Source organism: Wolbachia endosymbiont of Ctenocephalides felis wCfeJ (assembly GCF_012277315.1).
Taxonomy (GTDB): Bacteria; Pseudomonadota; Alphaproteobacteria; order Rickettsiales; family Anaplasmataceae; genus Wolbachia.
This window is the reverse complement of sequence record NZ_CP051157.1, coordinates 1095241-1151281: the sequence shown is the minus strand read 5'-3', so window position 1 is coordinate 1151281 and position 56041 is coordinate 1095241. Positions and strand designations below refer to the sequence as shown.

Annotated in this window: 73 protein-coding genes (2 of these 73 running past the window's edge); 53 read left to right on the top strand and 20 right to left on the bottom strand. The window is 35.6% G+C overall.

Features of this window, described 5'->3' with window-relative positions; genetic code table 11:
- Together HF196_RS05555 and HF196_RS05550 are read right to left on the bottom strand one after the other, a co-directional pair.
- Nucleotides 1-260, bottom strand: partial view of a hypothetical protein gene (locus HF196_RS05555; RefSeq protein WP_168456182.1) — the 5' end (the start) only. The gene continues 472 nt to the left of window position 1, outside the view; only the first 260 of its 732 coding nucleotides appear in the window; its start codon is at nucleotides 258-260; the stop codon falls past the left edge of the window.
- Entirely contained in the window at nucleotides 253-1482 is a 1230-nt protein-coding gene (locus HF196_RS05550) for a lipoprotein-releasing ABC transporter permease subunit (protein WP_168456311.1), read from the bottom strand. The genes HF196_RS05555 and HF196_RS05550 overlap by 8 nt, the downstream gene beginning before the upstream one ends.
- A gap of 192 nt (nucleotides 1483-1674) precedes the next feature.
- Between HF196_RS05550 and HF196_RS05545 the strand changes: the two genes are divergently transcribed.
- The 8 genes from HF196_RS05545 to HF196_RS05510 all read left to right on the top strand — a co-directional run bounded on the left by HF196_RS05545 (nucleotide 1675) and on the right by HF196_RS05510 (nucleotide 13240).
- Nucleotides 1675-2046 carry a hypothetical protein gene (locus HF196_RS05545; RefSeq protein WP_168456181.1) on the top strand — a complete coding sequence of 124 codons (372 nt, stop codon included), beginning with the start codon at nucleotides 1675-1677 and terminating at the stop codon, nucleotides 2044-2046.
- A gap of 76 nt (nucleotides 2047-2122) precedes the next feature.
- Nucleotides 2123-4780, top strand: a complete 2658-nt coding sequence (locus HF196_RS05540) for a 2-oxoglutarate dehydrogenase E1 component (protein ID WP_168456180.1) — start codon at nucleotides 2123-2125, stop codon at nucleotides 4778-4780.
- A 213-nt stretch (nucleotides 4781-4993) separates the two neighbouring features.
- The gene (locus HF196_RS05535; protein WP_168456179.1) at nucleotides 4994-5995 is read left to right on the top strand and encodes a hypothetical protein; all 1002 of its coding nucleotides are present in this window, start codon (nucleotides 4994-4996) and stop codon (nucleotides 5993-5995) included.
- 637 nt (nucleotides 5996-6632) lie between these two features.
- Nucleotides 6633-7391 (top strand): DsbA family protein, encoded by a 759-nt coding sequence (locus tag HF196_RS05530; protein ID WP_168456178.1) that lies wholly within the window; start codon nucleotides 6633-6635, stop codon nucleotides 7389-7391.
- 347 nt (nucleotides 7392-7738) lie between these two features.
- The gene (locus HF196_RS05525) at nucleotides 7739-8338 is read left to right on the top strand and encodes a TIGR02217 family protein (RefSeq protein ID WP_168456177.1); all 600 of its coding nucleotides are present in this window, start codon (nucleotides 7739-7741) and stop codon (nucleotides 8336-8338) included.
- 309 nt (nucleotides 8339-8647) lie between these two features.
- The gene (locus tag HF196_RS05520) at nucleotides 8648-9055 is read left to right on the top strand and encodes a BRCT domain-containing protein (RefSeq protein ID WP_168456176.1); all 408 of its coding nucleotides are present in this window, start codon (nucleotides 8648-8650) and stop codon (nucleotides 9053-9055) included.
- 212 nt (nucleotides 9056-9267) lie between these two features.
- Nucleotides 9268-12561 (top strand): collagen-like protein, encoded by a 3294-nt coding sequence (locus HF196_RS05515; RefSeq protein WP_168456175.1) that lies wholly within the window; start codon nucleotides 9268-9270, stop codon nucleotides 12559-12561.
- 238 nt (nucleotides 12562-12799) lie between these two features.
- Entirely contained in the window at nucleotides 12800-13240 is a 441-nt protein-coding gene (locus HF196_RS05510) for a hypothetical protein (RefSeq protein ID WP_168456174.1), read from the top strand.
- 764 nt (nucleotides 13241-14004) lie between these two features.
- Here HF196_RS05510 and HF196_RS05505 read toward each other — a convergent pair.
- The 3 genes from HF196_RS05505 to recO all read right to left on the bottom strand — a co-directional run bounded on the left by HF196_RS05505 (nucleotide 14005) and on the right by recO (nucleotide 15805).
- Nucleotides 14005-14172, bottom strand: coding sequence for a hypothetical protein (locus HF196_RS05505; protein WP_168456173.1), 168 nt, complete (start codon nucleotides 14170-14172; stop codon nucleotides 14005-14007).
- A 61-nt stretch (nucleotides 14173-14233) separates the two neighbouring features.
- On the bottom strand, nucleotides 14234-14455 hold the full coding sequence (locus HF196_RS05500; RefSeq protein ID WP_168456172.1) for a hypothetical protein: 222 nt from the start codon (nucleotides 14453-14455) through the stop codon (nucleotides 14234-14236).
- A gap of 627 nt (nucleotides 14456-15082) precedes the next feature.
- Nucleotides 15083-15805 (bottom strand): DNA repair protein RecO, encoded by a 723-nt coding sequence (gene recO, locus HF196_RS05495; RefSeq protein WP_168456171.1) that lies wholly within the window; start codon nucleotides 15803-15805, stop codon nucleotides 15083-15085.
- Between the two features lie 315 nt (nucleotides 15806-16120).
- Between recO and rpsL the strand changes: the two genes are divergently transcribed.
- From rpsL to HF196_RS05330, 33 genes are all read left to right on the top strand, one after another.
- Nucleotides 16121-16495: a 30S ribosomal protein S12 gene (gene rpsL, locus HF196_RS05490; RefSeq protein ID WP_168456170.1), complete on the top strand. Its 375-nt coding sequence runs from the start codon at nucleotides 16121-16123 to the stop codon at nucleotides 16493-16495.
- 5 nt (nucleotides 16496-16500) lie between these two features.
- Nucleotides 16501-16980, top strand: coding sequence for a 30S ribosomal protein S7 (rpsG, locus tag HF196_RS05485; protein WP_168456169.1), 480 nt, complete (start codon nucleotides 16501-16503; stop codon nucleotides 16978-16980).
- A 21-nt stretch (nucleotides 16981-17001) separates the two neighbouring features.
- Nucleotides 17002-19068 carry an elongation factor G gene (gene fusA / locus HF196_RS05480; protein ID WP_168456168.1) on the top strand — a complete coding sequence of 689 codons (2067 nt, stop codon included), beginning with the start codon at nucleotides 17002-17004 and terminating at the stop codon, nucleotides 19066-19068.
- A gap of 11 nt (nucleotides 19069-19079) precedes the next feature.
- Nucleotides 19080-20276: an elongation factor Tu gene (tuf, locus tag HF196_RS05475; RefSeq protein ID WP_168456167.1), complete on the top strand. Its 1197-nt coding sequence runs from the start codon at nucleotides 19080-19082 to the stop codon at nucleotides 20274-20276.
- A gap of 29 nt (nucleotides 20277-20305) precedes the next feature.
- The gene (locus HF196_RS05470; RefSeq protein ID WP_168456310.1) at nucleotides 20306-20686 is read left to right on the top strand and encodes a 30S ribosomal protein S10; all 381 of its coding nucleotides are present in this window, start codon (nucleotides 20306-20308) and stop codon (nucleotides 20684-20686) included.
- A complete protein-coding gene (gene rplC, locus HF196_RS05465) occupies nucleotides 20683-21408 on the top strand; it encodes a 50S ribosomal protein L3 (RefSeq protein WP_168456166.1) in 726 nt (241 codons plus the stop codon). Before HF196_RS05470 ends, rplC begins: the two co-directional genes overlap by 4 nt.
- A 2-nt stretch (nucleotides 21409-21410) precedes the next feature.
- Nucleotides 21411-22025 carry a 50S ribosomal protein L4 gene (gene rplD / locus HF196_RS05460; RefSeq protein ID WP_168456165.1) on the top strand — a complete coding sequence of 205 codons (615 nt, stop codon included), beginning with the start codon at nucleotides 21411-21413 and terminating at the stop codon, nucleotides 22023-22025.
- Nucleotides 22022-22309 carry a 50S ribosomal protein L23 gene (locus tag HF196_RS05455; RefSeq protein ID WP_168456164.1) on the top strand — a complete coding sequence of 96 codons (288 nt, stop codon included), beginning with the start codon at nucleotides 22022-22024 and terminating at the stop codon, nucleotides 22307-22309. The genes rplD and HF196_RS05455 overlap by 4 nt, the downstream gene beginning before the upstream one ends.
- 1 nt (nucleotide 22310) lies before the next feature.
- Nucleotides 22311-23135, top strand: a complete 825-nt coding sequence (gene rplB, locus HF196_RS05450) for a 50S ribosomal protein L2 (RefSeq protein ID WP_168456163.1) — start codon at nucleotides 22311-22313, stop codon at nucleotides 23133-23135.
- Between the two features lie 3 nt (nucleotides 23136-23138).
- Nucleotides 23139-23423: a 30S ribosomal protein S19 gene (gene rpsS / locus HF196_RS05445; protein ID WP_168456162.1), complete on the top strand. Its 285-nt coding sequence runs from the start codon at nucleotides 23139-23141 to the stop codon at nucleotides 23421-23423.
- Nucleotides 23424-23428: 5 nt separating this feature from the next.
- Nucleotides 23429-23779, top strand: a complete 351-nt coding sequence (gene rplV / locus HF196_RS05440) for a 50S ribosomal protein L22 (protein WP_168456161.1) — start codon at nucleotides 23429-23431, stop codon at nucleotides 23777-23779.
- A 38-nt stretch (nucleotides 23780-23817) separates the two neighbouring features.
- Entirely contained in the window at nucleotides 23818-24438 is a 621-nt protein-coding gene (gene rpsC, locus HF196_RS05435) for a 30S ribosomal protein S3 (protein ID WP_168456160.1), read from the top strand.
- A gap of 11 nt (nucleotides 24439-24449) precedes the next feature.
- Complete coding sequence (gene rplP / locus HF196_RS05430) at nucleotides 24450-24863, top strand: 50S ribosomal protein L16 (protein WP_168456159.1); 414 nt, start codon at nucleotides 24450-24452, stop codon at nucleotides 24861-24863.
- An 11-nt stretch (nucleotides 24864-24874) separates the two neighbouring features.
- Nucleotides 24875-25078 carry a 50S ribosomal protein L29 gene (gene rpmC, locus HF196_RS05425; RefSeq protein WP_168456158.1) on the top strand — a complete coding sequence of 68 codons (204 nt, stop codon included), beginning with the start codon at nucleotides 24875-24877 and terminating at the stop codon, nucleotides 25076-25078.
- A complete protein-coding gene (rpsQ, locus tag HF196_RS05420; protein WP_168456157.1) occupies nucleotides 25071-25304 on the top strand; it encodes a 30S ribosomal protein S17 in 234 nt (77 codons plus the stop codon). Before rpmC ends, rpsQ begins: the two co-directional genes overlap by 8 nt.
- A 9-nt stretch (nucleotides 25305-25313) precedes the next feature.
- On the top strand, nucleotides 25314-25673 hold the full coding sequence (rplN, locus tag HF196_RS05415; protein WP_168456156.1) for a 50S ribosomal protein L14: 360 nt from the start codon (nucleotides 25314-25316) through the stop codon (nucleotides 25671-25673).
- Nucleotides 25673-25990, top strand: coding sequence for a 50S ribosomal protein L24 (gene rplX, locus HF196_RS05410; protein ID WP_168456155.1), 318 nt, complete (start codon nucleotides 25673-25675; stop codon nucleotides 25988-25990). The genes rplN and rplX overlap by 1 nt, the downstream gene beginning before the upstream one ends.
- Nucleotides 25991-25996: 6 nt before the next feature.
- A complete protein-coding gene (gene rplE / locus HF196_RS05405) occupies nucleotides 25997-26530 on the top strand; it encodes a 50S ribosomal protein L5 (RefSeq protein WP_168456154.1) in 534 nt (177 codons plus the stop codon).
- Between the two features lie 17 nt (nucleotides 26531-26547).
- Entirely contained in the window at nucleotides 26548-26856 is a 309-nt protein-coding gene (gene rpsN, locus HF196_RS05400; protein ID WP_168456153.1) for a 30S ribosomal protein S14, read from the top strand.
- Between the two features lie 21 nt (nucleotides 26857-26877).
- Complete coding sequence (gene rpsH / locus HF196_RS05395; protein WP_168456152.1) at nucleotides 26878-27273, top strand: 30S ribosomal protein S8; 396 nt, start codon at nucleotides 26878-26880, stop codon at nucleotides 27271-27273.
- 16 nt (nucleotides 27274-27289) lie between these two features.
- A complete protein-coding gene (gene rplF, locus HF196_RS05390) occupies nucleotides 27290-27835 on the top strand; it encodes a 50S ribosomal protein L6 (protein ID WP_168456151.1) in 546 nt (181 codons plus the stop codon).
- Nucleotides 27836-27840: 5 nt separating this feature from the next.
- Entirely contained in the window at nucleotides 27841-28215 is a 375-nt protein-coding gene (gene rplR / locus HF196_RS05385) for a 50S ribosomal protein L18 (protein WP_168456150.1), read from the top strand.
- A 12-nt stretch (nucleotides 28216-28227) separates the two neighbouring features.
- On the top strand, nucleotides 28228-28740 hold the full coding sequence (gene rpsE, locus HF196_RS05380) for a 30S ribosomal protein S5 (RefSeq protein WP_168456149.1): 513 nt from the start codon (nucleotides 28228-28230) through the stop codon (nucleotides 28738-28740).
- Nucleotides 28741-28743: 3 nt separating this feature from the next.
- On the top strand, nucleotides 28744-29214 hold the full coding sequence (gene rplO / locus HF196_RS05375; protein ID WP_168456148.1) for a 50S ribosomal protein L15: 471 nt from the start codon (nucleotides 28744-28746) through the stop codon (nucleotides 29212-29214).
- A 3-nt stretch (nucleotides 29215-29217) separates the two neighbouring features.
- A complete protein-coding gene (gene secY, locus HF196_RS05370) occupies nucleotides 29218-30546 on the top strand; it encodes a preprotein translocase subunit SecY (protein ID WP_168456309.1) in 1329 nt (442 codons plus the stop codon).
- On the top strand, nucleotides 30543-31193 hold the full coding sequence (locus HF196_RS05365; protein ID WP_168456147.1) for an adenylate kinase family protein: 651 nt from the start codon (nucleotides 30543-30545) through the stop codon (nucleotides 31191-31193). Before secY ends, HF196_RS05365 begins: the two co-directional genes overlap by 4 nt.
- Before the next feature lie 59 nt (nucleotides 31194-31252).
- Nucleotides 31253-31621, top strand: a complete 369-nt coding sequence (gene rpsM / locus HF196_RS05360) for a 30S ribosomal protein S13 (protein ID WP_168456146.1) — start codon at nucleotides 31253-31255, stop codon at nucleotides 31619-31621.
- A 20-nt stretch (nucleotides 31622-31641) separates the two neighbouring features.
- Entirely contained in the window at nucleotides 31642-32028 is a 387-nt protein-coding gene (gene rpsK, locus HF196_RS05355; RefSeq protein ID WP_168456145.1) for a 30S ribosomal protein S11, read from the top strand.
- A 21-nt stretch (nucleotides 32029-32049) separates the two neighbouring features.
- Complete coding sequence (locus HF196_RS05350; protein WP_168456144.1) at nucleotides 32050-33114, top strand: DNA-directed RNA polymerase subunit alpha; 1065 nt, start codon at nucleotides 32050-32052, stop codon at nucleotides 33112-33114.
- A gap of 7 nt (nucleotides 33115-33121) precedes the next feature.
- Nucleotides 33122-33562, top strand: a complete 441-nt coding sequence (rplQ, locus tag HF196_RS05345) for a 50S ribosomal protein L17 (protein ID WP_168456143.1) — start codon at nucleotides 33122-33124, stop codon at nucleotides 33560-33562.
- Nucleotides 33563-33579: 17 nt separating this feature from the next.
- On the top strand, nucleotides 33580-33930 hold the full coding sequence (locus tag HF196_RS05340; protein ID WP_168456142.1) for a YraN family protein: 351 nt from the start codon (nucleotides 33580-33582) through the stop codon (nucleotides 33928-33930).
- 114 nt (nucleotides 33931-34044) lie between these two features.
- Nucleotides 34045-35061, top strand: a complete 1017-nt coding sequence (locus tag HF196_RS05335) for a substrate-binding domain-containing protein (RefSeq protein ID WP_168456141.1) — start codon at nucleotides 34045-34047, stop codon at nucleotides 35059-35061.
- 27 nt (nucleotides 35062-35088) lie between these two features.
- Entirely contained in the window at nucleotides 35089-36549 is a 1461-nt protein-coding gene (locus HF196_RS05330) for a TrkH family potassium uptake protein (protein WP_168456140.1), read from the top strand.
- A 329-nt stretch (nucleotides 36550-36878) separates the two neighbouring features.
- Here the strand turns inward: HF196_RS05330 and HF196_RS05325 are convergent, their stop codons facing one another.
- On the bottom strand, nucleotides 36879-37022 hold the full coding sequence (locus tag HF196_RS05325) for a hypothetical protein (RefSeq protein ID WP_168456139.1): 144 nt from the start codon (nucleotides 37020-37022) through the stop codon (nucleotides 36879-36881).
- Nucleotides 37023-37068: 46 nt separating this feature from the next.
- Here HF196_RS05325 and HF196_RS05320 point away from each other — a divergent pair, with 46 nt between their 5' ends.
- On the top strand, nucleotides 37069-37338 hold the full coding sequence (locus tag HF196_RS05320; protein WP_168456138.1) for a hypothetical protein: 270 nt from the start codon (nucleotides 37069-37071) through the stop codon (nucleotides 37336-37338).
- An 87-nt stretch (nucleotides 37339-37425) separates the two neighbouring features.
- Entirely contained in the window at nucleotides 37426-37575 is a 150-nt protein-coding gene (locus HF196_RS05310) for a hypothetical protein (protein WP_168456136.1), read from the top strand.
- Nucleotides 37576-37921: 346 nt separating this feature from the next.
- On the opposite strand, the gene HF196_RS05305 is transcribed toward HF196_RS05310, so the two are convergent.
- Nucleotides 37922-38593 (bottom strand): ankyrin repeat domain-containing protein, encoded by a 672-nt coding sequence (locus HF196_RS05305; protein WP_168456135.1) that lies wholly within the window; start codon nucleotides 38591-38593, stop codon nucleotides 37922-37924.
- Nucleotides 38587-38823: a hypothetical protein gene (locus HF196_RS05300; protein WP_168456134.1), complete on the bottom strand. Its 237-nt coding sequence runs from the start codon at nucleotides 38821-38823 to the stop codon at nucleotides 38587-38589. Before HF196_RS05300 ends, HF196_RS05305 begins: the two co-directional genes overlap by 7 nt.
- 281 nt (nucleotides 38824-39104) lie before the next feature.
- Here HF196_RS05300 and dcd point away from each other — a divergent pair, with 281 nt between their 5' ends.
- A complete protein-coding gene (gene dcd / locus HF196_RS05295; RefSeq protein WP_168456133.1) occupies nucleotides 39105-39662 on the top strand; it encodes a dCTP deaminase in 558 nt (185 codons plus the stop codon).
- 161 nt (nucleotides 39663-39823) lie between these two features.
- Here the strand turns inward: dcd and HF196_RS05290 are convergent, their stop codons facing one another.
- From HF196_RS05290 to HF196_RS05245, 10 genes are all read right to left on the bottom strand, one after another.
- Nucleotides 39824-40030: a type II toxin-antitoxin system RelE family toxin gene (locus HF196_RS05290; RefSeq protein ID WP_369799953.1), complete on the bottom strand. Its 207-nt coding sequence runs from the start codon at nucleotides 40028-40030 to the stop codon at nucleotides 39824-39826.
- Between the two features lie 87 nt (nucleotides 40031-40117).
- The gene (locus tag HF196_RS05285; protein WP_168456132.1) at nucleotides 40118-40333 is read right to left on the bottom strand and encodes a hypothetical protein; all 216 of its coding nucleotides are present in this window, start codon (nucleotides 40331-40333) and stop codon (nucleotides 40118-40120) included.
- 117 nt (nucleotides 40334-40450) lie between these two features.
- Nucleotides 40451-40717 (bottom strand): type II toxin-antitoxin system RelE family toxin, encoded by a 267-nt coding sequence (locus tag HF196_RS05280; protein ID WP_168456131.1) that lies wholly within the window; start codon nucleotides 40715-40717, stop codon nucleotides 40451-40453.
- On the bottom strand, nucleotides 40693-40923 hold the full coding sequence (locus HF196_RS05275) for a hypothetical protein (RefSeq protein ID WP_168456130.1): 231 nt from the start codon (nucleotides 40921-40923) through the stop codon (nucleotides 40693-40695). Before HF196_RS05275 ends, HF196_RS05280 begins: the two co-directional genes overlap by 25 nt.
- Before the next feature lie 123 nt (nucleotides 40924-41046).
- The gene (locus tag HF196_RS05270; protein ID WP_246198633.1) at nucleotides 41047-41187 is read right to left on the bottom strand and encodes a type II toxin-antitoxin system RelE family toxin; all 141 of its coding nucleotides are present in this window, start codon (nucleotides 41185-41187) and stop codon (nucleotides 41047-41049) included.
- A gap of 115 nt (nucleotides 41188-41302) precedes the next feature.
- Complete coding sequence (locus tag HF196_RS05265) at nucleotides 41303-41521, bottom strand: DUF6290 family protein (RefSeq protein ID WP_168456129.1); 219 nt, start codon at nucleotides 41519-41521, stop codon at nucleotides 41303-41305.
- A 70-nt stretch (nucleotides 41522-41591) separates the two neighbouring features.
- A complete protein-coding gene (locus HF196_RS05260; protein WP_168456128.1) occupies nucleotides 41592-41903 on the bottom strand; it encodes a type II toxin-antitoxin system RelE family toxin in 312 nt (103 codons plus the stop codon).
- 9 nt (nucleotides 41904-41912) lie between these two features.
- Nucleotides 41913-42140: a hypothetical protein gene (locus HF196_RS05255; protein ID WP_168456127.1), complete on the bottom strand. Its 228-nt coding sequence runs from the start codon at nucleotides 42138-42140 to the stop codon at nucleotides 41913-41915.
- 274 nt (nucleotides 42141-42414) lie between these two features.
- Entirely contained in the window at nucleotides 42415-44802 is a 2388-nt protein-coding gene (pheT, locus tag HF196_RS05250; protein ID WP_168456126.1) for a phenylalanine--tRNA ligase subunit beta, read from the bottom strand.
- Nucleotides 44803-44914: 112 nt separating this feature from the next.
- Nucleotides 44915-45196, bottom strand: a complete 282-nt coding sequence (locus HF196_RS05245; protein ID WP_168456125.1) for a hypothetical protein — start codon at nucleotides 45194-45196, stop codon at nucleotides 44915-44917.
- A 227-nt stretch (nucleotides 45197-45423) separates the two neighbouring features.
- Here HF196_RS05245 and HF196_RS05240 point away from each other — a divergent pair, with 227 nt between their 5' ends.
- Nucleotides 45424-45864 (top strand): NUDIX hydrolase, encoded by a 441-nt coding sequence (locus tag HF196_RS05240; RefSeq protein WP_168456124.1) that lies wholly within the window; start codon nucleotides 45424-45426, stop codon nucleotides 45862-45864.
- A gap of 440 nt (nucleotides 45865-46304) precedes the next feature.
- On the opposite strand, the gene HF196_RS05235 is transcribed toward HF196_RS05240, so the two are convergent.
- Nucleotides 46305-49757, bottom strand: coding sequence for a UvrD-helicase domain-containing protein (locus tag HF196_RS05235; protein WP_168456123.1), 3453 nt, complete (start codon nucleotides 49755-49757; stop codon nucleotides 46305-46307).
- Between the two features lie 82 nt (nucleotides 49758-49839).
- On the opposite strand from HF196_RS05235, the gene HF196_RS05230 reads away from it, so the two are divergent.
- The 5 genes from HF196_RS05230 (at nucleotide 49840) to holA (ending at nucleotide 53176) form a co-directional block, all read left to right on the top strand.
- A complete protein-coding gene (locus tag HF196_RS05230; RefSeq protein ID WP_168456122.1) occupies nucleotides 49840-50706 on the top strand; it encodes a 4-(cytidine 5'-diphospho)-2-C-methyl-D-erythritol kinase in 867 nt (288 codons plus the stop codon).
- Nucleotides 50707-50718: 12 nt separating this feature from the next.
- Entirely contained in the window at nucleotides 50719-51075 is a 357-nt protein-coding gene (locus HF196_RS05225; RefSeq protein WP_168456121.1) for an Mth938-like domain-containing protein, read from the top strand.
- Between the two features lies 1 nt (nucleotide 51076).
- Complete coding sequence (locus HF196_RS05220) at nucleotides 51077-51886, top strand: metal ABC transporter permease (RefSeq protein WP_168456120.1); 810 nt, start codon at nucleotides 51077-51079, stop codon at nucleotides 51884-51886.
- A 97-nt stretch (nucleotides 51887-51983) separates the two neighbouring features.
- A complete protein-coding gene (locus HF196_RS05215; protein ID WP_168456119.1) occupies nucleotides 51984-52166 on the top strand; it encodes a hypothetical protein in 183 nt (60 codons plus the stop codon).
- A 5-nt stretch (nucleotides 52167-52171) separates the two neighbouring features.
- Nucleotides 52172-53176, top strand: a complete 1005-nt coding sequence (gene holA / locus HF196_RS05210) for a DNA polymerase III subunit delta (protein WP_168456118.1) — start codon at nucleotides 52172-52174, stop codon at nucleotides 53174-53176.
- 93 nt (nucleotides 53177-53269) lie between these two features.
- Here the strand turns inward: holA and HF196_RS05205 are convergent, their stop codons facing one another.
- Nucleotides 53270-53452: a hypothetical protein gene (locus tag HF196_RS05205; RefSeq protein WP_168456117.1), complete on the bottom strand. Its 183-nt coding sequence runs from the start codon at nucleotides 53450-53452 to the stop codon at nucleotides 53270-53272.
- Between the two features lie 222 nt (nucleotides 53453-53674).
- Between HF196_RS05205 and HF196_RS05200 the strand changes: the two genes are divergently transcribed.
- The 3 genes from HF196_RS05200 to pstB all read left to right on the top strand — a co-directional run.
- A complete protein-coding gene (locus HF196_RS05200; RefSeq protein ID WP_168456116.1) occupies nucleotides 53675-54733 on the top strand; it encodes a Fic family protein in 1059 nt (352 codons plus the stop codon).
- A gap of 63 nt (nucleotides 54734-54796) precedes the next feature.
- Entirely contained in the window at nucleotides 54797-55585 is a 789-nt protein-coding gene (gene dapB, locus HF196_RS05195) for a 4-hydroxy-tetrahydrodipicolinate reductase (RefSeq protein ID WP_168456115.1), read from the top strand.
- A protein-coding gene (gene pstB, locus HF196_RS05190; RefSeq protein WP_168456114.1) for a phosphate ABC transporter ATP-binding protein PstB crosses the window boundary here: on the top strand, nucleotides 55582-56041 show its 5' portion. The gene runs 299 nt beyond the window's last position; the window shows 460 of its 759 coding nt (coding positions 1-460); the start codon lies at nucleotides 55582-55584; its stop codon lies off the right edge, out of view. Before dapB ends, pstB begins: the two co-directional genes overlap by 4 nt.

Below are 56041 nucleotides of genomic sequence, written 5' to 3'. Positions count from 1 at the left end.
TTCTGCCTTAAATTACCATCGCTTTGTTCACATTGAGTGTGCAGACTTCTCTTTAAATCAAATATCTTTTTTTCTATTCTAGATTGATTAACTTCAAGTAACATTCTGAGTTCATCTATGTTTTCGGTCAAAGTTTTAATGTTGTTCCCGCTTTCTTGCCGATTTACTTTTAAGAATACTATGTTATTTATCGCAATATAACTGGCAAATAATAACGCAATTAAAAACCAGCCTATACATTGTCGTTGAATATCATTCATAGCGTAGTATCTCCGCAGGATCTTGTGCAGCCGCCTGCAGTGCAGGGGCAATCGTCGCCAAAAATGATAAAAATAATGCAAGCGCAGAAACATTCACTACGTCTTGAGGCACCAATATCACTGGCAAACTTGAGAAAAAGTATACCATAGGGTCAAATAGTTTGACGTTAGCAACGTTTTCTAAAAACACCCTAATATTTTCAATGTTGAGAGAAAAAATAACACCTACAATAGAGCCAAGGCAAGTTCCTGTAAAACCAATCAACAATCCACAAGTGCAAAATATGCGCATAATGCTTCCAGTTGTTGCACCAAATGTACGCATGATTGCAATCGCAGATTTCTTTTCTTGCACTATCATCATTAAATTTGAGACAATATTGAATGCTGCCACAATTATAATCAAAGTAAGAATCAAAAACATCACATTTCTTTCAGTTTTTAAAGCATTAAAATAGTGGCTTTGCTGTGATTGCCAACTTTCAGCTTCCATTCCTGTTTCTTTTTCTATAGCATTTGCTAGCTCATTAGCCTTAGTAATGTCATCTACAAATACCTCTATGTTTCTTATACTGTCTTTATAATTAAAAAAAGCCTGTGCTGATTTTATGGGCATATACATTAAAGTATTATCATACTCAAACATGCCCATATCAAATATTGCGACAACTTCATATTCTTTCATTTTTGGCATCTCATCAAACAATGCGTCAAACCCTTCAGGTGATATAAGCACAATTTTATCGCCACAATCAATGTTTAAGGCTTCTGCCAATCGTGCCCCTATTATTATTCCCTCATCGAATTTTTTTACATTACCCACAATTACATTATTTGTAACAGTAGTATTGTTCAATAAGTCTTTAGCTGACATACCTCGCACTACAGCGCCAACAATTCTACCATTTGCTGTAACGATAACTTGATCATTGGTCATGGGAGTAGCTTTTAATACACCTGGAATTTTCTCAATGGACTTTGATACTGCATAGTAATCTGAATTTACGTTTTTATCAAAATAAACATTGATATGACCATCAATGCCAAGTATTGAGTCAAGCAACTTTGCTCTGAACCCGTTCATGACAGACATCACCACTATTAATGTTGCAACTCCAAGAGCAATGCCAATAATAGAAAACAAAGTCATGATAGAGCAAAACCTGGCATTTTTTGCTCGCAAATAGCGAATAGCCATAGTAACTTCAAAGGCAATGGACATTACATTGAGGATCATATTCTCAAGATTTCATATGATTGTAGACTTTTCTTTGCTGAAAAACTAGAGGTTTTTACTTCTTCGAAGTTAACAGCCTATCAATATGTCCTCTTTCTGTCATCCGAGTAGCCTTTTTCTGTCATCGTAATGCCTCTTTTATCAATGAATTACTTAAACCTTTACAGTAATGACATTGTGCGACTTCTTTTGAAAAGTGGTGCTGATCCAGGTTTGAAGGATAAAGATGATAAAAGGCCAATAGGTCGTGTTTCTCCTTGTAGTGATAGTGGAAAACCATTTAACTCTAAGAAAACATTCTGGCTCGGGGCTGCTGCACTATTAGCTACAGCAGGCAGTATTGCTTTGGCTTCTGGAGTTGCTGACGCATACATAGGTGAGGTTTGGTGTTCTGTTCTTGCAGCAGTTATAGCTATTATTGCATTATGTTGTGTATGCTGTGCAGCAAAAACTCGACTTCCTCCATCAGGGCCATCATCTGTGCTCTATGAAACCAGTGAGGAGTTTTCCAATAGTCAGAAATTACTAAGTCCAACAGTTGGGGCTTAATAATTAGAGACTAAAGGAGTTCTTTTTTAAAAAACTTAAGGTATAATATAGGTATTTGATATCTTTTATAGTGATTATGTCGAACTTAAGCTGCCTTTATGGTGACAATGCAGAGTTTGTGGAGGAAATGTATAGCCGTTACTTGCAAGGCGATAAATCAATCGGGGAGGATTGGTACAGAATTTTTTCAAGCAATTTAGAAACAAGTCAGGCAAAGCCCTGCAGTGTGCAGCGTGCAGCAAAGGCAGACAATTCAGCTTCTGATCTGGCAAATTTTTTCAGATCTTACGGTCATTTTTTTGCAGATCTTAATCCATTATCACCAAATGTAAATAAAGAAATAGATTATCAGAAATATTCAAACCTCTCTCCAACACATGACGCTGGAATCTATAGAGATATTTACTGCAAGAATATCGGTTTTGAATTTATGCATATTTCCTCTTATGAGGAAAGAGTGTGGCTGCAGGAGAAAATTGAAAACCAGACCTATACTCTAAGCTCTCAGGACAAAAAAGAGATACTTAGGCACTTGATCGAATCTGAGATGTTCGAACAGTTTCTCCATATGAAATTTCCTGGATATAAGCGTTTCTCTATCGAAGGTGGAGAGTCAACTATTGTTGCAATTGAGAAGGTTATCAGTGATTCTGCAGCTTTTGGTATTGAAGAGGTAGTTCTCGGTATGGCTCACCGCGGACGACTCAGTGTTCTGACCAAAGTTATGGGGAAAGAATATGCGGCAATGCTATCCGAATTTCAAGGCAACCTTGCATACCCAAGTGGTCTTGAGGTGTCTGGTGACGTTAAATATCACCTCGGTTACTCTTCTGATCGCACACTTACCGGCGGTAAAAAAATACATTTGAGTTTATGCCCTAATCCATCTCATCTTGAAGCGGTAAACCCAGTTTTGGTTGGAAGAATAAGAGCAAAGCAGAATATGAGATCTGTGCTTGGAATATCAATTCATGGTGATGCAGCTTTCATCGGTCAAGGAGTAGTTGCTGAAACTCTGACCTTGAGCAATATTGAAGGTTATAAAGTGGATGGCATTGTACACATTGTCATTAATAACCAAATTGGTTTTACTGCGAGCCCATGCTGCGCGCGGTCATCTTTTTATTGCACTGATGTAACTAAATCTATAGAAGCTCCAGTATTTCATGTTAATGGGGATAATCCAGAAGCGGTGAGTTTTGTCGCAAGTTTGGCGATGGAATATAGGCAGAAATTTAAGAAAGACGTGGTGATTGACATAATATGCTACCGTAAATATGGCCATAATGAAGGCGATGAGCCAAATTTCACTCAGCCACTTATGTATAAGGTGATATCAAAGCATAAAACTCCAGGGACACTGTATGAAGAGAAGCTGACTGCAGAGCAAGTGCTAAGTAGTGATGAAGTGAGTAAATTACGCAGCGAATTTAGGTCAAAGTTGGGTAAAAGCCTTGTTGAATCAGCGGTTTACACTCCAAAAAAAGCTGACTGGTTCGGTGGTGTGTGGTCAAAGCTGAGAAGAGCAAAGTTGAACGATTTGAGCGAGTATTATACGGATTCTGGTGTTTCGCTAGATGAGCTGAAAAAACTGGGTGTACACATAAATAGTAATATCCCAAGCAGTTTTAATATCAATAATAAGGTTAGAAAAATACTTGATGGAAGAATAGGTAGTATAAATTCCGGTCACGATATAGACTGGGCAACGGCTGAAAGTCTTGCGTTTGCATCACTGCTTACAGAAGGAATAGGAGTACGTTTGTCAGGACAAGATTCTGGCCGTGGGACTTTCTCGCACCGTCATTCAAGGCTTGTTGATCAAGTGACGGAAGAAGCGTTTATTCCACTGAGTAATATAAATGAGAAGCAAGCTCACTTTGAGGTCATAGATAGCGCTTTATCTGAGTATGCTGTGATGGGCTTTGAATATGGATATAGTCTTGACTCTCCGTATTCACTGGTGCTCTGGGAAGGGCAATTTGGTGATTTTGCAAATGGCGCGCAAATTATGATCGATCAATTTATTGCATCGGCAGAAACAAAGTGGTTGCGATCGAGCGGCCTCGTTTTACTTTTGCCTCATGGTTATGAAGGGCAAGGACCTGAGCATAGCTCCGCGCGTATAGAGAGATTTTTGCAACTTTGCGCAGAAGATAATATGCAAGTAGTTAATTGTTCCACTCCAGCAAATTACTTTCATGTCTTGCGCCGGCAAATTCATCGGGACTTTCGTAAGCCTTTGGTGGTGTTTACACCTAAATCACTACTGCGTCACAAAAGAGCAGTTTCTAACTTGTCTGACTTTGAAGGAAAATTCCTCACGGTAATTCCAGAATATAGAACAGATTTAGTTTCAGATGACAAAATACGCAAAGCCATAATATGCAGTGGTAAAGTTTATTACGATATAATCGAAGCATGTGAAAGACAAAAAGTAAATGATATAGCAGTAATACGTTTGGAGCAATTCTATCCGTTTCCTGCTGATAAGCTAAGCATTGAGCTTGAAAAATACGAAAACGCTGAAATTGTATGGTGTCAAGAAGAGCCAAAAAATATGGGAGGATGGTTCTTTGTCAATCCATTGATAGAAGAAGTGTTATCCAATCTCAATATTCAAACAAAAAGGCCTAAGTGCATTGCAAGGCCTGCTGCTGCATCTCCTGCATGTGGTTATGCTAGTGTTCACACTCAGCAACAAGAGGAGATTTTGAGGCGGGTGGTAAGCTAATTGGTGTTTATTCAGTGTGTAAAGATTACGTAATTCGTTGACAAAAAGGAGCTACTGATGATACCTACTGAGCAGACAATGTTTGTACAGTTGTAATAGCTGGAACTTAGATTTTCATGGTTTAAACGCCGCAGATTTCGAGAGTACAAATCATTTGCACTAATATGAAAAATATGCTACAATTAAAGTGTAGTAAATGTGAGTAGGTCAGTTATGACAGCAATATCAACTTCACAAACAAAGAAATCCTCAAACCAGGCGACTGGTAAAGACAAGGAAATTTTTGAAAAAGAGGAACATCAGTTAATCTATTGCACTTTTCTGGATACTTTAGAAGACCCAAAAAAGCAAATACAAAAGATACGAGAAAAATTGCAAAAAAAGCTTCCAAAGAAACAAGAACAAGAATTACAGAGTAAATTGGAGTCGCTAGGTAAGCTGTCATGTCAATTAGAAAATGAGGATGAAAAGAAGGTTGTAACTTTTGTATTTGAAAATAATGTAAAGATATTCGACAATGTTAATCAAAAAATAAAGTCGCTCAGCGAAGAAAATTTCTGCCAGTTTTTGCTCTCTGTATTTGGAAAAATTAGAGAAAAAAATTTGGCTAGCAAAGAAAATTTAGAAAACGGTGAGATAGAAAAAGTAGTAAAGGAGTGTGTGGATAATATACGCGATACCGAAGCTAAAGATTCACTAAAAAAACTTGTTGGGTGGCCACTCGGAATAAAGATAGATCCTAAAAACTTTTCTGGTTCCTTAAAAGATGGGATACTAAAAAAGGTGCCACTTCTAGGTAAAAAGGAAGAAGAAGATGAACGACCGCTGAGTGATGAAGAGATGGTAACAAAATTTTTGGGTCGGGTTTTTCTACCTATCCTTTTTTCAATTGTTTCGATATCAGTTTTTGGTCCTACTATACCTGCGATGATTGCTGCTGTTGTTGGTGTAATATTTGCCGTGAAAGGGGGCATTGAGGTTCTTTTTTTAAATAACAAACTTGGTGCTTTCTATAGTCCTGATACTAAGGAATGGGGAAAGGAAATTAGTAGCGGTATTAGTAATGTTTTAGAGTCCAAGGTCAATGGAATTGATGAGAGTAAACAACCTAATGGAAAAGGTGCGGAGCAACTTATTGATCCGTCTACTAAACTGAAAGGAGCAGGTCAAGAAGATCTTTTACTACCACAACGCACGAATACCCCTTCTCTATAACTGTATGAGTATTGCAATTTGAGCCTACCAATCAGGTGTCGTGAAGTAAACTTTCGTTGGTGTAGCTGACATGCAAGCCTTGTAGATAGAATCAAAATATATAATATTTGCACGGGAATTTAAGCAAGTCTTGATGCAAAATCACAAAACAAGTTATGCAAGATTCTAATATAACACTTTTGCTGCTTCAATCCTCATAAGACAACTAGCAATTTTAGAGGTAATTGCATAATTTAGCATAAATTTTATCAGCATAATATCTGCATTACGTTGCTTTTACATTATGCTGATAAAGTGCAGATAATGCAACATTTACGAGTCTGCACAACGCCGACTATAAACTCGATCAACAAAGGAAAAAACTATTTTCTGCGGCGCTTACAGCTATTATACGCAGCGGTAAAGGAAGGAATATCTTATAATTGGCTATCCTAGAGTGCTCTAGCCATTGTGCTACCAAATTTTCTTTTGTGGTAACGTGCTTAGCTTTTATTGTGCGTAAAGTTTGCATTTGAGGCAAAATTGGCTATAAAATACACTTGATACAAATACTTTTGTATATTAGCATTAGATACTTCTTTTAGTATAAAGGTGATGTGTACTGAAAATTTTATATTGTAAGTTCTTTAATAAGTTTATGTCTAGAATATCATTTTTATTGATTTTTATATTGGCAGTAGCAAGTTTACCGGTAATAAACAATTGGCTTTCACATCGCAGTCAAACTCTAAGTGATGATCAAATAGGTAAGAGATTAGATGACTATATCAGTAGAAACTTTGATAGGATTATAAAAGCTCTCCGAGAGGAGTCGATTAAAAGCAGCTATACTGCTCGGGATAATGCGACTAAAAGTGAAATTTTACAGTACAAAAGTGAAATATTCGATTCCGCTTATCCTTATTCAGGAAACAAAAATAGTAAAGTTATAGCCGTAGGTTTCTTTGACTATGCTTGTGGATATTGCAAAGCCATCAAAGATGACATAGAGCAGTTGATCAGTGATGGCAAGGTTAAGTATATCTTCAGGGATGCTCCAATACTCGGTAACAACTCTTTAAAGGCAGCAAAGAGTGCTTTAGCTGTCTATTTCGTTGACAAAGACAAATATTTAGATTTTCACTATGCCGCTTTAAGTCACAAAGGAGAATTTTCGGATGAAATTATACTAGGTATAGTGAAAAATATAGGGATTAATGAGGATGATTTTAAAAACTCCATGCAAAATAATGCAGATGAAATTGAGCAGATGATAAACAGCAGCAGACTTTTAGTAAAGAAACTGGGCGTAGGCGGTACACCCTTTTTGATAATAGGGGATAGTCTGTTTGTAGGAGCAACTGATTTGGATGTATTGCGCAAAAAAGTGGATGAATTAAGCCATAAGCAGGACTAATTTTAACTTGCCATAAAATTTTATTTTTTACTTGACGACACAAGTGAACCTAAGTACAGTAGCTGTAGGTATGGTAATTATGGCAGTTTTATTACTCGAATTGCATTCTAGTAGACAATATATAAACATTGTGGTTTGAGTGTAGTCTCGACCGGAGAAGGGTGTTATCCTAGGTACTAGGATCCAGAAAATTTAACTTAACTTAAAATAAAATCAAGCAGTTACGTAATAAAGGCTGAACTCCAGTGTCAGCTACTTGAATGACATTAGTAGTTGTGCTTTTTGATCGGGTAATTAGCATGTTATTAAGCCAAAATTACTTCAATTCTATTTTCACAGGAGGACATATGTCATTTACAGAAATTAGATTTCCAGAGAATATATCTTACGGCTCCACTGGAGGACCAGAGTTTTCTACTGATGTTGTAACAACTCATAATGGTTGCGAACAACGCAACATTAATTGGTCTCATGCGCGTGCTAAATATAATATAGCTTGTGGAGTCAGGTCGAACGAGCAGCTAACAGAACTTATAAAATTTTTTCATGCACGAAGAGGCAAGGCAATAGGGTTTCGTTTCAAAGATTGGTCAGACTTTACAGTTACCGACCAAGAGATTGGAAGAGGAGACAATAAAAAAACAACTTTTCAACTGATTAAAACTTACATAAGTGGGAAAGACAAGCATATGCGTATGATTAAAAAGCCAGTACATGGCACAGTCAAGATCTATTTAGACGGTAAAGAAGAGAATAAACACTCAGTAGATTATTCAACTGGAGAAATAACATTTATGAAACCACCAGTGAAAGATGCAATAATCACTGCAAGCTTTGAATTTGATGTACCTGTGCGCTTTGACACAGACTACCTAAACACCTCTATTGATAACTACGGTAGCAGCAGTTGGAACAACATTCCACTAGTGGAGGTAAAGCTTAGTTAGCGTATCATGGCGTCAACTTAAGAGCCTCCATCAGCAACTTTCCTAAAGGCACGATGGCGCTTGGACTTATCTACCTTATTGCAGCTATAGAGAGAACACAGTCACTGACGTTTTTACTTAAGTTGACGCCATTGACCGTTCAGCCTATACCTTTGAGAAGAGAGCTCTTATCTAGCAGACAGATTTTATATCTAAGCAGACCACCAAAGTTGTTCCATTCTCCATCTGATGCTTAAGCTTAAAACATTAGATGCTTTCTTCAAGATACAAGCCAACCACTATAAATTTTACGAAAGTTGGCATTCTGTAATGATTCAGTTACCTTATGAAAACGAGGTTTCTGATCAACTAATTAGAATAATAGGTATCAGTGGAGAGATTATATATTCCCTAGAGAAATTTTTCTCTAAAGAGGGTAATGTTGAAATGGTAAATAACCTTGCGAGTCAATTAACTATTTTATCTGTAAGTGATAATACTAGCAATTCCATTTTTAGCGGAAAAATAGTGGTGTTTACTGGAACTTTCTTGACAATGAAGAGAAAGGAAGCTCAGGAAAAAACCGAATCTTTAGGAGCAAAAGTGAGCTCTAGTGTGTCCCAAAATACAGATTTTGTTATTGTAGGAAAAGATCCCGGGTCAAAGTATCAGGAAGCTGTTAAGCTAGGTATAAAAATACTAACTGAAGAAGAGTGGATTAAACAGAGTTCGATCTAGACATCATGGAAACTTTTGCTATGAATGTTCACATCTAAAAGCATCTTAACTTTTTCTCCGCTTTTTTTTGATAAGGTCACTGTCCGTAGGCTCTACTTTCTGGGGCATGCACCACATCTGCTAGCTAAGTTGATTAGCTCTTTTTTAATTGTTATGTGCTAAGTCTCTAGCTTAAGAATGTTTGTTTACAGTAAAATCAAATTGTAGAAAAGATGACAAGGTACTTGTTTGAGATAAGAAATAGTCAAAAAATAGTATCTAATGGTGATAGGGGCCTAACAAAAATAGAGCTCAAGTCTGTACATTACAATAAAGAAATTAAATTCTGCCATGCTAACTTTGGAACATGCGGCATTGATGAAATTGGCAATATACGACAAGTTCTATGTTGGGTTAGTAATAATACTGACAACTTCTGTATGAGTGAAAGAATGCTTCTGCACACTTTGAACTTCGATTCAGTAGAAGCCCAAGTAGTACTTAATGATAACTGTGAGTACCGGATCTCCTTATACGATACCAATGGAGGTGCGAGGGTTATTTTGCCTAGATCGTTGATACTGAATAAGGACATTAACTTAAAAAACTACTATAATAAAAAAATTAAATTAGAGATAGGAGAAAAGATAATTTCAGATGGAAAGTATCTAAATTATTATACACCCAAAGTTACATGTGAAGGAATTGAGATCTGTAAATTGGAATCTATTTTTATAGGTTATGGCCTAAAAGGTCTCTTATATAAAATACCCACAAGTGGTAACCGCCATGATGAAAAAGATCTAAACCTTTATACTTATGTATTGGTTGAAAAGAGGGGCAATGAGTTTTTAGCCTATTTTAGTAACAGCGGAGGAGAACCTATTAATGCAGCAGGAGAAATAATAGACATTAGCGACATTTACAAAGATAGTTTTAATGTCCATTTAAGGTCAGCACTGCTTGAACATTCAAATATAAGAGAAGTTCTGCCTGAATTTAGAGAAGTTCTACCCGAAGTTAACATTGATAATAGCATGTGTTCAGATATAAGGCAATTAGGGTGTTTGGTTGATAATAACATAAAAAAAATAGCAAGCGAATTAGCCACTGATAGCACCAAGAAGTCTAGTATATCAAGAGCAATTGTAGATGAAGAGGATTTTCAAAATGCTGTAAAATCTTTGCTAAACAGAGACGGTAATTTTCGAAAAGCTGTGGCAAGTGATTCAAATCTAAGAACTACAGTGGTAAATCAGTTAAAGGGTGATAAGATATTTCAAGGTTCTGTAAAAGGAGACCCAGGTAAAGATGGAACAAGTCCGAACCCTAGTTTAGTAGCTGCTCAATTACTTACTGGTGATAAAAAAGATACACTAGTGACTGAAGTTGCGGGCAATAAAGGTCTACAAGATGCTGTAGCAACTAATTTAAAAGGTGATCCAGATTTTCAAGGTTCTGTAAAGGGTGAGGATGCTAATCCTTTAGAAATTGTGAATAGGCTAAAACATGACGGTAGATTTAAACGAGAAGTTAGAGGTGAAAAAGGTGAACAAGGTTTAGAAGGCAAGTCTGGTAGTGATGGTAAACCAGGTCTAGCAGGTCCAAAAGGAGAGGATGCTAATCCTTTAGAGATTGTTAATAGACTAAAACGTGATAGTAGATTTAAACGAGAAATTAGAGGCGAAAAAGGAGAACAAGGTCCAAAAGGCGAAGATGCTAATCCCATAGATGTTGCACAAGAGTTAGCCACTGACAGCAGTAAGAGGTATAATATCTCAAACGAAATTGCAAAAGATATCAAATTTCAGAATGCTGTAAAATACTTGCTAAATATAGATGGAGGATTTAAGAGCGGTGTGGGAAATCTACTGAAGTCTGATGAAGATTTTAAAAAGAGTATCAAGGGAGCAAAAGGTGAAGATGCTAATCCTATAGACGTTGCACAAGAGTTAGCTACTGAAAGCAGTAAGAGGTATAATATCTCAAACGAAATTGCAAAAGATATCAAATTTCAGAATGCTGTAAAATACTTGCTAAATATAGATGGAGGATTTAAGAGCGGTGTGGGAAATCTACTGAAGTCTGATGAAGATTTTAAAAAGAGTATCAAGGGAGTAAAAGGTGAAGACGCCAATCCCTTAGAAATTGTGAATAGACTAAAGCATGACAGTAGATTTAAACGAGAAATTAGAGGCGAAGATGGCCAGCCAGGACCAGTAGGACCAAAAGGTAAAGACGTTAATCCTGCAGAGGTTGCTAGAAAATTGGTTCATGACAGCAGTTTTCAATCTTCTATAGCAGGTAATTCAGGTTTAAGAGGTATAGTTACAGATAGTTTAAAGAATGATGAAAATTTTCAAAATTCTATAGCTCAAGAATTAATAGCTAAAAAAGCAAATGAATTAGGTCAAGCTCTTCTTAATATAAAACGCCAAAATAAAGGAGTCTTAGTAAATGATCCAGATTTACAGGAAGGAGTAGCTGCTCAATTACTTACTGGTGATAAAAAAGATACACTAGTGACTGAAGTTGCTGGTAATCAAGATCTACAAAATGCCGTAGCAACTAATTTGCAAGGTGACGAAATTTTTAAAAGTGCCGTAAAAGGAGATTCAGGTCCACAAGGTCCAGCAGGTAAAGATGGAACAAGTGCGGACCCTAGTTTAGTAGCTGCTCAATTACTTACTGGCAAGCAAAAAGATACACTGGTAACTGCAGTTGATGGTAATCAAGTTTTACAAGATGCTGTGGCAAATAATCAGGATTTAAAAGACGCGGTTACAGATACTTTGAAGAATGAAGGAAATCTTGGAGGTGGTGATATATCAAAAATAGTAGATAGCTTAAAACCAAAATTTACCTTGCAAAAAGGAGAAAAATTATCGGAAGGTATCTACGAGGCAAAGGTTATTTTGGACGATAAGGTTGTAGCTACTCTGCCAAAGATAGGTTACTACATGCTTGATGATCAATTAGTTATGTATAATTATGCTACACAAGAGAAAGTGGTTATTCCTGAAGATTTCCTTTGTTTAAAAGTTGTGAGATTGGGCAGTGGTTTTGGTAATGACGACTATAAATTAACCTTTTGTAATATAAGGGGTAATGAGTTTTTTGAGTATAAAAAATATGATCCGGAGTATTCAAGAGTTCCAGATGAGTATAAATTTATCAGTTTAAGTCATGCGAAAAAAGAATATAATCCAAATCTTAGTGAGTTAATTAGCCATCGGCCATTATTCTTGATTGCAGGAGAGCTTGCTGAACAAGGTTCAGATAAATATGAAGCTGCTGTGTTTGAGTTAACACGTGATGGAAAAGGCAAAAAAATGGCCACATTAAATGAATTTGGCTGCTTTAATCAAAATGGCCAGTTTATGCATTGCAATTATCATAAAGAACCACAATGTCGCTCTTATACTTCTGCTGAAATTGATGAAAAATATCAGGTAACAGATGCAGATAGTGAGTTTTACCTGACAAAGTACAACGACATAGCTATTCATACTATTCCCGAGTTGTAGCATATGAATTGTGTGATTCATAGAGGCTCTTACAACTAATAACAACTTATGTTATTAGGAATATAAATAAGAAACATAATAAATTTTCCTAAACCTTCCAACAACTACAGGTAAACCTCTCAGTTCTTTTCTAATTTCCAAATGTGGTCACAATGTACATGAATTTCACTTAGGTTTACAATAATTTAACTAATTTCAATTAAACAAGTAGAAATTAATCAATTATGAGGAAAAGATAATGGCAAAGATTAAATTAAGAAAACTGACTGGTATTAAAGTTGGAAATGAAGAAAATGTAAGTTCAAGTAATTTTGGAAACAATGTTAAAGGGTTATTAACTAGTAAAGAGCAGCTAGTATTTTCAGGGCAAGATTATAAAGGTGTTTTGGATCCTTCAAATAATACGCTGGAATTATATTTAAAGGGACCGGAGGATTATCTAAAAATTAAAGGTATAAATATCAAAGACAACGAAAATCACACACTCTCATCTGTTGATAAAGAGGCAACTATTAACATTTCAGTAACGGCTCTAGAGATATTAGCAAGAAATAATGAATGGTTAACAACCGAATTGGATATGAAAGGAGTCACTGCAGCAAATTCAAGCATAAAATTTGGTGAGTGGAACAATTACGACTTACCAGATAAATTCCATGTTGAGATAGACTTTACATAAATATAATTTGTTAAGGTAGATACAAGCCCTTTTCATGATAGCTTATAAGTAACTGACTCGATCCTTTTTGGATCAACATGAAAGGGGCTGAAGTTATTAATAACCTTACCCATATTTAAAGTATGAAATCACCATAAATTTTCCTGTTATTTCCAAGTTTAGCAATATTAATTTAGCAACCTATCTCGTTAATATATTAACCAACATACCCATATCTAGCAACAAAAACCAAGGGTCGTGGAAATAAGTTTCGCTTAGAATGGGTTGGTATGGACCCAAACTTGTATAGCATCTTCTTTTAAGATAGTAGTAGGTTGATTATTCTTCTAGTTTTTGAATTTTTGAGCAGTACTTTTTGTTCTAGTATTCTCATGCCATTTTTCTCAAACAACATTAAACTTCTTTCAAAATTCATATAGGGAGCTCAAAATTGTGAATGGCAGCATCAAATGAAATCTTAAATCAACCAAATTCGCGTTTATTCACACTTTCAATATATTATTTTATACTCCTTCTCTCAATTTTGAAAGAAGTCTATTGACTCAGTTATTCTACAAACTTGCTTTAATTTTTTTGTAAGTTCTCAATTAGGTGTGTACCTTTACGTAAGTTTAACCCAAGGTTTTCATAGTAGCTTTTTCTGTCGAGCCGTAGAACCTCTCGAGCTGTTCCCATAATGTCGGTATTTTGGTTTTCCTGCAGTCTATCAATTTTAGATAGTCTGATTGAGTTCCATTCAATTACATCGGCTTATTTAAGCAGCACTAACACGATTTACCTCTTTTTGGATGTAAAAGTCTTCTAGGAATTGTTCTCTTAAACTCTAAGATATTTTGTTCAACATTGTAGCCGGATCCCAGCGTCACGCGCTGGAATGACACCTGCAGAAAATGGACCAGCGCTGGAATGACAAGGTTGTGGATGTAATCCAAGTGGCCCTTTTCCTGTCATCCAAGTAGTCTAATGATGTCATCCGAGTAGCCACCTATAATGTCATCCCAGTGCTTGACACTGGGATCTAGTCTGTTTTCTACTGGATTCCAGCGTCACGCGCTGGAATGACAGGGTTGTGGGTTCTAGCGTTACACGTTGTAATGACAGGGTTGTGGATGTCATCCCTATAGTCTCTACGATGTCACCCCAGTGTCCTCTTCTTGTCATCCCAGTACTTGATACTGGGATCCACTTTTTTCGCTGGATTCCAGTATCAAGCACTGGAATGACACCCTTCGATGAACATAAGAAGTCTCTTATTTTCGATTCTGTATAAAAATGAAAATAAGGCTTACCTTATTTGCGTGGATGAACATAAGAGAGCTCTTATTTTCGATTTTGCGTAAAAATGAAAATAAGGCTGGAATGACAGGGTTTAAGAAATTTACCAAATAAGAAAAAAAGCAAAAGAAGCCCCGTTGGTGGCTAATTATTTATATTAACCTTATAAATTGGCGTTTTTTTATTCTTAATGTCTAATCTAGCTGCTTTTAAGCTGCAACTGATCTAAATTTAAACGTTAAGAAATTTACTAAGCAGAAAAAAGGCAAAAGAAACCCTGTTAGCTAGTTATTCACTATCTATCTTTTAATCGGCGTTTTTTACTGTTTTAAACGCTTTAACAAGCGCATTTTAGCTTATATAGGTAAAAACCTTGAAAGTTTATTAAAGACATAAGTGCACATAGTGCAAAAAATTAAACATGAGACGCCAAATACATTGAGTTTTTTGTCATTTTGTCTGCACAGACTGAAGATAGATAAATAGCTCCAGCCATATGATAAGCGGACTTTTTGAAACTGTCAAGTGGTTTTTCAGCGCGCTGCTAAAACTATGTAAGAGGTTCTATTAAAGCGAAAGCATGAGGTCTCTCGACTCTGGAAATCTCATGTTTAGCTGCGAAAACAGATACTTATTTAAAAAATATCCTGTGACTTTTAGCCCTAATTGAAACTCTTGATATGAGTAGCTATTTTGTAGATTGTTGTTATATACGTCATGCAACATTTGCGGAAAAGGCAGCAGTTTATCCGCATAATAATCTCCTACTTCTTTTGACACCGCTCTACCGGTTTTGGGCGAAATAAATTGTAAGTTCTCTTTAGCGCTTGTTACGGCACATTTCGATAGATCTAACTTAAATCCGAGTTGTGTAAGAAGCAAAAGTTCTAAGTTTAGGTAATGGCCTTGCCAAGATTTGTTGTTGTGCTTGATGACATCAATGAAATGTCGAAAATTATCGTACATTGCAGCATAAGGTTCGCTCTCTGGGAGTACCTTTTCTAAGATAGAGGAGAAAGAAACGATAGCAATGCTTTTTAGCCTATTCTGAAAGAAATGGTGGAGAGGGGATTCAATTAGTTCGCACTTGAAAAATCCTAGATTTTCAGGCAATTTAGCGCTCCATTCTGCGTGCAACAGGTTGCTTATTTGAAACTTATAACTACTATCATTTGTTAGCCTAGTTAATCCTCTGTACTTTCCGTGATTTTTTGTAAAAAGAGAAAGAATTAAATTTTTGTCGCCATACTTTTTGGCAGCTAGAATGATGCCTTCATCTTTCCATCTCATTGGAATAGTTAATTATGTTAATCGTATAGATTATATGGTAGTAAAGTCGGTACAGCAAAATTGTATTTCCAAACTCAGAGAGTGCTATTAAGGGTTATGGAACTGGTGAGTTATTGCTTTCTTGTGCTTCTAGCGAGCAAATAGTATCTCTTTAATTGAAAAGGTTTTACGAAATTTAGTCTTTTATTGGACAACAATTTTAGGAGTTGAGCTAAAATTATTGGAATAATAATGTTTATTTTTATATTGACTATTGGGGTTTATTATTTTATAACTAGAACTTGAGTTATTTTAATGAGCTAAAGTTTTTAACATATGCCTACAATAAATCAGTTAGTACGTAAGGGCAGGTTGAAATTGTCCTATAAGAAGAAAGTGCCAGCTTTGGGAAAAAGCAATCCTCAGAGGAGAGGTGTTTGCACTAAAGTGTACACTACAACTCCTAGAAAGCCTAACTCAGCGCTACGCAAAGTGGCTAGGGTAAGGGTTAGTGGGTATGGTGAAGTGACAGCTTATATACCTGGTGAAGGCCATAACTTACAGGAACACTCTGTTGTTTTGATACGCGGTGGGCGAGTTAAAGATTTGCCGGGAGTACGTTACCACATAGTAAGGGGCGCTCTTGATTTGCGTGGTGTACAAAATCGGAAAAAAGCGCGTTCAAAATATGGTGTAAAGAAATCTGGTTAAAGTTTATGGCTCGTCGGAATAAAGCAAAAAAGAGAGAAATAAGTCCTGACTCGCGTTACGGTAGTGTGTTGTTAATGCGTTTCATTAATGTGATTATGAAGTGTGGTAAAAAATCTACTGCAGAAAAAATTGTCTATGATGCTTTATCTTCAGCAGAGAAGAAAATAAATGAGAGTGGAATATCAATTTTTGAAACAGCGATAGAAAATGTTACACCTTCTGTAGAAGTGCGCTCTCGTCGTATTGGTGGTGCGACTTATCAAGTGCCTGTTGAAGTTAGAAAGGATAGGGCAGTTTCTTTGGCGTTAAGATGGATTGCTAAAGCTGCTTCTGCAGCCCGAAAAAAAAGTGGAAAAACTTCTGCTGATTGTCTGCAAGCTGAAATGATAGATGCTTATAATAAACGCGGTGGTGCATTTAAGATGTATGAAGAAAAATATAAAATGGCTGAGGCTAATAAAGCCTTTTCTCATCTTAATTTTTGATGTTAGCTAATTAATGGTGATATGGAAATTGATATATCTAAATACAGAAATATAGGTATAATGGCTCATATAGATGCTGGTAAGACTACTACAACAGAGCGTATTTTGTTTTATACTGGTAAGCAAAATAGAATTGGTGAAGTCCATGATGGTGCAGCTTCTATGGACTGGATGGAGCAAGAAAAAGAGCGTGGTATTACAATAACATCTGCTGCGACGACTTGTTTTTGGAATGGTCATAGAGTCAATATAATAGATACTCCTGGGCACGTTGACTTTACTATTGAAGTTGAAAGGTCCTTAAGAGTTTTGGATGGTGCGGTTGCTGTATTTGATGGAGTTGCGGGGGTTGAGCCTCAATCTGAAACTGTCTGGCGTCAGGCTGATAAGTATAATGTGCCTCGTATCTGTTTTGTTAATAAGATGGATAGAATAGGAGCAAATTTTTATCGATGTGTTGATATGATTAAGGGTAAGCTGGGAGCGGTGCCTTTAGTTATTCAGTTGCCAATAGGAAGTGAAAAAGATTTTAAAGGTATAGTAGATCTTATCTCTATGAGAGCTATTATATGGGAGGAAGAGACGTTAGGTGCTAAGTTTTTCTATGAAGACATTCCTTCTGATTTGCTTGATAAGGCTCAGGAATATCGGAATCTTTTACTGGACACTGCAGCTGGAATGGATGATGAAGCGATGAACGCTTACTTTGAATCTAACGACTTACCGATAGATCTATTGAAGAAATGCATAAGAAGAGGAGCTATTAAAGGGACATTTGTTCCAGTATTATGTGGGTCGGCTTTTAAAAACAAAGGGGTGCAATCACTTTTAGACAGTATAGTTGATTTTTTACCCTCTCCTATTGATGTTGATGAGATTGTTGGAACTGATCCTAAGGATTCGGAGAAAAAAATTACGGTTAAGCCTTCGGAGCAAGAAAAATTTGTTGCTCTTGCATTTAAAGTAATGACAGATAAATTTGTGGGTAGCTTAACATTTGTTCGTATTTATTCCGGTAAATTGAAGTCTAAGTCTACTGTATTGAATGCAGGAAAAGGTGAGACTGAAGGAATTGGTAGAATGCTGCTTATGCATGCGAATAACAGAGAGGATATAAGTGAGGCTAAAGCTGGAGATATAGTTGCTTTGGTCGGATTAAAGAAAACAATTACTGGTGACACTTTATGTTTGCATGATTTTCCTATATTATTGGAGCGCATGGAGTTTCCTGAGCCTGTTATTGAGATTGCTGTAGAACCTAGAACTACTTCAGATCAGGAAAAGCTAGGTATTGCTTTGAATAGATTAGTTGCAGAAGATCCTTCTTTGAGGATGTCAATAAATGCAGAAAGTGGTCAAACTATATTAAAAGGTATGGGTGAATTGCATCTTGAGATTATTACAGATAGAGTAAAACGTGAATTTAACGTTGATGTTAATATTGGTGCACCTCAGGTTGCATATCGTGAAACCATTACTAAGTCTGTTGAGATTGATTACACTCACAAAAAACAGTCAGGTGGTGCCGGTCAGTTTGCTAAAGTGAAGATCTTATTTGAGCCTCTCGAGCCTGGTTCTGGATTTCAGTTTGAAAGTAAAATTGTAGGTGGTGCAATTCCGAAGGAATATATTCCTGGCGTGCAAAATGGTTTAGAATTGATAAAAGAAGGGGGTATGATCTCTGGTTTTCCGGTTATTGATTTTAAGGCTACTCTTATTGATGGTGCTTTTCATGAGGTCGATTCAAGTCCTTTGGCTTTTGAGCTGGCTGCTAAAGGTGCCTTCAAAGAAATGGCAAATAAAGCTGGTCCAAAGATGTTGGAACCTATAATGAAAGTTGAAATTATTACACCTGAAGAATATATGGGTGATATTATGGGTGACGTAAATAGTAGAAGAGGGCAAGTTTCAAGTATGGAAACACATAATAACAGTGCTATAATTCTTGCTTTGGTGCCTCTTGCAAGTATGTTTGGTTATATAAATGTTTTGCGTTCCATATCTCAAGGAAGAGCTCAATATAGTATGCATTTTTCTTGTTATGAACAAGTGCCACAGTATGTGGTTGATGAGTTAAAGTATAATTAGAGGTGATAATTATGACAACAGCAGTAGATACTACAAAGAAAGTAGTAGAAGCATTTGGGAAGCCTCATGTAAATGTGGGGACGATAGGACATGTGGATCATGGGAAGACGACGTTAACAGCGGCGATAACGCACTGTTATGCGAAGTGTAAAGTAAAATACGATGAAATAGATAAGGCACCTGAGGAGAAAAAAAGGGGGATAACGATAGCAACAGCACATGTTGAGTATGAAACAGCTAATAGGCATTATGCACATGTAGACTGTCCTGGGCACGCTGATTATGTAAAAAACATGATAGTAGGTGCAGCACAGATGGATGCAGCAATATTAGTAGTGTCAGGAGTTGATGGAGCAATGCCGCAAACAAGGGAACACATATTACTTGCAAAGCAAGTTGGTGTTGAGCATATTGTTGTGTATATAAATAAAGCTGATGTGGCTGATCCTGACATGATTGATTTGGTGGAGATGGAAGTGAGAGAATTGCTCAACAAGTATGAGTTTCCAGGTGATGATATTCCTGTGGTGGTTGGATCTGCATTAAAAGCGCTGGAGGGTGAAGATAGTGAATATGGAAAGCAGTCAATAGACAAATTGATGGAAAAGTTAGATGAATACGTGGCAGTTCCACCGAGATGTGTAGATTTACCATTTTTAATGCCAATTGAGGATGTATTTTCAATACCAGGGCGTGGGACAGTAGTGACAGGGAGAATAGAATGTGGAGAAGTAAAGCCTGGGGAAGAAATAGAGATAGTAGGTTTGAAGGCGACGCAAAAGACGATATGTACTGGTGTAGAAATGTTTAAGAAGTGCCTAGATAAGGGGAGTGCTGGATTAAATGTAGGGATATTGCTTAGAGGAACAAAGAGAGAAGAAGTGGAGAGGGGGCAAGTATTAGCGAAGCCAGGTACGATAACGCCACACAAGAAGTTTAAGGCGGAGGTGTACGTATTGAAGAAAGAAGAAGGAGGTAGGCACACACCATTTTTTGCAAATTATCAACCGCAATTTTATATCAGGACGACAGATGTAACGGGGAGTGTAAAGTTACTAGAAGGAAAGGAGATGGTAATGCCAGGAGATAATGTAAGTATAGAAGTGGAGTTACAGGCATTGATAGCGATGGATAAGGGGTTGCGTTTTGCAATAAGAGAAGGTGGCAAGACTGTTGGTTCTGGTGTCGTTTCTGAAATTTTGGAGTAAGTATGACAACTCAGGTAAAGCAAAGGGAAATGAATACTGATGTTAAAGTGTATATTAACATTGATGCTTTTGATTGTTCGAAATTGGAAGAGTATATTAGAAAGTTTGTACATAAATTTGATAAGATGTTAGAAAATAGTGTGTTAAAGCGTTTCGGGTTAACATTATCTGGCCCAGTTGCATTGCCGAGGAATAATTTGAAGTTTATTGTTGGTAGATCTCCTCACGTTGATAAAAAATCTCGTGAACAATTTGAAAGGAGAGTTTCTAAGCGGTTAATTGTTTTGCGTTTACGTAATCTTACTCCTGATATAATGCGAACATTTGAAGATCCGTCTCTTTTGCCTGATGAAGCTGGCATCAAAACTTGTGTAACAGTCAAGAAACCAAAGTTGAGAGAAGAGAAATGAAGAGAATAAATTCACTGAGGAGAATTGGTTTATTAATGACGAATATAGGTCATACTTCTCTGTACTCTAATAATAGTCGTGTTGCTGTGACTTTATTGCGTCTTAACGAGACTTATATTATTGATGTGAAAGAGCAAGATAAGTGTGGTTATAATGCAGTCGTTTTAGGTACTGGAGATTTTAAAAATATTGCAAAACCTCAGTGGGAGTATTTGAAGAAGCAAGGCATGGATCGTAGATGTAAATTATATGAAAGCAGGTTACATAATCTCTCAGGAATAGAATGCGGTGAAAAAGTCGGTGTTAACCATTTTGTAGTTGGTCAATATCTTGATATTACAGGTTGTTCCATAGGTAGAGGATTTGCTGGTGTGATGAAGCGGCATAATTTTAGTGGGCTTAGAGCGTCTCATGGTGTTTCCATTGCTCATAGATCACAAGGTTCTACAGGTCAATGTCAGGATCCTGGTAGAGTATTTAAAGGGAAGAAAATGGCTGGTCATTTAGGTAATAGCAGAGTGACGGTACAAAATATGAAGATATTATTTATTGATCATGAAAATAGTATAATTGCTGTAAAAGGTAATAATGTTCCTGGGTTTAGCAATTCTTACGTTTTTGTAAGAGATGCAGTTAAAAAGCCTTTACATAAAGATGTTCCTTTTCCGGTAGGTCTGCTATTGGGTACAAATGATGTTAATGCTAGTGGTTCAGTAAGTTAGTTATGGAATGTAAGTTAGTTAATTTATCTAATGATGATGTGGGTGTTGTTCAGCTTAACCCTTTGGTATTTTCCGTTAAGCAAAAATTGAGTATTTTGCACGATATAGTTAGGTGGCAATTAGCAAAAAGGAGGGCTGGTACTCATAAAACAAAGGGCATTAGTGATGTCTCTGGTACAACAGCTAAGCCTTATAGCCAAAAACGTACTGGTAGAGCAAGGCAAGGGAGTTTGCGATCTCCTCAATTTAGAGGGGGAGGGATTATTTTTGGTCCCGTTGTAAGGAGCTATGCCTATTCTCTTAATAAGAAGGTGCGTAAACTTGGTTTAAAAGTTGCTTTATCTCTAAAATATTTTAATAATCAAATAATTATTCTTGATAGTTTAAATATTGATGTGAAGAAAACATCGGAAATGTGTAAGTATATTAAAAATTTTAAATTTTCTTCCTTTTTGATAGTTGGTGATTATGAAGATAATTTATTGCGGGTTACTAGAAACTTACATCATGTAAACTTAATCAAACCTATCGGGTTAAATGTCTTTGATATATTAAATCATGAATGCATAATGCTAACGAGTGATGCTTTAAAGAATCTTGAAGGTAGATTGTTATGATAAAATATAATAATATAATAAAGTGTCCTATCGTTACAGAAAAAGCTTCTTTTTTGAAAGAGAAATTTAATAAGTATTCTTTGTATGTTTTTGTAAATGTAAATAAGCATAAAATAAAATCCGCAATAGAGTCTTTATTTAACGTTAAGGTTTCTTCTATCAATGTTATTAGAATGAAGCCTAAGCATAGGCGCTTTAGAGGTGTAGCTGGCTATGAAAAACAAAAAAAGAAGGTTTATTTTTCTTTGGTGGATGGTCAAAAGTTAGATATAATGAGTATTTAATATGGGTATAAAATTTCTTAATCCTGTCACTCCGTCTTCTCGTGGGACTGTGCTGGTAAATAAGGTTGGCTTATCAAAAGATAAACCAGAAAAATCTCTTACATTTGGTAAAAAGTCCAGTGGCGGAAGAAATAATTGCGGTAGGGTTACAACTCGTCATAAGGGTGGTGGTCACAAAAAAAAGTATAGAGTTGTAGATTTTAAACGTAATAGAAGCGATCAAGGTATAGTTGAAAAAATTGAGTATGACCCAAATAGAGGTGGGTTTTTAGCATTGGTATTGTATAAGAACGATAATACTAAATCTTATATATTGGCTCCACAAAACATAAAGCCTGGTGATATTGTAATGTCCGGTGATGCTGCTGATATATTACCGGGTAATTGTTTGCCGTTAAAATGTATACCTGTTGGTTCTTTTGTTTATGGTGTTGAATTAAAGCCCGGTAATGGTGCTGTAATTGCTCGAGCTGCTGGTTGTTATGCACAAGTTGTTGGTCGTGATGGCAACTATGTTTTATTACGGTTAAGGTCTAGTCAAGTTAGGTTGGTTTTATCTTCCTGCAAGGCTACTGTTGGTGTGGTATCTAACCCTGATCGTAAGAATAGAAAATTGGGTAAGGCAGGGAGAAATAGGTGGTTGGGGGTTAGGCCTACTGTTCGTGGGGTTGCTATGAATCCGGTTGATCATCCTCATGGAGGAGGAGAAGGAAAGACTTCTGGTGGACGTCATCCTGTTACTCCTTGGGGTGTTGCAACAAAAGGGAAAAAAACTCGAAAAAGAAATAAATTTAGTAATAAGTATATAAAACAGTTAAAAGGTTAGTTTATGAGTAGATCTGCATGGAAGCCACCTTTTTGTCATCCTTCTGTGTTAAAATTGGTGAATAGAGCTTTAAAGGAAGGTGTTATTAATAAGGTGATAAAGATTCATTCTAGAGCGTCGGTAATTCTTCCTAACTGTTTAGGTCTGAAATTTGCTGTTTATAACGGTAAAGATTATATTCCTGTTAATGTTAATGATCAGAATATGATAGGTCATAAATTTGGTGAATTTTCACCTACTCGTAAGTTTAATGGGCATAGTGGTGATAAAAAGGCAGCAAGAAGGTAATTAGTATGAAAAGTAAGTATGCAGTAATTAAGGCTAGTTCTAGGGTTTTAAAATCAACTCCCCATAAGTTAAATTTAGTTGCCGGTTTAGTACGCAATAAAAAGGTTTCTTTTGCTACTGTGCAATTGAGATTTTGTGAAAAGAAAGCTGCTGATCTTATAACAAAAGTATTAAATTCTGCAATTGCTAATGCTCAACATAATTATGGATTGGATGTTGATGATTTATATATAAAGGAAGTTTTAGTGGGCAAGTCTTTTACTTTGCGTAGAGTATGCCCAAAAGCTATGGGTAGGGCTAATAGAGTTAATAAGTATTACAGCAATATAACTATAAAGTTAGAGGAAATTGTATGATTTGCAAGAGTGTAAAATTAGTGAGGAAAGTGTAGAATATGGGGCAAAAAGTTAATCCTATAGGGTTTAGGTTAAAAATAAATACTAATACTTGGGATTCTATTTGGTATGCTAACAAGGACTACAAAGAGAAATTGCATCAGGATTTATCTATTCGCAGTTACATAAATGAATCTTTTAAGCATGCAGGTCTTTCTAAGGTTATTATAGAGCGTAAAGGTGATTTGATGTCTGTAACGATACACTCTTCTAGGCCTGGAGTGATAATAGGTAAGAAAGGTTTGGATATTGAAAAGATAAAACAAAAAATAGCTGAAAAAATAAAAAGTAGTGTGGAAGTAAATGTAGTAGGGATAAAGAGGCCTGAAATAGATGCGACTTTGATATCAAACAACATAGCACAGCAATTAGAAAAACGGGTTTCATTTAGAAGAGCGATGAAAAAAGCCATTCAAAGTTGTTTGAGAATGGGTGGAGGAGGTATTAAGGTAAGTTGTTCTGGGCGTCTTGGTGGAGCTGAGATAGCTCGCACCGAATGGTATAAGGAAGGTCGTTTGCCTTTACATACTTTACGTGCTAACATAGATTATGCTTTTTGTGAAGCAAAGACCATATATGGTATTATAGGAGTCAAAGTCTGGGTTTATATTGTTAATTAAGGTGTATTGAAATGTTTGTTCCTAAAAAGAGTAAGTATAGGAAGGTATTTAAAGGGAGGATTAAAGGTAATACAAAAGGTGGTAGTGCACTGTCTTTTGGAGATTATGGCTTAAAAGCTATAGAGGCAGGTAGGATTCAGTCTAAGCATATTGAGACTGTGAGGCGTGTAATATCTAGAACGTTGAAACGTTCTGGTAAAGTGTGGATAAGAATTTTTCCGGATACTCCTGTTAGCAAAAAACCGGCTGATGTACGGATGGGTAAAGGCAAAGGTAGTGTTGAATTTTGGGTATTTAAAGTTAAGCCTGGTAGAGTATTGTTCGAGGTTAGTAGCGATGTTCCAATGCATTTAGCAAAATTAGCGCTTGAAAAGGCAGTTGCCAAGCTTCCTGTAAGGTGTAAATTTATATCTAATCATAGTTAAGTGGAGTTACGATGGATATAGCTGATATTAGATCGAAACCTTCGCAAGAATTGTATGAAATTCTTGTAAATTTGAGAAAGGAGTTTGTTAATTTGGTTTTTCAAAAAAAGTTGGGGCAGTGTAATAATATTGCACGCTTTAGTTTGATAAAGAGGAGCATAGCTCGTATTTTAACTGTATTAAATGAAAGAAGGATAGAGGAGAGTAATGCCTAAGAGAGTTTTGTGTGGTGTGGTAACTAAAGCTGAGTGCGATAAAACTATCAAAGTCTCAGTGTTGCAAGTATATAAGGATAAGCTGTATAAAAAAGTTATAAAAAAATATAAAAAGTACACAGCACATGATGAAAATAATCATTACAAAAAAGGAGATAGAGTTTTTATACAAGAACATAAGCCTATTTCTGCTACTAAAAAGTGGGTTGTTGTTCAAGTCGAGTAAGGTGTTTATATGATTCAAAAAAATACATTGTTAGAAGTGGCTGATAATTCTGGTGCACGTGAAGTCCTTTGTATTGGCTTGTTAGGTGGTAGGAAGTCTGCATCTATAGGTGATACAGTTATTGTGTCTACCAAGTCCATCAATCCGAAAGGAAAAGTTGAAAAGGGAAAAGTGTACAGAGCAGTTGTTGTTAGGGTGAAAAATCGTATTAGGAAATCTGATAACTCTGTAATTTGTTTTTCTAGCAATGCTGTAGTTTTGGTTAATAATCAAGGCGAGCCCCTTGGTACTCGGGTGTTTGGCCCGATAAAGAAATTGTCGTCTGGTTCTTTTATGAAGATAATGTCATTGGCTGTTGAGGTTTTATAATGAGTGCAAAAATAAGAAGTGGTGATGACGTTATAATTTTAACTGGTAGAGATAGAGGAAAAATTGGTAAAGTAATTAAAGTTGTAACATGTGATACTAAAAAAAAGGCAATTGTTTCTGGGGTGAATGTATATAAGAGACATACCAAGCCGAAAGCTGGTAATAGTGGTGGTATATTGGATAAAGAATTGCCTATTGATATCTCTAACGTTGCAATAGTAGATCCTAAATACAAGGCTTCGACTAGAATAGGGTTTAAAGTTATGGATGGTAAAAAAGTGCGTTTTGCAAAAGTTTCTGGGGAAATAATAGACTAGGTTGATATGTTTAAAGAATTATACAAAGATAGCATAATAAAATCCTTGAAGGATAAGTTCAACTATAGCAACGTGATGCAAGTGCCTAAGCTTGTCAAGGTGTGTATTAATATGGGAATTGGAGATGCTGCCGCAGATAGTAAAGCAATAAATGAGCCATTTGATTGTCTACATTTAATTGCGGGGCAGAAGCCTGTGGTAACTTCTGCAAAAAAATCCATTTCTGGTTTCAAGATAAGGAAAGGTGCTACAGTAGGTTGCAAAGTAACTTTACGTAGGGATAGAATGTATGAGTTTTTAGAAAGATTGATATATGTTACTTTACCACAAGAAAAAGACTTTAGAGGGTTTAGCATAAAGCAATTTGATGGTAATGGTAATTTTTCCTTTGGTATAAAGGAGCATATCTCATTTTTAGAAGTAGATTATGATAAAATAAGCAAAATTAGAGGCATGGATATTAATATTATAACAAGTACGACTAGTGATGAAGAAGCAAAAGAGTTATTGCGAGCTTTTAGGTTTCCCTTTTTTGATTAGTTTGAGAGGATAGGTATATGGCAAAAAAATCGATGATACAAAGAAATCTTCGCCGGGTAAAGTTGTGCGATCAATATAGAGAGAAAAGAGAAAAATTAAAATCTATAATAAATAACAAGGATATACCTATTGCTGAAAGGTTTGCTGTTCAAAATAAACTAATTAAAGAGTTGCCAAGGGATTCTTCTAAGATTAGGATCAGGAATAGATGCGCTTTAACCGGTAGGCCAAGAGGAGTATATAGGAAATTTGGTTTGTGTAGAATTGTTTTGCGTGATTTATGTGCTTTCGGGAAGATCCCGGGGGTTACAAAATCCAGTTGGTAAATATAATATAAGGAGTATATTGTGGCGTTATCTGATGGTATTGGTGATTTTTTAACAAGGATACGTAATGCTCAATTAGCAATGCATAAAACAACGAGAGTTTTATTCTCTAAAGTGAATTCTTCTATACTGAAGATCTTGAAAGATGAAGGGTATATCCTTGATTATCAAAAAGAAGTTGTAGGTAATATACCATCTTTTGTTGTAAAATTAAAGTATTGTGAGAGGTTACCTGTTATTAGTGATATAGTTAGAGTATCAAAGCCGGGTTGTCGTTGTTATTCTAAATACAAGGACATTGCTAGAGCATATAATGGGCTTGGTATTTTTATTATATCTACGTCTAAAGGAGTGATGACGGACTACAATGCGCATAAGTTGAAAGTTGGCGGAGAAATTTTGTGTCGTGTATTTTAAGTAATAGGAGAAATTTATGTCTCGTGTAGGTGCTGCGCCTATCAATATTCCTGCTGGTGTTTCAGTTGAATATAATGATGGTAAGGTATTAATAAAAAGTGCTAAAGCAGAAAAAGAGCTTAGGCTAAACAGTGATGTTATGTGCCGTGTTGTTGATAATCAGGTGTTGCTTTCTGTTGATCAAGACAAAGATAATTATGATGAAATAAAGCCTATGTGGGGTACTTGTAGAAGTAATATTAACAATATTGTCAATGGTATAGTTAATGGTTTTACTGTTAATCTTGAGATTAATGGTGTAGGGTATAAAGCAGAGTGTGATGGTAAATATTTGACTTTATATCTTGGTTATAGCCATAATGTTAAGTATAAAGTGCCTAAGGATGTCGAAATTAGGTGTATAAAGCCGACTCACTTAGTAGTGAGTGGCATGGATAAGCAAAAAGTTTATATGATAGCATCTGATATATGCAAAGTTAGAAAATATGATCCTTATAAAGGTAAGGGTGTTATAATAAAAGGTAAATTTATGTTGCGTAAAGTTGTAAGTAAAAAGAAGTAATTAAGATGAAAAGGTTATATAATTTTTTGAGTAATTTTGAAAAAAGGAAGTTACGTAATAGAAGGAAGCTTAATAATGGTGACAAGAAGCGTTTACGTATATCCGTATTTAAATCTAATAGGCATTTTTACGTTCAATTAATTAATGATGAAAAGGGAGTAACTCTTGTTTCTGCTTCTACTTTGGATGCTAAAGTTAGAGATGTATGTAAAGGTAGAGTCAATGCTGAGACTGTAAGACGGGTTTCTTCTTTAATGGTTGAGCGTTTGTCTGATATGAAATTAGAGCAGGAATTGGTTTTTGACCGTGGGGCCTATAAGTACACAGGGTTGGTTTCTCAATTTGCTGAGGCCTTAAGAAGTTCTGGATTTAAGTTTTAAAAGGTTTTAAATATGGCTGCAAAGAATTTACAAAATAATAATGATTTATCAGAGCTTTTAGTTTCAGTACGGAGGGTAACAACGGTTACCAAGGGTGGTAGAAGGTTTTCATTTTCAATTTTGGTGGTTGTTGGAGACGAAAAGGGTAGAGTAGGATGCGGAATGGGCAAACACGCGGAAGTTGCTGAAGCGAGGATAAAAGCTGTAAATGCTGCAAAAAAATCGATGATTAGGGTGTACTTGCGTGAAGGTAGAACTTTGCATCATGACATTAAAGCTAAGTTTTGCTCTGGTGAAATAGTTTTAAGAGCAGCTAGAGTGGGAACAGGTATTATTGCTGGTGGAGCAATTAGGTCAGTTTTTGAAGTGTTAGGTATAAAAGATGTAGTAGCTAAGTCTACAAGATCGAACAATCCTCATAACGTTATATGTGCAGTGTTCAGAGCTTTTGGTAGTATGTTATCTCCTCGTCAAGTTGCGAGAAAAAGAGATAAAAAGATTGGAGAGATAGTTGGAAATAGGTAAAGTATGAATAGTACTATAAAGTTAAACTCTATATTTAATAAATTATCACAGAAAAAAAAGTCTAAGTTACTAGGTAGAGGTATTGGTTGTGGTAAAGGAAAAACATCTGGTAGGGGGCATAAGGGGCAGAAAGCTAGGAGCGGTGTTTCCATCAATGGATTCGAGGGTGGGCAGCAATCTATATATACTCGTTTACCTAAGAGAGGTTTTAACCTTATACGTAGGAATATATACCCAATAATTAATGTTGCTGATATACAGCACTTAATAGAAACTAAAAAGATAGTAAAAGGCTCTGTTATAGATAAGGAGATGCTATGTAAATTAGGCTGTATAAAGTCTGTCAAGGATAAAGTCAAGCTTCTTAATAAAGGTAAGCTGAACGAGAAATGTGTATTTCGTATTGACTTTGCGTCGGAAGCTGCAAGAAAATCTGTAGCTTCAGTTGGCGGTAGTGTGGAAATACTATCATAAATGATGAGCAGCAAGTCCGCGTTTAATAGTTTGGATCCTGCATTGTTATATAAAGGTGATTTATTAAAGCGTATATTTTTTACGCTGATCGCTTTAATTTGTTATCGTTTGGGTACTTATGTGCCTATTCCTGGAATTAATCTTGATATAATTAATGATATATTTCCTAAAGAGGGTTCAGGTGTTTTTGGAGTATTTAATCTATTTTCTGGCGGTGCATTAGCTAGAATGACAATCTTAGCGCTCAGTGTTATGCCATACATAGTTGCATCTATAGTTATGCAGTTATTATCTTCTGCTATCAAAGGAATTAATGAAGTCAAAAATGATGGGGAATTGGGACGTAGAAAGATGAATTCTTACATACGTTATATGACTGTGGTATTTTGTGTGTTTCAATCGATTACTATTTTAGTTGGATTAGAAAGAATGAATAGGGAAGGAGCGTTAGTTGTAATTGAACCTGGTCTTATGTTTCGTACAGTAGGAGTCTTTAGCCTTTTAGGTGGGACGATGTTTTTGATATGGCTTGGTGAACAGATCAGCACTAGTGGTGTAGGTAATGGTATCTCGTTAATCATTTTTACGGGCATAATATCAGAACTACATAGTGCTTTTTCATCCCTGTTAACGTTGAGTAAAAATGGTAGCATATCGTTATTTATTATCTTTTTTATTTTGATAGCGTTTTTCTTATTGTTGCTTTTGGTTATTTTTATAGAGTCTTCTTATAGAAAAGTCGTTGTTCAATATCCTAAAAGGCAATTTAAAAAATTACACAATGACGATTTTACTTATATTCCATTAAAAATTAATCTATCTGGTGTAATACCAACTATTTTTGCCAATGCAATTTTATTGACACCTATTTCAATTGCAACTTTCTATAAAGGGCATGCTTTTTCTAATTTCATTTTAGATTACTTTATAGCAAATAAGGTGATTTATATTTTAGCTTATTTAGCGCTTATAATATTTTTCAACTTCTTCTATACCAATTTTATATTTAATCCAGAAGAAAATGCTAATTTTCTTAAAAGAAATAGTGGTTTTATACCTGGTAGAAGACCTGGAAAACATACCTCTGATTACCTTCAATATATAGTTTTTAAGTTAACGTTTATTGGCTCTGCATATTTGGTAGTTATATGTGCTGTGCCTGAAATTATAAGGTATTATTATGGTATATCTTTTATTTTTGGTGGAACGAGCTTATTGATTATAGTTAATGTTGTTACTGATACTATTGTGCAAATACAATCCTATGTCTTTTCAAATAGATATGATAGTTGGATAAGGAAATATGAGTCTAAAACAAGGAAATTAAGATGATTATTACAATTTTTGGTCCTCCTGGTTCAGGTAAAGGTACTCAGTCAATCCTGTTAATAGCAAAGTATAACTTACAGTTAATTTCAATAGGGGATTTACTGAGAAATATTATATCTAGTGGTAGTGAGCTGGGTAAAAAGATAAAGAATACTGTAGAATCTGGTAATTTGATTCAAGATGAAGTCATATGTGAACTATTACGCAGCCAGCTTGCATGCGTGGATGATAACTTTTTGTTGGATGGTTTTCCAAGAAATCTAAACCAAGCTCATTTTTTAACTCAAGTTTTGAGGGAAAGATATAACAAAGATGTGGATATTGTAATTGAATTGCAGCTTGACGGTGAGGTGGCGATTAAAAGGTTAAAGGATCGTCTTGTGTGCTTGGACTGCAAGAGTGTATACAGTGCATCTTCTTTCAAGAGTGGTAATAATTTTGTTTGTACAAAATGTAAAAGTACTAGGTTGGAGAGGAGGGTTGATGACTCTGACTTATCTGCGATTAATAAAAGAATGAGCGAGTATCACATTCAAATAAAAGATTTGCGTGAATATTATAAAGACAAGTTATTAACGATTAATGCTAATCTTAGTGTTGTTCAGGTAAAGCAAGAGATTGAGAACAAAATTTCTTGCAATTTAGTTTGACTCTGGATTATTTTATGGTATAAATTAAGAGTTATTATTAATAAAGTATCGGAGTATTAGTGGCGCGTATTGCAGGTGTAAATGTTCCAGTAAAGAAATGTGTTCCTTTTGCATTAACCTATATATATGGTATAGGTATTGCTACTGCAAACGCAATTTGCCATGCTTGTAAAATTGATAGGAATAAGCGTGTTTCGGAATTACAAGATGAAGACATAGAAAAAATCAGCAACTTCATTAGGCGAAGTTATACTATAGAGGGTGAGCTTAGAAAAGAAGTAGCTATGAATATAAAGTCTTTGGTAGAAATGGGGTGTTATAGAGGAATAAGACACAGAAAAGGTTTGCCTGTAAGAGGGCAAAGAACTCATACCAATGCTAAAACTCGTAAGGGTAGGTCTCGTTTACCTATTGCCGGAAAGAAATAAAATTTATTGTTATTAAGTTTATGAAAAAGGTCAGAACAGTTGGTAAAAGTGCGAAAAAGTTTGTTACTGGGGTTGTGCATATTCGTGCAACTTTTAATAATACTTTTATAAATGTAACTGATGTTCAAGGTAACACTCTGTACCAAACTTCTGTTGGGGCGCATGGTTTCTCAGGTTCAAGAAAATCTACACCTTATGCTGCAGGTAAGGCTTCAGAATCTGCTGCAAAGGTTGCAGTAGAGAGGTTTGGTATGAAAGTTGTTTCTGTTATAATACGTGGTCCTGGTTTTGGGGCTGAAGCTGCAGTGAAAGCGCTTCAGAACTGCGGGTTAACGGTAACCTCAATTGCAGATAAAACTGCGATTCCTCATAATGGATGTAGGTTGAGAAAAAAAAGAAGAGTATAAAATATTTGAAAAGGTTGTTTTATGTACCATAATGACAGTGTTGCTGTTTTTGGCGGTTTAGACAAATTGACTAGGCCTAGTTCAATTAAAGTATTGCCAGGTAATTCGAGTGAAAAAGGTGATATAGTACTAGAACCATTGGAGAGTGGTTTTGCCTTAACACTTGGTAATGCATTAAGGCGTGTGATGTTATCTTCTCTTGTAGGTAGTGCTGTTTATGGCATAAAAATTGAAGGCGTAACTCATGAATTTACTTCAATTCAGGGAGTACGGGAGGATGTAACTGATATAGTATTGAATATTAGTATGCTGAGATGTAAATTAAATGGTACTGCTAATAAATGCTTAAGTTTGAATGCTAAAGGGCCTTGTCAGGTATTGGCTGGAATGATAGAAACTGATGATCAGTGTTCTATTGTTAATAAAGATCTGCTAATATGCACACTTGGGCAGAATGTAGAGCTCAATATGACTATATATGTGGCTAGTGGAAAGGGCTACCTTCCTGTTACTAAATATAAAGAAAACGAGCTTTTAAAGCTTATTAGCGAACAGGATCTAAAGGGTTTCATTCCAGTTAATGCTTTGTATAGCCCTGTCAGCAGGGTTTCGTGTAAAGTGGAGAATAGTCGTGTTGGTCAAGTTACTGATAAGGATAAGTTGATATTGTCGATTGAGACTGATGGTACAATTTCTCCAAGTCAAGCTGTTGATTCTGCTGCAAGGATATTACAAGAGCAATGTCAGCCTTTTATATGTTCTGATGTAGGTTATAAAAAATCACAGGCTTCTTCTAGTGGTTATAAGGATTTGGGTTATGATCCTATCTTATTGCGTAAGGTAGATGAAATGGAGTTGTCTGTTAGGTCACACAACTGCTTGAAGAATGAAAATATTACCTATATAGGTGACCTTGTGCAGAGAACAGAGAGTGAAATGTTAAGAACTGCTAATTTTGGTAGAAAGTCCTTGAATGAGATTAAAGCAGTTTTAAGTAATTTTGGTTTGTCTTTAGGTATGGATGTTCCAAATTGGCCACCTAAGGATATAGATGAATTGGCTAGACAACATACTGATGAAGATTAGGTAATATATGAAACATGGAATAAAAAAGCGTAAGCTATCTCGTTGCACTGAGCATAGGTTGTCGATGTTGAAGAACCTATCTATTTCATTAATTAACCATGAGCAGATTATAACTACCCTAGCAAAAGCTAAGGAGCTTCGTCCGTATATGGAAAAATTTATTACAATCGCTAAGAATAAGAATACTTTACACGGTAGAAGACTTTTGCTTTCACGCCTTCATAATAATAAGGTAGCAGTTGATAAATTACTAAACGTTTTAGCTAGTCGTTATCAAGATCGTAAAGGTGGGTATTCTAGGATAATAAAGTTTAATACTCGAAAGGGTGATTGTGCTTTAATGGCAGTAATAGAGCTAGTTGATAGAGACACTGCAACAAAGGGTAAGATTGGCAGTAAAAATAAAGAAAAAGGTAGAGAGGAGAATAAAGTAGTTACAAAAAGTTAATTATAGTTCTCTTTTTTATGACAGGTAAGTTACGCTATTTTATAGGTTATCTTGGTGAGCTGTTAGTTTTAATATATTTAAAACTAAATTGGTATGATATTGTAAGGCACCGTTATCGTTGTAAGTTCGGTGAAGTTGACTTAATTGTATCTAAAGAAAAAAAACTGTTTTTTATAGAAGTTAAAACAAGTCTGCTTGAAAAGGAAATGCCAATATCTTATCTTCAGTGTCGGTCTATTGTGAATACCTCTAAGTACTTTCTAAGTAGGAACCTTAATTTTTTAGATTATTCAGTCAGGTATGATTTATGTTTTCTTTCCCTAAAAAAGGGACCTACTTACATAAAGAATGCTTGGATTGAAGAGTGACGGGCAAGACAATGTAAATTTACCGCAGTCGATTTATGATTTAAAGAGAATTAGGACTTTTCAGTTTGATTTTTTGTTAATAAAATTGTAGGCTTATGTTCTTAACTAAAAACGATGCTTAAAGACTTTTTCTTGATTTTTATATTTGCGGTATCCATACCGCTATCAAAAGCTGATGCAAGGAAATATATCAGAATTGTTGGATCTTCGACCGTTTTTCCCTTTATCTCATATATAGCTGAAGACTTCAATCGTGTATTCTCCTTGAAGACTCCAGTTGTGGAATCGATAGGGAGTGGGGCAGGGTTCAAAATGTTTTGTGCAGGAATAGGGGAGAATACCCCAGATATCACTACTTCATCTCGTCCTATAAAAGATGTGGAGAGGGAACTATGTAAGAGGAATGGAGTAAATGAGGTAGTAGAAATCATTCTTGGATATGATGGAGTTGTAATCGCAAATTCGAATCAAAGTTATAAATTTGATTTTACAAAAAAGGATTTGTTTGAAACTTTATCTGCGTATTCCCAAGAGAATGGTAAACTAGTAAAAAATAATAAGAAATTTTGGTCTGATATAAACCAGGCCTTGCCAAAAATGGAAATTGAAATTTATGGTCCCCATCAAGATATGGGTACATACGACGCTTTAGTTAATTTTGTTATGCTTGATCAATATTCATGCATGCATTCAAGAATTTTCAGAGAAACTTATAACGATTTGGAGGAAAGAAAGAGGGCATGCAGCAATATCAGAGAGGATGGAAGGTACATAAAAGTTGGAAATAATGAAAACATAATAATACAAAAATTAAAAAGTAACAAGAATGCCTTAGGGATATTTAGTTTTAGCTTTTTAATGAGAAATCAAGATAAAATACAAGGAAGCACAATTGCAGGGATTGAGCCGACTTATGAAAATATATCATCGAGAAAATATATATTAGCAAGGCCTCTATATCTTTACATAAAGAAAGAGCACTTAAATACTGTTGATGGGTTAAGAGAATTTATTAGAGAAGTTATAGATTCAATCAGTGCTGAGGATGGGTACCTATCTAGGCGCGGTCTGATTCCACTTTCAAATGAGGATATAAAGAAAATCTCAGCAAGAGTTCACGATATAGTGTAATATTCTTTTATTTTAGAAAGTAGCTCTATGGAAAGTCATCAACATTTGCAGACTTTACGCTCAATTGTATTTATTGTTGGAGTATTCCTGTTGTTGTTTAGCTTAACAATGATTATTCCTGCTATTACTAATAAGTATTTGGGCTACGAATGGGAAAATTTTCTAACTGGGTTTATGGTTACTTGTGTATCTGGTGCAACTTTTGTTTTATTGGGTAAGTTGAGCAGATTGTATAGAATGCCAGCAATTTTTACGGTTACCAGTTGTACCTGGATTGTTTTATCCCTGTTTGCAGCTATTCCATTCTATTTCAGTAGTCTAAGCTATGTTGACGCATTATTTGAAACGATATCTGGCCTTACAACAACAGGAGCAACTGTGTTTGATGATGTTGAAAAGCTATCTCCAGGAATGCTACTGTGGAGAGCAATTCTGCATGGTATAGGTGGCTTTGGTATAATCACTATAGGAATTGCAATTTTTCCCATGCTCAAGATTCTGAGCTTAAATAATTTGCTTTATTCTGAATATTCAGATGCTACAAAAAGAAGGTTACCAAACACGCGAAGTGTAGTTGTTCATGTTACGGTAATATATTATAGCCTAATTTTATTATGCATATTTTCCTATTATCTGGCTGGTATGCCGTTGTTTGACGCTATATGTCATGGAATGTCCGCTGTATCAACTGGTGGATTTGCTAATTACAACGATTCCATAGGGCACTATAATAATCCCTTGCTTGAAGCCATAACAATCATCTTTATGATCTTGGGTTCTCTGCCTTTTCTTAGCTATTTCAAAATTATAAGACGGCTGGACATTTGCCATGATGAACAGGTCTCTTACTTTGTCAAGATAGTTATTATCGCATCTTTGGTTGCTTGTTTTTGGTTATACAAGAATATTAATTTAGGAATATCATTATCATTTAGGTACGGCACATTTACTATTACTTCTTTTATCACATCAACTGGCTATGTGATATGCAATTACGTAGATTGGAGCTTTATTTCGGTTTTAGCTTTTTTTCTAACCTTTGTTGGTGGATGTAGTGGTTCTGCGAGCGGTGGAATCAAAATCTTCCGTCTGATCGTTTTTCTAAGGGCTATAGTAAGTCGCTTTCACCTTTTATTAAGCTCTGATGCAGATAATAAAGTGAGATTTAACGGTAAAACCTTGGCAAATGATGAAGTTCGCTCTGTGTTTACGTTTTTTGCAATTTATATATTAACGTTTGCTGTATCATCGGTAGTGATGTCTTACTTAAGTAATACAGACTTTATAACTAGCATTAGCTCAGTTTCTGCGACGCTTACAAATTCTGGTCCAGGATTTAGTAACTTAATCGGACCTTCGGGCAATTATTCCTCCTTTAGTAATGGAGTAAAACTATTTCTGTCGTTTTTAATGCTGCTTGGCAGGCTTGAAATATTACCAATCTATTTTTGTATCGGTAACTTGTTATTACTTAGTAAGAAGAAATAGTCAGTTTTAGTGAATGTACTGGCAATGGTGTCAACTTAAGAGCCTCCCTTAGCAAACTCTTCTAAAGAGATGATGACGTTTGGGTTTATCTACCTTATTACAGCTATAGGGAACAACACAATCACTGACGTTTTTCCTTAGGTTGACGCCATTGGCTGAACGTATACGATTCTTTAATATCCATTCATTCAACTCCAGCACACCATTTTTATAGTATACATTATTTTCGATTTTGCGTAAAAATGAAAATAAAGCTTTGTCTATTTGTGTAGATGAGCATAAGAACCTCTTATTTTCGATTTTGCGTAAAAGTGAAAATAAGGCTTATCTTAATGGTGATAGACTTCTTGCATTATGGTCACGAACATTACAATTAGCAAGTAATTTGCGTAACAGACGGTGTCATCCGAGTAGCAGACACTGGGATCCACTTTATTTTCACTGAATTCCAGCGTCACGCGCTGGAATGACACCCTTCTATGAACATAAGAAATCCCTTATTTTCGATTCTGTATAAAAATGAAAATAAGACTTACCTTATTTGCGTGGATGAACATAAGAGACCTCTTATTTTCGATTTTGCGTAAAAATGAAAATAAGGCTTTGTCTATTTGTGTAGATGAGCATAAGAACCTCTTATTTTCGATTCTATATAAAAATGAAAATAAAGCTTTGTCTATTTGTGTAGATGAGCATAAGAACCTCTTATTTTCGATTTTGCGTAAAAGTGAAAATAAGGCTTATCTTAATGGTAATAGGCTTCTTGTATCAATGATGTCACCCGAGTAGCCTAATAATGTCATCCGAGTAGCAGACACTGGGATCCATTCTTTTTTTACTGGATTCCAGCGTCGCGCGCTGGAATGACACCCTTCTATGAACATAAGAAATCCCTTATTTTCGATTCTGTATAAAAATGAAAATAAGGCTTATCTATTTGCGTGGATAAATATAAGAGACCTCTTATTTTCGATTTTGTGTAAAAGTGAAAATAAGGCTGGATTCCAGCGTCACGCGCTGGAATGACACCACTTTTGCTTCAATATGTCTCTGAATGGATACAAATTTACCAAATGAAAAAAAGGCAAAAAAACCCTATACTAGCACGTAAAGTTTGCTGTCTAATGTTAAAAACCATAGGCGCCTTTTGGTTTTTTTATGTGCATTAACGCTTAAGCCTATACAAAGCTTAAGCTAATAGTGCTGGACATAATGTCCTCCTGTAAAAAAAGAATTCAGAAAAAGTGCAGGAATGTATGCGCACCTACAAACCCTTTGCTAGAATAGATACACTTTTTACTGAATTTAGTTATTTAATGAAAAGCCTGCAGACAAAGATAAATTTTCAAGAGAGTTGGTCCTTCTGGTAGATTCAAATCAAATATTCGTGCAGCCATAAGTCTGAACCATGAATGCCTACTTCTTTCAATTCAGTGGTAGGTTTTAATATTCTGTACATAATGCCGCTGGCTATCAGCGCGGATGTTACAGAAGTTGCAATTATTGATAGACAAAACGATCCCGAAGCAATACTGAGGATAGAGCCTATTATTGATGTGGCCACTAGGCTTATGTAGGTAATTTTTGATACCAGTGGTTTTTTTTCTACTTTTTCTGCTTTTTCTATTTTTTCCACTTTTTCTAGTGATACTGTACTTGTTTGAGAGTGCTGACTTTTTATTTTTTCTGATATATCCTTGCTTAAGTCTTTTTTACTCTTAATTTTTTCTTCCAAAAGTTTGATTATCTTGTCGTTATTAGCGCACCTAGCAAAAAACAAGGGATCTAATCCGTCTTTATCTTGTGCTTCAAGATTTGCTCCACTTTCTGCTAGGCACTTTACTCCTTTTACACAACCAGACATAGCAGCGGAATGTAAAGGAGTACATCCGTTTTTATCTCGTGCTTCAAGATCTGCTCCATTCTCTAATAAATATTTTATTGCCTTTACACTGTTACGGGCAGCAACAACATGCAAAGGAGTAAATCCATCTTGATCGGTTATTTCTACACCTATTCCACTTTTTATTAGGTGCTTTACCACACTAAAATATTGTGTGCAGAAACTTTACGTAGAGAAGTAAAAAATGTGTCTTTATCTTGTACTTTAGCACCTACTCTATTTTTCGTCGAGCACTTCACTGCCTTTGCATAGCCGTGTTTAACAGCAATGTATAGAGGAGCAAGTCCTTTTTTATATTTATTTGTATAATAATTTGTTGTAGCGTTATTGCTACTTTTATTCCATGCCTGTGCTTTCAGTCTTACTACCATTGATTTCTTTTAATTTTACTACTGTATAGTTTCATAGAGAGGTTAATTTTATTAAAATTCTATATTTGACATGAAAATCAATTATAAATCCTCCAAGATATTAGAGATATAAGTTGGACTACTTGGGTGGCATCTTTCTTCTTGGTACAAATCGACTTGTATCTCAATGTTCATATAGACTTGTGACTGATGTTGGAATAATAGAGGCTACCAGGTCTGTAGTTTACATTTAAATTTTATTTTATATTATTGTAAGTATTACACAACTTTAAGGGATAATTATGGCGGTTATGCCGGATAAATGGATAAAAGAAAAAGCTGAAAGCTTTGGAATGATAGAGCCTTTTGTGGATCACAAAAGCAGTAAAGGTGTTATATCTTTTGGCTTATCATCTTATGGATATGATGCGAGAGTTGGCAATAAATTTAAGATTTTTACTAATGTTAATTCAGCTGTCGTAGACCCTAAGAATTTTTCCGAGAATAGTTTTATAGATAGGGAAACAGATGTGTGCATAATTCCGCCAAACAGCTTCGCACTTGCAAGTACGGTTGAGTATTTTCGTATACCAAGGAATGTACTGGTAATTTGTGTTGGTAAATCAACTTATGCAAGGTGTGGGATTATAGTAAACGTTACTCCTTTGGAGCCTGGATGGGAAGGTCATGTTACACTCGAGTTCTCAAATACTACTCCACTTCCTGCAAAAATTTACGCTAATGAAGGGGCGTGCCAATTTGTGTTTTTAAGCGGTGAAAGCGAGTGTGAAAAATCATACGATGATATGAAAGGAAAGTATATGAAGCAGTGCGGTATTACCTTGCCGCTGGTGAAGTGATTGCTAAAGAATACTAAAAAAACTGTGTTAGACCAATAATATATGGAGACTAAGAAATCGAGGCTTTTGTAAGCTGAGCAGAGCCACCTAAGATGGCGATGAGGTCAGGAAAATGCCCGTATGAATATAAATATAACCTCTATGCTTGATAGAAAAGTGTGTTATTGACAGTATTTATTGATTATTTTCATAGCCTCTTCGTAAATGGTGTCTCTGTGTCCTATTGCAACAGTAGTAACTTCATATTTTGCAGTGTTCACGCGATATATAATACGATAAGTACCAACTCTTAACCTCCTGTGTCCTTTAAAGCCGTAGTGTAATGGTTTACCAAGTTTGACTGGGTCAGCTGTAAGTCGCTCCCTTATCGCTTTTTAATTCTTTTTTTTATAGTTTCTGGTAAGGCTGGTATATGTTTCTTACAAACGTGCTCAAGATGTTTTATGGTATATAGTTTATTTCCAGATTTCTTCACTATCTTCTATTTCTTTCACACCATCAACATCGTACTCGTTAGCAACCACAGATAATAAGAAATCTTCTTCTTCACGCTCTATTGCTTTTTTGAGTAGCCTTTCTGCTAGTTCTTGAGAGGGCTGCTTAGTGAGTTCAACCAGTTTAGCAAAATGCTGTAGAGTTTTTTTACTGAAAGCTACATTAGCGTTTGCCATAAGTTTTACAAAGTATACTACTATAACTAGTATACAGTATCTTTTTTAATTTTTCAATAAAGAATGGATCAGGAGAAGGCGCTGTATAAAAATATATTTAATTGTCTACAGATATATTTATCTATCGTAGATAGTATCTCTATGTCCTATCTCTGTGACAATTACTGTGCGTTCTGATTGATTTACTCTGTAAACCGCGCGATAATTACCTACTCTTAGCCTTCTACGCCCTTTTAAACTATAATATAGTGGTTCACCAAGGTTTATTGGATCAGCTGTAAGTCGTTCATTTATTGCCTTTACGATCCTTAATCTTGTTGTTTTTGGAAGATTTGGAAGATCCTTCCTGATAACTTTTCCTATGAAGATAATAGTGTATCCCAATCTACATCCTCGCTTTTAATCATTTCTGCGCCTTCAATATCACGCTCATCAGAAATTTTAGATACTAGAAAATCCTCTATTTCGCGATCTATTGCTTCTCTAAACAGCTTTTCTGCTAGTTCTTGAGAGGGCTGCTTAGTGAGCTCAACCAGTTTAGCAAAATGCTGTAGAGTTTTTTTACTGAAAGCTACATTAGCGTTTGCCATAAGTTTTACAAAGTATACTACTATAACTAGTATACAGTATCTTTTTTAATTTTTCAATAAAGAAAATGGATCAGGAGAAGGGGCTGTATAGAAATATATTGAAAGTTTTGGATGTACTTACTCTTAAATGTCTTTTCTGTGTTTTATTGAAACAATGGTTACTTCATATTTCACGGCATTTACATGATATATAATACGATAATCACCGGTTCTTAGTCTTCTGTGTCCTTTGAATTTATAACGCAACGATTCACCAAGATTAATTGGGTCGACTGTAAGACGCTCTTTTATTATTTCTTCAACTCTTAACTTTATTGTTTTTGGAAGAATCGGTAAATCCCTTTTACTAACATTTTTAGAAACTTAATCGTATAGCGCTTTAGTCCCACTTGACGTCTTTTAGATCAACTGTTTCTGCACCTGGGACATTAAGTTCAGCAGCGCGTTCGATTAGTATTTTGTCTTCCTCATTTTCAATCGCTTCTTGTATTAGCTCTTCTGTTAGTTCTCTAATGGACTTGTTTCTTATTTTAGCTAGTCCAGCAAGACACTCTGAAATTTCATTGTTGAAAGTTATGCTAAATCTTGAATCTGCCATAAGTTTTACCGAAGTCTATTACTATAATAATTCTACAATATCTTTCTAAATTTTTCAATAAAAAAAGTTGTTAATATGTAGAACGACTGTATGAAATATAGTAACTGTTTTTAGCGATGCTGTTTTTTCTATGCCTTATTGCAGTAATGAGCACTATGTAATCTCGAGCTTTTATTTGGTAAATTATACGATAATCACCAACACGTAATCTGAAATATCCTCTAAACCTGCCAAATAATGGTTTTCCTAACTTAGTTGGATTAACTCTAAGACGTTCCTGTATTGCTTTATTTACTCTTAATTCTATCGTTACCGGTAGAGCTGGAAGATCTCTCTCAATAACGCTCTTTAAAAATTTAATTTTGTAATATTTTATTCCCACTTAACATCTTCATGATTGACACCTCCACTTGACGTCTTCATAATCAACTATTTCTGCATCTGGAGTATTGCGCTTAATGGAAAGCTCAACTAGTGCTGTATCTTCTTCATTTTCAATTGCTTCTTGTATAAACTCTTCCGCTAGCTCTTGAACAGACCGTTTTTTCACCTTAGCCAAGCGAGAAAGATACTTTGAAGTTTCTTTGCCGAGAGATATGTTAATTCCTGAGTCTGCCATAAGTTTTACCGAAGTCTATTACTATAATAATTCTACAATATCTTTCTAAATTTTTCAATAAAAAAAGTTGTTAATATGTAGAACGACTGTATGAAAATATATATTATAGTAACTTTTATTAGTGATACTCGTAACTGTAAAGTTAAAGGTTATAATACTTGAGAATATAGTTGAATTATTGCCGATAATAGCCTGTAATTGTTGCTTTTTTTAAGGAACTGACTAGTGTCTTTTTCAAAATCTTCTGTCCGTTTTTTACTAAACCAAGCAGACTTTAGCTGTATCTTAAAATCCCTCCAGTATTTTCACGTACTAAATTAACTATAGCACTTGATTCTTTTTGAATTTCCTCTTCGGTTAAAGTGTGAGTTGGAGAGCAGAAAGTAACTGATAATGCTATGGACATCTTGTTCGGCTCTATATTATTTCCATGGTATACATCAAACACTAGAACCTCCGTGATGAGTTCTGAGCTTTTTTGCACCATATTGATTATATTACCTGCTGCTACATCTTTATTTACAATAAACGCAAAGTCGCGCTTTACGCTTTGATATTTATAATCGATAAATTTTTTTCTACTTGCAGGTAAATTTCCGATATTTTCTAATATCAATTCAAAGCCTACAACTTTTTGTTTGATATCAAAAAAATCCAATATGCTTGGATGTAGTTCTCCAAAATGACCAACTATTTTACCTTTAAAAGATAAAGTGCCTGACTTCCCTGGATGGTAATATTCTTTTTCTGCTCTCTCTATCGTTAAATTATCGCAATTGACGTTCAGAAATTCCAAAGCCGTTATAAGGTCAGCCTTTGCGTCAAAAATATCTACTTTCCTATCAGTGTTATAATGGTTTCTTGGCAAATTATTTCCTGACCTAATTCCACTTAAAACATATTTAGGCTGATTGAGACTATCGTAAACTGGTCCGATTTCAAAAATTGCAAGATCAGATGTTCCATGAGCAACGTTATCTGTAGTGACTTGGAGTAAGTTTGGTATGACACTTGGTCTCATTATATTGAAGTTGTTATTAAATGGGTTATCGATAATAAACAACTTGTCCGAATAACCAAACTTTTCAGCTGTAGAGTCACTCATAAATGACCAAGTGAGCACTTCGTGAAATCCTCTACTTGTCATTAAAATACGCAAATCATCTTGCGCATTGGTTTCTGCTTCGATATCTCCTGTGAGGGGCTCTTCCTTTATTTTATCATAGCCATATATTCTTACTACCTCTTCAACTAGATCAGCCGATATGGTTACGTCTGGTCTCCAGCTTGGTACTTGTACACTCCAATTACTTTCAGCTTTTTTATCAATGCTGAATCCTAGTTTTGTTAAAATATCGAATGTTTCGTTAGGTGATGCAGACACGCTTCCAAACCTGTTTATGTCTTGGTAGTCAAGGTTCACTTTGGTATCAGCTCTATCTAAATTGCCAGCAGACACCACACTTGAGGCTTTTCCACCGCATAACTCTAAGATCATCTGAGTCGCAAGACTTAGTCCATTAAGGGTAAATCCAGGATCAACTGAACGTGCAAATCTGTAACTTGAATCTGTGGAAATGCCGAGCTGCCTTGAAGATTTGGTAATCGAGATGGGATCAAACCAAGCGGACTCTAAAAAGATATCAGTAGTTTCAAGAGAGCACTCACTGCGCTTGCCACCTATAACTCCAGCAATTGCATGAATATTTTTATTGTCAGAAATAACGCTTATGTCTTTGTTTAATAAGTATTCTTTATCATTTAAACCAGTGAATTTTTCTCCGCTATTTGCTTTGCGTACTACGAGCTCTCCTTCTATCTTTTTTGCATCATATGCGTGCATTGGGCGGCCAAAAGATATCATAATATAATTAGTAACATCAACTATTGCAGAAATGCAGCGCATCCCTATCGACTCTAGCCTATCTTTTAGCCATTTTGGGCTTTCCCTATTTTTTACATTGGCAATGTATGTTCCACTAATAAAACTTTCTCCGTCAGTGACTTTGACATTTATAGAAGAATTCATTTTCATCAAGGTAGCCAGAAACTGGGATTTATCTTGGACTTCAGCGTTACGCGCTGGAATGACACCAGAGTAGGTTAAAGCCTTCAATGTTCCAATTTCAGTTGCTGCCAAATCACGCGCTATTCCGTAAACTCCTAGGCAATCTCCGCGGTTTGGAGTAACATTTACGTCAATTACAGGATCACAATTGAAAAATTTATCTCCTACTTTATAATCATCAAAAAGCTCAATTATTCCTTCACTTTCTTCTTGCACCAGCGCAAGCTCAGAAGCAGAGCAAAGCATTCCTTCACTTAGCACTCCTCGTATTTTTGCGGGCTTAATTGTAAAATCACTTTCTGGCAATGTGCTACCAAGGGACGCAAGTACAGTTTTCATGCCTCCTCTGACGTTGTTTGCCCCGCAAACTATTTGCAGAACTTTACTTCCATCGTCTACTTTACATAGTTTTAATTTGTCAGCGTTTGGATGGGGTGCGACTTCTAATACTTTTGCAACGGCAAATCCAGCCAGCTTGGCGTTGTCGATCACATCTTCTACTTCTAACCCGATGTGAGTTAACTTATCAGTGATTTCTTCTAAACTGGCGTTGGTTTCTAAATGCTCTAGCAACCAAGACAATGTGAATTTCATCGATCTAAAGAGAAACAAAAAAACTATTGTAATATAAAATGCAGTGGTTTTAAAGTTTGTTGTATTGGAATACTTCTACATCACTGCTTGTGATGTAGAAGCTGGTGTAATTTTATATATTCTTGCGTAGCGAATTTATCTTCTTCATATCACCTTTTAGATCCATCTCCACAGAAAATTTAAGATTCATATTGTTGTTATCCTCATAGAAGTTATAAATGTAACCGTCAATAGTTAAGTTTCCTATTGTGTGATGTTTTTCATCTAGTATTTTGCTTCCTATGTGATCATGGCCAGTACCTTCGTTAAAGGAACAATCTGTAAGTTTGATATATCCATTGCCAAATTCCTGTTCTAGGTTCAAAGGCTGATTAATAAAATCTATTTCACTCATGATACCTCACTAAAAAATTAAATTATAATTAAGATAACATGTAAAGTCAAATAGTTTAACTATTTAATAACTCCCTAGGGATTAGGAAAACAGTGAGAGAGGGAGAAAAAAGCTCTTGAATTGTTGTGGTGCTTTAATAAACATCTGATTGCTTCAAGTAAAAGTGGCTTGCAACCATAGATATAAAGCAATATAAATTATCGAAAATTGAGCTCCACTCAATCTATATGTTAAATAAAATAAGGTTTAAAAGTATAGTTGCAGTTTATTTGATTGTAGAGCAAGGCAACCAGACTCTCCTTCTTTTAAGAAGGAATACAGGTTATGCAGATGGAATGTTTGGATTGGTATCTGGACATGTGGAAGAGAACGAAAATATAAGCGAAGCATGTATCAGAGAAGGGCATGAAGAAGCAGGCATGATACTAAGTAGTGAAGACTTAGATTTTGCATATGTATTACAAAGAAAAGAGAAGGAATTAATTATGCTTGATTTTTTCTTTAGGGTCAAGAAATATGAAGGAGCTATTGCCAACAACGAGCCACATAAGTGTGAAAAATTGGAATTTTTTAATGTGGAGAAATTGCCTGAGAACATTATTCCATATGTTAAGTACTCTTTAAATAGAATTAAAATGGGCGAACAGTATGGAGAGTATGGCTTTTAACGGTGCTTAGCATATAGCCTTTAAAGCTATGGGTATAGAAGAAGAGTAATTGTGCCTCAGTGTTGGTATCTGTTCAGCGGAGTGGCAAAATAAGGTAGTATAAAAAGATAACCATAGAGTAAAAGTGAATTTACAACAAAGGGTGTCATTCCAGCGCGTGACGCTGGAATCCAGTGAAAAAAGTGGATCCCAGTGTTAGCTACTAAGCCTTATTTTCATTTTTATACAGAATCGAAAATAAGAGGTTTCTTATTTTCATCAAAGGGTGTCATTCCAGCGCGTGACGCTGGAATCCAGTGAAAAAAGTGGATCCCAGTATCAAGTACTGGGATGACAAAAAATGAGCTACTTGGATGACATCATAGATGGGTAATGGGATGATACTGTCATGAAATGAACCAGTGTAGCTCTATGTAGTATCTTTTTCTGCTGAGTTTAGATTAAGAAAAATCAGATTGTAAGGTTAAGTCTTCCACCCAAATAACTATGCACTCCACCTGCTTATTTGGATATATTTCTTGTACTAGTGTTTTATAGGTCAGCATCTGCTTCTTTATTTCATTTAATGAAGAAACAGAAACTGTGCGGTGTGATTTGTAATCAATCACAATTGCTTTATATTGGGTTAGACATAGCCTGTCTAAGCGTACCAATACTGGTTCGCCATTAATTGTTCCGCTCAGTGCAATTTCTGACTTACCTTCCAAGTCGAATAGATAATCATATTTTTCATTAAAGGCTAATATTTTATTGTAAATTTCATTTTTATCTTCTCTAGTATTTATACTATCAAGGTATTTTCTGATCCAGTTCTTTCTCCTGTCTTTCTCTATCTTAGGTATATATTGTAATATGCTGTGAATTATTAGACCTCTTGTATAGCTGTCTTTCATATGAGTACTGGTGTCATTCCAGCGCGTGACGCTGGAATCTATGTTTCTTTTTTCCTGGATCCCAGTGTCAGCTACTTGGATGACAGGGGAAGGTGCTGACTCTCCTCTTTTTTTCCTGGATCCCAGTGTCAAGCACTGGGATGACAGAGGAGGGTGCTGGGATGACAAAGGGGAGGGTTGGGATGACACTGAAGGCTGGGGTGATAGGTTTGGTGGAGGTGAAATCACAGGAGCATCAAAATAGTTACGCTTTTTATAAACAGAGGGGTAGTTTGCATTCATGCATAATACTTCAACTTTTTCTTTAAATATTGGACGTAAGTCTAGGTGTTTCTTTTCATATGGTTCTCCATGCTTAGTAATTATATCATACCAAGAGTTCTTTTGTACTGGCTCTTTACCCAAAATGTATAACTCGTCTTCAGCACGCGTAAGTGCCACGTATAACAAGCGCAGGTATTCATTATAATCTTCTAGTATCTTCTCTTTTTTTGCTTGATCACAATAAGCATTGTTATTCTTTCCACACCAAAATGGCGCTTCTGCTGCATCAAAAATGATACTTTCACTGTTTCTTGGCACCGTATTTGTATCAACCAAAAACACTATCGGAGCTTGTAGACCTTTTGATTTGTGAATTGTCATTATTCGTACAGCATTACGTTCTGATTGCATATCGTTTTTAATCTCTGGATTATTCTCTTTGATCCACTGGACAAATGCTTGCAGAGATGGACTTTCAAATTGCAGCACAAGATTCATAAATTCATCCAAAATCTCGAAGCACTCAAGACCTAGCCTTGCAGCGAATTTCTTCTTACCTGCGTGTAGTATATGTGTGAACAATGTAAGAGGTAGTACTGTGTGAGATAAGTTAATGAGATAGTTTAACTCACTATAGATAACCTCTGAATAATCTTGAAGTTTTTCCCAGAGTGACTGCTCTTTACGATCGTATGCAATATTAAATAAATCATCCTCTGTAAAATTAAACAGAGGTGATTTCAAAGTATTTGCAAGAGCCAAATCATTCGCCGGAAGAAGTAAAAATTCAGCTAAAGCTATTAAGTCTTGCACAGCTATGTAGTCCATAATCCTAAAATAATCACGTCCTATAACCGGCACGTTTGCTTTTTTGAGCTCACTTATTATGTAATCAACGAGCACATTTCGCTGTCGCACTAGGATCGTTATATCCCTTGGTTCTATATGGCGGTCTTTAGCAACTAAAATTCGTCCTTCATTTAACCAGTTATGAATTTTATGGGCTATTGTCTGAGCAAGTAATCGGTCTGTTACTATGTAACCTTTCCTATGCGTTAAATGAATTTGTAAGGCCTGTTGTTCTTCCTCTGTGTATCTTGGTAATAGCGGCCAAATTTCAATGTATCCTTGATCGTTCTCTCTGTGTGGAATATGTTTTATTTCACTATTGACAAATGATATTTCTTCACGAAAGTTGTTAAATATTCTATCTACAAACAACAGAATTTCCGGAGTAGAGCGAAATGATTTCTCGAGTTGACATGATATCCAATCTCTACCACCAGTTTTTGTGTGAAAGTATTGTTGCATGTAGTTGAATAGGTGAGAATTTGCTCCTTGAAATCTGTAAATAGATTGTTTTACATCACCAACAACGAATAAGGTTCGCTTTTCATCACCGCCGGTGAAAAATTCGTCACATAGATTGGTTATAATTTTCCATTGACTGATGCTATTGTCTTGCGCTTCATCAACAAGTATATGATCTATTTTTTGATCTAAGTTAAATAATACCCAATCTTTATACTCTGGATTGCCGAGAAGATTTGTTGCTAAATCAATTATATCGTTGTAGTCGAGCAATGCATTTTTTGATTTTTCACTATTATACAGGTCAACGTATACTTTAAGTATGTTGAGTAAGTCACTGGTTTTCTTAAATATCTTATAAGAGTTGATATCTCTTGTATGGGTAAACACTGCGTTCTGAATATTTTCTATCATCTGTTCTGCATCTCTGAATTTTTCCAAAGTACTCTTGGTTATGATAGATGATATGCTTTTTTTTTCGTTTGATTCTGATTTTAAAAATACTTTGGTTAGATTTTCTATATTAGTGTCATCCAAGTAGCTGACACTGGGATCCATATTTCTTTTTTTCTGGTCACGTGCTGGAATGACAGATGGTTTACACCAATCGTAGAGCATTGCACTGTAACTCTGATCCCTTTTACTGCCCTCGCTTAATATTTCAGCTACTCTTCTCACATGTTCAATCGTTTCATTCTCTAAGCCATGGACTCTATCTGGGGCGCTGAGTTTATCTCTGATGTACTCCAAATCGGTTGCTGGTGATGGCCTTTTTACACACAAGGTATAAAGCAAATCGCGTAGTTTGTTTTCATCAATTTCGACTGCAATAGAATTTATACTATCTTGCACGGTCTCATTGCGAAGCGTTTTTTCAAATACGATGGAATGTAATTCTTTACATTCGCTCAGCATGCAATTTGGAGCGATACCAGCTTCTACAGGAAAGCTAGAGATTAATTTGTAACAGAAAGCATGTATAGTCTGTATAGTTAAACCTAGATTTTCCAGTTCAGAGAAAAGCTTTCTTGCTTGAGTGAAATAACGATTAAGGATTTCATTTTTTTTGGATCCCAGTGTCGAGCACTGGGATGACAAGGAAGGGTGCTGGGATGGCGTGGTAGGATACTGGGATGGTGTGGTGTGGTCCTGGGATGACAGAGAAGGGTGCTGAAGCGATAGTAATAAGAGATCTAATTGCTCTAAGAGCTCGCTATTTGAGCATGTTGCCCACCTACTCAGAGTACTGTGAATGCGATTTTCCATCTCATTTGCTGCTGCATTGGTAAACGTTAAGCAGAGAATATTTTTCTTGTTTTCTAACAAAAGTCTTAATACTCTATCTATCAAGATTTTTGTTTTTCCTGTACCAGCAGATGCATTTACCCATACAGAAAAATTAGGGTTTATGGCATTTGATCTCATCAGCAGTGTGAAAATCGTATAAAATTTGACTAAAATGGCATTGCATATATAATATACAGAAATGGTGTTAGTGAATATATAAATGAAAAGTTTTTGTGTAAAGGCTCCTGCGAAGATTAATCTTTTTTTGCATATTGTGGGAAAAAAAGAAATAGGTTATCACTTAATTGAAGGCTTATTTGTTTTTGCTAATATTTCCAATTTCTTAGAAATAAAGGTAGGTGAAAAGGATTTTAGATACGACAACTCTACAGTTGAATTTATCAACTCTGAACTTAAAGTAAGTCACAAATACAACACCGTAATGAAGGCAGTGAACCTATTACTTAGGTACGCTCCTGCACGCACCAAAGTTATGATAAAAGTTGTAAAAAATATACCAATTGCAGCAGGTTTGGGTAGCGGTTCTTCAGATGCTGGAGCTGTGATACGTACACTAGGGAAGTTATGGGAAGTTAACAGGTCAATCTTAAGTGAAATAGCTTTAAGCGTTGGTGCTGATGTTCCTGCAAGTATAGATAATAAACCAGTCTTGGTTAGAGGCATTGGTGAAGAATTATGTCCCATAAAAAAACTTTCTTTGCCTACAAATGTAGTACTTATAAAACCGAAAAAAAAGTTTTTGAGTACACCAGAGGTCTTTTCCAGATACACAGGAGATTTTTCCAAACCAATTGAGTGGAATGATGACTCTGAGAAAGATCTGTTGAAGCTTCTTAAAGAGACAAAGAACGATCTTCAAGAGATAGCAATAGGCCTTGTACCTGAAATTAAGGATGTGATATTGGCGCTAGAGTCACAAGAAGGCTCCATGCTATCTCGCATGTCAGGCAGTGGTGTAGCGTGCTTTGGAATATTTGATAGTGAGGAAAATGCAAAAGTTGCTGCAATGAACATCAGAGAAAAGCAGCCAGAGTGGTGGGTGTGCGATACTCAATTAATAATTTAGTTTATGGATATAATGCCTTTAGTTTCTGAGAATAAAAACTTTATAGGCAGTTACGAGAAAGGAAAATTTTCGGTCAACAATCAAGAATATTGTGGTTCAATTATAGTTTTTCCTGAAAAGGTGATCGAGCTCAAAGAAAGTAATATAGATGACAAGGAACACTTTAAATCTTTTTTAACAGAGGAGATAGAAATTTTGTTAATAGGTACTGGTAAAACACGCGATATGCCAAGTCTTTCAGTGAAATCCTACCTCATGGGACGAAAAGGTTTAAATTTCGAGTTTATGACAACAGGTTCTGCATGTAGAACCCATAATGTTTTGATATCCGAAGACAGATTTGTTGTTACTTACCTAAAGGCCATATAGTATGCTTGAAATATTTACACAGAGCTTTTTTATTAACAGCCTAATCGCGATAGTTATAATTAGCCTAGTAACAGGCGCATTAGGATCATTTATGATATGGCAGAGATTATCATATTTGGGTGATAGTTTGTCTCATTCTTCGTTACTTGGCATCGCACTCGCTTTAATCTTTAAGATTAGTCCCTCTATTAGCATAATGCTGATAGCAATTGTGTTTGCAATACTGCTTTCCCTTAATTTCAATAGGTTATATTCTGTTGATACTATATTAAATATCGTTACTAATGTAGTTTTATCGTCAAGTTTAATACTGATGTCCTTTCTTCCATCGAGTAATAGTAGCATTATTAGCTCGCTATTTGGCGACATATTAACGCTGGAACAGGGTGACATAGTATTAATTTTTTTGACTGCAATAATAGTTGTGCTGATATTGATATTCAGATGGCGCTACTGGCTAGTAATTTCAATCAATCAAGACTTAGCAATAGTTGAAAAAGTTCATGTAAATTTGGTTAGGCTAGAATTTTTAATTACTCTTGCCATATTTATAGCAGTATCTGCTCAATTAATAGGAATATTACTCATCGCTGCGTTTTTATTGATACCGGCTTCATCTGCAAGGCTCATCTCAAAAACTCCAATGCAGATGATTATCATTGCAACAGTTTTCTCTGTAATTTCTGGAATCTCAGGCCTTATATTATCTGCAAGTTTTGATTTACTGACAGGACCTGCAATTATACTTATTGCAGCTACATATCTAGTTATTGCTTATTTTATAAGGTTGATGTTAAATAGATTAACTTGACCAACGAGTGTTAATGGTTTAGTAAAGCATGAATTATATGATACAGTTGCTTGAGTAGTTTTTACTATGTTGTTGTTTGTTTATTAATTTATGAAGTATGAGTGAGGAAGGACTTTTTTCTAAGTATATATCTAACCCTGTGAAAAAATTTTATAACTATGTTACAGGAAAAATAGAAGAGTTAGGTGGTGTGCAGAACACGGCAAGTGATGGTGCTATGCAGGAAAGTTCAGAATCTTCAGCTTCTCATATACAATCAAATGAAAACGATATTATATAGAGTGCATGAAAGTTACACCGTCTAAGGTCAAACAATTCCTAGCGAAACCTGATACTTTAAGTGGTGTGTTAATTCATGGAAGCGATAATAATAGAGTTGATTTTTTCGTACGAGAAATAATTGCCAGCTTAGATAAGTATTCTGTTCAAGTAATGGACTTTGCGGTAGTGGATAAGTCACCTGGCTTATTACTGTCTGAGCTGGCAAATGGTTCGCTGTTTACTGACAAGAAATTAATTAAACTGATAAATGTAAGCGGCAGTATGTCTAAAGAGTTGCAGGACGTATTGGATTGTAGCACAGGTGGTCATTATGTAATGATGGTAGCAAGTGACCTTCCATATAATTCTGCAGCTAAAAGTTATATAGAAAATTCAAAAACTTTTGGTGCAATTGCTTGCTACAAGGATAGTAGTAGTAATCTTTATGACATTATATCAAATTACTTGAAACGCAATGGTATAAGATATACAAGTGAGATAATCTACCATTTGCAATCTTATTTTAATCATAGCAAACTGCCTATATATTCAGAACTTGAGAAATTAGTTTTGTACCTAGGGAAAAGAAAAGATCTTAAACCTGCTGACATAGAGCTGTGCCTTTCAACTGCTGGTAATGATTATGTTACACTTGATAATCTGTGCTCTGCTATAGCAAACAAAGATATGGTACAATTCGTTAAAATTTCAGATACACTGATATTGCAAGAGAATTTTTCACCAATCGCACTAATTCGTATCATATCAAATTATTTCCTACGACTTGAGAACGTTTTACTGTTAATACAAAGCGGAATGAGCGAACAAGCTGCAATTGACCAACTGAATCCTCCATTATTCTTCAAACAATTGCAAAGCTTTAAGCCCCACCTAAAAATTTTCCAACTTTCAGAACTGAAGAAGATCTTAAAAAGGTTGATAAACTTAGAAGTTACCTGTAAGAAAACTGATTTAGATCATAGAATGATTTTTCAACATACACTGCAGATAGCTGGCACTAGAGCTTAGTATGTGGTCTAATGATGTCATCCAAGTAGCCCTTTTTTTGTCATCCCAGTGCCTCGACACTGGGATCCATTCTTTTTTCACTGGATTCCAGCGTCAAGCGCTGGAATGACATCCCTTGATCAAAATAAAAAAACCTCTTATTTTCGATTCTGTATAAGAATGAAAATAAGGCTTATCTATTTGCGTGGATGAACATAAAAAATCTCTTATTTTCGATTTTGCGTAAAAATGAAAATAAGGCTTAGTAGCTAACACTGGGATCCATTCTTTTTTCACTGGATTCCAGCGTCACGCGATGGAATGACAGGGTTGTTGGTTCCAGCGTCATGTGCTGGAATGACACCCTTTGTTGTAAATTCACTTTTACTCTATGGTTATCTTTTTATACTACCTTGTCTACCTTTTGCGCTTACCAACCTCAGTGTGCTCTCTGCATTTATGCTTTGCTAATAGGATATTTTCGGATATAATTAGATATATTTGGATAAGGATACGGATATGTTTGACATTTCAAAAATTGTAATCACACCTGAAATGTTGAAATTAGTTACTGAAATTGATGAATTTAAAGGAGCATGGCAATTATTTGGTAATCTAGCCCCAGAACGTTTACAGATGCTCAAGAAAATTGCAACAATTGAAAGTATTGGTTCTTCTACGCGTATTGAAGGAGCAAAACTATCAGACTGTGAAGTTGAGCAATTATTATCCAAACTTGATACGCACTCATTTCGTTCTCGAGATGAGCAAGAAATAGCTGGATATGCATATGTGTGTGAAGAAGTATTTCAAAACTTTGAAAACATTCCATTTACAGAAAAGATTATAAAACAGTTTCACATCTGGCTATTACAATTTTCGCATAAAGATCAAAGGCACATGGGAGAATATAAGAAATTTCCCAATCATGTTGAAGCGTTTGATGAATCTGGAAGAAGCTTGGGCATAATTTTTGAAACAGCTTCTCCATTTGAAACAGTAACACAAATGCAGGAGCTTGTTTATTGGACTAGCCAACAATTAGAAATGCAATCATTACATCCTTTATTAATTATTGGTATCTTCATAGTTACTTTTTTAGCTATCCATCCCTTTCAAGACGGAAATGGCAGGTTATCACGTATTCTTACAACTTTCTTGCTGCTAAAGTTAGGGTATAGCTATGTACCTTACAGTTCTCTTGAGAGTATAATTGAAAATAACAAGGAGAGTTATTACTTAGCTTTGCGTCGTACTCAACAGTCTTTAAAGACTGGCAACTATGACTTTAATCCATGGCTTATGTTCTTTTTAAGATCACTGCAAAAGCAAAAATCTCATCTTGAGCAAAAAGTGTCACATGAAAAAATGTTAAATCTCTATTTACCACCACTTTCTGCTGAAATATTAACTTTACTTAGCAAACATGGCCGTCTTACAATGCGGGATTTAGAAAATATTACTAAAGCAAACCGCAGTACCTTGAAAAAGCACGTGTCTAATCTTGTAAAGAGTAATCACATTACTCAACATGGAAAAGGCAGAGCAACTTGGTATGTAGCTCATGTTGAATTGTAGGTCGATCTGAGCTATGCTATAAGAATGACAAAATTTCAAGCCTAGTATAACACAAAAAGCTTTATGAAAGTTGGAGTAATAGGCTGCTTAGGCAGAATGGGCAAAAAAATACTCAGTGAATTGACCACAAATACCAATGTAGAGGTAGCAGGTGCTGTTGCCCGTGCAGATAGTAAATACGTAGGCTTAGATATAGGGCCAATTATAGGCCACAACTTCAATCTAGGAATCAAAGTTACAAATTCTATTAGTGACGTGTTTAAGTCATCTGACGTTGTAATAGATTTTACAACTAAAGAATGTATGTTAGACTGCCTTAAAGCCGCTGTGAAATTTAAAACGCCGCTGGTTAGTGGTACAACTGGAATAGAAAGTATCGATTTAAAAAAGTATGCTGCTGAGGTTCCAATATTATGGTCAGCAAACATGAGTGTTGGAGTGAATGTGTTGCTGAAATTGGTACAAAAAGCCACTGAGCTTTTAGGTAATGAATATGACGTTGAAATTTGGGAAATGCACCATAGCTTAAAAAAGGATTCGCCATCTGGAACAGCGATAGAACTTGGCAAAGCAATTGCCAGCGCTTCAAAAAGGGATTTCGAGTTCAATCAATATTTATTTAACAGCTCAAATATAAGAGAGAAAGGGAGAATAGGTTTTGCAGTATCTCGTGGAGGTGGAGTGATAGGGGACCATAGTGTAATGTTTGTCAATTCTGATGAACGAATAGAATTAAATCACAAAGCAATTGATCGCACAGCGTTTGCTAAAGGGGCTATACAAGCAGCAATATGGCTGTATGAAAATAAGAGAGAAACTCCGGGACTCTATTCGATGCATGACATGATATGAGCGATACACGTGCCTCTGTTACAAATTTAAATCTCTGGTATGGTTCTAAGCAAGTTTTATTCGATATAAATCTTGATATTCGCAAAAGAAAGGTTACTACTTTTATCGGGCCATCTGGGTGCGGTAAATCGACATTTTTACGTTGTTTTAATCGTATGAATGATTATGTACCAGAGTGTAAAGTTGTTGGTGGACTGATTATTGATGGGCTCGGTAATATATATTCACGTGATATGGATGTTGTGCTACTTAGAGCAAAAGTCGGTATGGTATTTCAAAAGCCAAATCCTTTTCCAAAATCAATATATGATAACGTTGCTTATGGACCTAAGTTGCATGGCATGGGGAAAAATAAGGAGAAACTAGATGAAATAGTGGAGAATAGCTTGACCAAGGTTGGTTTATGGGAGGAATTGAAAGATAGGTTGCAAGATAGTGCATTAAATTTATCTGGTG

Coding starts and splice junctions, on each gene's coding strand:
- HF196_RS05230 (WP_168456122.1), top strand. CDS start 49,840: ATGAAAAGTTTTTGTGTAAAGGCTCCTGCGAAGATTAATCTTTTTTTG.
- HF196_RS05330 (WP_168456140.1), top strand. CDS start 35,089: ATGGAAAGTCATCAACATTTGCAGACTTTACGCTCAATTGTATTTATT.
- HF196_RS05225 (WP_168456121.1), top strand. CDS start 50,719: ATGCCTTTAGTTTCTGAGAATAAAAACTTTATAGGCAGTTACGAGAAA.
- HF196_RS05265 (WP_168456129.1), bottom strand. CDS start 41,521: ATGGCAGATTCAAGATTTAGCATAACTTTCAACAATGAAATTTCAGAG.
- rplX (WP_168456155.1), top strand. CDS start 25,673: ATGAGTGCAAAAATAAGAAGTGGTGATGACGTTATAATTTTAACTGGT.
- HF196_RS05245 (WP_168456125.1), bottom strand. CDS start 45,196: ATGAGTGAAATAGATTTTATTAATCAGCCTTTGAACCTAGAACAGGAA.
- HF196_RS05530 (WP_168456178.1), top strand. CDS start 6,633: ATGTCTAGAATATCATTTTTATTGATTTTTATATTGGCAGTAGCAAGT.
- rpsG (WP_168456169.1), top strand. CDS start 16,501: ATGGCTCGTCGGAATAAAGCAAAAAAGAGAGAAATAAGTCCTGACTCG.
- rplF (WP_168456151.1), top strand. CDS start 27,290: ATGTCTCGTGTAGGTGCTGCGCCTATCAATATTCCTGCTGGTGTTTCA.
- rpsN (WP_168456153.1), top strand. CDS start 26,548: ATGGCAAAAAAATCGATGATACAAAGAAATCTTCGCCGGGTAAAGTTG.
- HF196_RS05235 (WP_168456123.1), bottom strand. CDS start 49,757: ATGAGATCAAATGCCATAAACCCTAATTTTTCTGTATGGGTAAATGCA.
- pheT (WP_168456126.1), bottom strand. CDS start 44,802: ATGAAATTCACATTGTCTTGGTTGCTAGAGCATTTAGAAACCAACGCC.
- HF196_RS05300 (WP_168456134.1), bottom strand. CDS start 38,823: ATGGTAGTAAGACTGAAAGCACAGGCATGGAATAAAAGTAGCAATAAC.
- rpsK (WP_168456145.1), top strand. CDS start 31,642: ATGAAAAAGGTCAGAACAGTTGGTAAAAGTGCGAAAAAGTTTGTTACT.
- fusA (WP_168456168.1), top strand. CDS start 17,002: ATGGAAATTGATATATCTAAATACAGAAATATAGGTATAATGGCTCAT.
- rpsL (WP_168456170.1), top strand. CDS start 16,121: ATGCCTACAATAAATCAGTTAGTACGTAAGGGCAGGTTGAAATTGTCC.
- HF196_RS05455 (WP_168456164.1), top strand. CDS start 22,022: ATGATAAAATATAATAATATAATAAAGTGTCCTATCGTTACAGAAAAA.
- HF196_RS05470 (WP_168456310.1), top strand. CDS start 20,306: ATGAATACTGATGTTAAAGTGTATATTAACATTGATGCTTTTGATTGT.
- HF196_RS05350 (WP_168456144.1), top strand. CDS start 32,050: ATGTACCATAATGACAGTGTTGCTGTTTTTGGCGGTTTAGACAAATTG.
- HF196_RS05520 (WP_168456176.1), top strand. CDS start 8,648: ATGATTCAGTTACCTTATGAAAACGAGGTTTCTGATCAACTAATTAGA.
- HF196_RS05525 (WP_168456177.1), top strand. CDS start 7,739: ATGTCATTTACAGAAATTAGATTTCCAGAGAATATATCTTACGGCTCC.
- HF196_RS05335 (WP_168456141.1), top strand. CDS start 34,045: ATGCTTAAAGACTTTTTCTTGATTTTTATATTTGCGGTATCCATACCG.
- HF196_RS05535 (WP_168456179.1), top strand. CDS start 4,994: ATGACAGCAATATCAACTTCACAAACAAAGAAATCCTCAAACCAGGCG.
- dcd (WP_168456133.1), top strand. CDS start 39,105: ATGGCGGTTATGCCGGATAAATGGATAAAAGAAAAAGCTGAAAGCTTT.
- HF196_RS05200 (WP_168456116.1), top strand. CDS start 53,675: ATGTTTGACATTTCAAAAATTGTAATCACACCTGAAATGTTGAAATTA.
- HF196_RS05255 (WP_168456127.1), bottom strand. CDS start 42,140: ATGGCAGACTCAGGAATTAACATATCTCTCGGCAAAGAAACTTCAAAG.
- rplB (WP_168456163.1), top strand. CDS start 22,311: ATGGGTATAAAATTTCTTAATCCTGTCACTCCGTCTTCTCGTGGGACT.
- HF196_RS05510 (WP_168456174.1), top strand. CDS start 12,800: ATGGCAAAGATTAAATTAAGAAAACTGACTGGTATTAAAGTTGGAAAT.
- HF196_RS05275 (WP_168456130.1), bottom strand. CDS start 40,923: ATGGCAAACGCTAATGTAGCTTTCAGTAAAAAAACTCTACAGCATTTT.
- rplC (WP_168456166.1), top strand. CDS start 20,683: ATGAAGAGAATAAATTCACTGAGGAGAATTGGTTTATTAATGACGAAT.
- HF196_RS05320 (WP_168456138.1), top strand. CDS start 37,069: ATGAAAATAAGACTTACCTTATTTGCGTGGATGAACATAAGAGACCTC.
- HF196_RS05285 (WP_168456132.1), bottom strand. CDS start 40,333: ATGGCAAACGCTAATGTAGCTTTCAGTAAAAAAACTCTACAGCATTTT.
- HF196_RS05515 (WP_168456175.1), top strand. CDS start 9,268: ATGACAAGGTACTTGTTTGAGATAAGAAATAGTCAAAAAATAGTATCT.
- rplR (WP_168456150.1), top strand. CDS start 27,841: ATGAAAAGGTTATATAATTTTTTGAGTAATTTTGAAAAAAGGAAGTTA.
- rpmC (WP_168456158.1), top strand. CDS start 24,875: ATGGATATAGCTGATATTAGATCGAAACCTTCGCAAGAATTGTATGAA.
- HF196_RS05540 (WP_168456180.1), top strand. CDS start 2,123: ATGTCGAACTTAAGCTGCCTTTATGGTGACAATGCAGAGTTTGTGGAG.
- rpsS (WP_168456162.1), top strand. CDS start 23,139: ATGAGTAGATCTGCATGGAAGCCACCTTTTTGTCATCCTTCTGTGTTA.
- rpsQ (WP_168456157.1), top strand. CDS start 25,071: ATGCCTAAGAGAGTTTTGTGTGGTGTGGTAACTAAAGCTGAGTGCGAT.
- recO (WP_168456171.1), bottom strand. CDS start 15,805: ATGAGATGGAAAGATGAAGGCATCATTCTAGCTGCCAAAAAGTATGGC.
- rplE (WP_168456154.1), top strand. CDS start 25,997: ATGTTTAAAGAATTATACAAAGATAGCATAATAAAATCCTTGAAGGAT.
- dapB (WP_168456115.1), top strand. CDS start 54,797: ATGAAAGTTGGAGTAATAGGCTGCTTAGGCAGAATGGGCAAAAAAATA.
- rplN (WP_168456156.1), top strand. CDS start 25,314: ATGATTCAAAAAAATACATTGTTAGAAGTGGCTGATAATTCTGGTGCA.
- rplO (WP_168456148.1), top strand. CDS start 28,744: ATGAATAGTACTATAAAGTTAAACTCTATATTTAATAAATTATCACAG.
- rplV (WP_168456161.1), top strand. CDS start 23,429: ATGAAAAGTAAGTATGCAGTAATTAAGGCTAGTTCTAGGGTTTTAAAA.
- rpsE (WP_168456149.1), top strand. CDS start 28,228: ATGGCTGCAAAGAATTTACAAAATAATAATGATTTATCAGAGCTTTTA.
- rplP (WP_168456159.1), top strand. CDS start 24,450: ATGTTTGTTCCTAAAAAGAGTAAGTATAGGAAGGTATTTAAAGGGAGG.
- rplD (WP_168456165.1), top strand. CDS start 21,411: ATGGAATGTAAGTTAGTTAATTTATCTAATGATGATGTGGGTGTTGTT.
- rpsC (WP_168456160.1), top strand. CDS start 23,818: ATGGGGCAAAAAGTTAATCCTATAGGGTTTAGGTTAAAAATAAATACT.
- rplQ (WP_168456143.1), top strand. CDS start 33,122: ATGAAACATGGAATAAAAAAGCGTAAGCTATCTCGTTGCACTGAGCAT.
- HF196_RS05310 (WP_168456136.1), top strand. CDS start 37,426: ATGAACATAAGAAATCCCTTATTTTCGATTCTGTATAAAAATGAAAAT.
- holA (WP_168456118.1), top strand. CDS start 52,172: ATGAAAGTTACACCGTCTAAGGTCAAACAATTCCTAGCGAAACCTGAT.
- secY (WP_168456309.1), top strand. CDS start 29,218: ATGAGCAGCAAGTCCGCGTTTAATAGTTTGGATCCTGCATTGTTATAT.
- HF196_RS05240 (WP_168456124.1), top strand. CDS start 45,424: ATGTTAAATAAAATAAGGTTTAAAAGTATAGTTGCAGTTTATTTGATT.
- tuf (WP_168456167.1), top strand. CDS start 19,080: ATGACAACAGCAGTAGATACTACAAAGAAAGTAGTAGAAGCATTTGGG.
- HF196_RS05215 (WP_168456119.1), top strand. CDS start 51,984: ATGAGTGAGGAAGGACTTTTTTCTAAGTATATATCTAACCCTGTGAAA.
- HF196_RS05340 (WP_168456142.1), top strand. CDS start 33,580: ATGACAGGTAAGTTACGCTATTTTATAGGTTATCTTGGTGAGCTGTTA.
- HF196_RS05365 (WP_168456147.1), top strand. CDS start 30,543: ATGATTATTACAATTTTTGGTCCTCCTGGTTCAGGTAAAGGTACTCAG.
- HF196_RS05550 (WP_168456311.1), bottom strand. CDS start 1,482: ATGTCCATTGCCTTTGAAGTTACTATGGCTATTCGCTATTTGCGAGCA.
- HF196_RS05220 (WP_168456120.1), top strand. CDS start 51,077: ATGCTTGAAATATTTACACAGAGCTTTTTTATTAACAGCCTAATCGCG.